General features: G+C 74.2%; 58 protein-coding genes, 2 tRNA genes and 1 other RNA gene (2 of these 61 only partly in view). 41 read left to right on the plus strand and 20 right to left on the minus strand.

What is annotated here, in order from left to right; all coding sequences use genetic code 11:
• The 5 genes from ACR80Q_RS07435 to ACR80Q_RS07455 all read left to right on the plus strand — a co-directional run.
• Positions 1–403, plus strand: partial view of a type II secretion system F family protein gene (locus ACR80Q_RS07435; protein ID WP_435376962.1) — the 3' portion only. The gene continues 533 nt to the left of window position 1, outside the view; only the last 403 of its 936 coding nucleotides appear in the window; the start codon falls outside the window, past its left edge; it ends in the stop codon at positions 401–403.
• Between the two features lie 129 nt (positions 404–532).
• Positions 533–724: a hypothetical protein gene (locus ACR80Q_RS07440; RefSeq protein WP_435376963.1), complete on the plus strand. Its 192-nt coding sequence runs from the start codon at positions 533–535 to the stop codon at positions 722–724.
• Positions 721–1,104, plus strand: coding sequence for a TadE/TadG family type IV pilus assembly protein (locus ACR80Q_RS07445; protein ID WP_435377117.1), 384 nt, complete (start codon positions 721–723; stop codon positions 1,102–1,104). The genes ACR80Q_RS07440 and ACR80Q_RS07445 overlap by 4 nt, the downstream gene beginning before the upstream one ends.
• The gene (locus ACR80Q_RS07450) at positions 1,101–1,592 is read left to right on the plus strand and encodes a pilus assembly protein (protein ID WP_435376964.1); all 492 of its coding nucleotides are present in this window, start codon (positions 1,101–1,103) and stop codon (positions 1,590–1,592) included. The genes ACR80Q_RS07445 and ACR80Q_RS07450 overlap by 4 nt, the downstream gene beginning before the upstream one ends.
• Positions 1,589–2,083 carry a pilus assembly protein TadG-related protein gene (locus ACR80Q_RS07455; protein ID WP_435376965.1) on the plus strand — a complete coding sequence of 165 codons (495 nt, stop codon included), beginning with the start codon at positions 1,589–1,591 and terminating at the stop codon, positions 2,081–2,083. The genes ACR80Q_RS07450 and ACR80Q_RS07455 overlap by 4 nt, the downstream gene beginning before the upstream one ends.
• A gap of 6 nt (positions 2,084–2,089) precedes the next feature.
• Here ACR80Q_RS07455 and ACR80Q_RS07460 read toward each other — a convergent pair whose 3' ends face one another.
• Positions 2,090–2,716 carry a DUF1684 domain-containing protein gene (locus ACR80Q_RS07460; RefSeq protein WP_435376966.1) on the minus strand — a complete coding sequence of 209 codons (627 nt, stop codon included), beginning with the start codon at positions 2,714–2,716 and terminating at the stop codon, positions 2,090–2,092.
• Positions 2,717–2,802: 86 nt separating this feature from the next.
• On the opposite strand from ACR80Q_RS07460, the gene ACR80Q_RS07465 reads away from it, so the two are divergent.
• The 9 genes from ACR80Q_RS07465 (at position 2,803) to ssrA (ending at position 13,574) form a co-directional block, all read left to right on the plus strand.
• Positions 2,803–3,522 (plus strand): SDR family NAD(P)-dependent oxidoreductase, encoded by a 720-nt coding sequence (locus ACR80Q_RS07465; protein ID WP_435376967.1) that lies wholly within the window; start codon positions 2,803–2,805, stop codon positions 3,520–3,522.
• 72 nt (positions 3,523–3,594) lie between these two features.
• Positions 3,595–4,707, plus strand: coding sequence for a peptide chain release factor 2 (gene prfB, locus ACR80Q_RS07470; RefSeq protein ID WP_435376968.1), 1,113 nt, complete (start codon positions 3,595–3,597; stop codon positions 4,705–4,707).
• 248 nt (positions 4,708–4,955) lie between these two features.
• Positions 4,956–7,022: a hypothetical protein gene (locus tag ACR80Q_RS07475; RefSeq protein ID WP_435376969.1), complete on the plus strand. Its 2,067-nt coding sequence runs from the start codon at positions 4,956–4,958 to the stop codon at positions 7,020–7,022.
• A gap of 205 nt (positions 7,023–7,227) precedes the next feature.
• Positions 7,228–7,917 (plus strand): cell division ATP-binding protein FtsE, encoded by a 690-nt coding sequence (gene ftsE / locus ACR80Q_RS07480; RefSeq protein ID WP_435376970.1) that lies wholly within the window; start codon positions 7,228–7,230, stop codon positions 7,915–7,917.
• Positions 7,914–8,828, plus strand: coding sequence for a permease-like cell division protein FtsX (ftsX, locus tag ACR80Q_RS07485; protein WP_435376971.1), 915 nt, complete (start codon positions 7,914–7,916; stop codon positions 8,826–8,828). Before ftsE ends, ftsX begins: the two co-directional genes overlap by 4 nt.
• Before the next feature lie 65 nt (positions 8,829–8,893).
• Entirely contained in the window at positions 8,894–10,309 is a 1,416-nt protein-coding gene (locus tag ACR80Q_RS07490) for a peptidoglycan DD-metalloendopeptidase family protein (protein WP_435376972.1), read from the plus strand.
• A gap of 90 nt (positions 10,310–10,399) precedes the next feature.
• Complete coding sequence (gene smpB / locus ACR80Q_RS07495) at positions 10,400–10,876, plus strand: SsrA-binding protein SmpB (protein ID WP_435376973.1); 477 nt, start codon at positions 10,400–10,402, stop codon at positions 10,874–10,876.
• Positions 10,877–10,938: 62 nt separating this feature from the next.
• Complete coding sequence (locus ACR80Q_RS07500; protein ID WP_435376974.1) at positions 10,939–13,122, plus strand: HAD family hydrolase; 2,184 nt, start codon at positions 10,939–10,941, stop codon at positions 13,120–13,122.
• An 80-nt stretch (positions 13,123–13,202) separates the two neighbouring features.
• Positions 13,203–13,574: a transfer-messenger RNA gene (ssrA, locus tag ACR80Q_RS07505) on the plus strand.
• Between the two features lie 99 nt (positions 13,575–13,673).
• On the opposite strand, the gene ACR80Q_RS07510 is transcribed toward ssrA, so the two are convergent.
• Positions 13,674–14,342, minus strand: coding sequence for a DUF305 domain-containing protein (locus ACR80Q_RS07510; protein ID WP_435376975.1), 669 nt, complete (start codon positions 14,340–14,342; stop codon positions 13,674–13,676).
• Positions 14,343–14,603: 261 nt separating this feature from the next.
• Here ACR80Q_RS07510 and ACR80Q_RS07515 point away from each other — a divergent pair, with 261 nt between their 5' ends.
• Together ACR80Q_RS07515 and ACR80Q_RS07520 are read left to right on the plus strand one after the other, a co-directional pair.
• Positions 14,604–16,010 carry an LVIVD repeat-containing protein gene (locus tag ACR80Q_RS07515; RefSeq protein WP_435376976.1) on the plus strand — a complete coding sequence of 469 codons (1,407 nt, stop codon included), beginning with the start codon at positions 14,604–14,606 and terminating at the stop codon, positions 16,008–16,010.
• Positions 16,011–16,268: 258 nt separating this feature from the next.
• Positions 16,269–17,834: an aldehyde dehydrogenase family protein gene (locus ACR80Q_RS07520; protein ID WP_435376977.1), complete on the plus strand. Its 1,566-nt coding sequence runs from the start codon at positions 16,269–16,271 to the stop codon at positions 17,832–17,834.
• 93 nt (positions 17,835–17,927) lie between these two features.
• Here the strand turns inward: ACR80Q_RS07520 and ACR80Q_RS07525 are convergent, their stop codons facing one another.
• The gene (locus ACR80Q_RS07525; RefSeq protein ID WP_435376978.1) at positions 17,928–18,854 is read right to left on the minus strand and encodes an ATP-grasp domain-containing protein; all 927 of its coding nucleotides are present in this window, start codon (positions 18,852–18,854) and stop codon (positions 17,928–17,930) included.
• Between the two features lie 93 nt (positions 18,855–18,947).
• Here ACR80Q_RS07525 and ACR80Q_RS07530 point away from each other — a divergent pair, with 93 nt between their 5' ends.
• The 5 genes from ACR80Q_RS07530 (at position 18,948) to ACR80Q_RS07550 (ending at position 24,420) form a co-directional block, all read left to right on the plus strand.
• A complete protein-coding gene (locus tag ACR80Q_RS07530; protein WP_435376979.1) occupies positions 18,948–20,114 on the plus strand; it encodes a ribokinase in 1,167 nt (388 codons plus the stop codon).
• 116 nt (positions 20,115–20,230) lie between these two features.
• Positions 20,231–21,625, plus strand: a complete 1,395-nt coding sequence (locus ACR80Q_RS07535; protein WP_435376980.1) for an NAD-dependent malic enzyme — start codon at positions 20,231–20,233, stop codon at positions 21,623–21,625.
• The gene (locus ACR80Q_RS07540; protein ID WP_435376981.1) at positions 21,622–22,221 is read left to right on the plus strand and encodes a YqgE/AlgH family protein; all 600 of its coding nucleotides are present in this window, start codon (positions 21,622–21,624) and stop codon (positions 22,219–22,221) included. Before ACR80Q_RS07535 ends, ACR80Q_RS07540 begins: the two co-directional genes overlap by 4 nt.
• Positions 22,222–22,273: 52 nt before the next feature.
• Complete coding sequence (locus ACR80Q_RS07545; protein ID WP_435376982.1) at positions 22,274–22,618, plus strand: DUF3039 domain-containing protein; 345 nt, start codon at positions 22,274–22,276, stop codon at positions 22,616–22,618.
• 2 nt (positions 22,619–22,620) lie between these two features.
• Complete coding sequence (locus tag ACR80Q_RS07550) at positions 22,621–24,420, plus strand: DEAD/DEAH box helicase (RefSeq protein WP_435376983.1); 1,800 nt, start codon at positions 22,621–22,623, stop codon at positions 24,418–24,420.
• On the opposite strand, the gene ACR80Q_RS07555 is transcribed toward ACR80Q_RS07550, so the two are convergent.
• Together ACR80Q_RS07555 and ACR80Q_RS07560 are read right to left on the minus strand one after the other, a co-directional pair.
• Positions 24,401–25,042, minus strand: a complete 642-nt coding sequence (locus ACR80Q_RS07555; protein WP_435376984.1) for an isochorismatase family protein — start codon at positions 25,040–25,042, stop codon at positions 24,401–24,403. The genes ACR80Q_RS07550 and ACR80Q_RS07555 overlap by 20 nt on opposite strands.
• Positions 25,039–26,325, minus strand: coding sequence for a nicotinate phosphoribosyltransferase (locus ACR80Q_RS07560; RefSeq protein ID WP_435376985.1), 1,287 nt, complete (start codon positions 26,323–26,325; stop codon positions 25,039–25,041). Before ACR80Q_RS07560 ends, ACR80Q_RS07555 begins: the two co-directional genes overlap by 4 nt.
• Before the next feature lie 56 nt (positions 26,326–26,381).
• Between ACR80Q_RS07560 and clpS the strand changes: the two genes are divergently transcribed.
• Both clpS and ACR80Q_RS07570 read left to right on the plus strand, forming a co-directional pair.
• Positions 26,382–26,720, plus strand: a complete 339-nt coding sequence (gene clpS / locus ACR80Q_RS07565; protein WP_435376986.1) for an ATP-dependent Clp protease adapter ClpS — start codon at positions 26,382–26,384, stop codon at positions 26,718–26,720.
• Positions 26,717–27,427 (plus strand): DUF2017 family protein, encoded by a 711-nt coding sequence (locus tag ACR80Q_RS07570; protein ID WP_435376987.1) that lies wholly within the window; start codon positions 26,717–26,719, stop codon positions 27,425–27,427. The genes clpS and ACR80Q_RS07570 overlap by 4 nt, the downstream gene beginning before the upstream one ends.
• Positions 27,428–27,560: 133 nt before the next feature.
• Here the strand turns inward: ACR80Q_RS07570 and ACR80Q_RS07575 are convergent, their stop codons facing one another.
• Positions 27,561–28,460 (minus strand): bacteriorhodopsin-like, encoded by a 900-nt coding sequence (locus ACR80Q_RS07575; protein WP_435376988.1) that lies wholly within the window; start codon positions 28,458–28,460, stop codon positions 27,561–27,563.
• A gap of 190 nt (positions 28,461–28,650) precedes the next feature.
• Here ACR80Q_RS07575 and ACR80Q_RS07580 point away from each other — a divergent pair, with 190 nt between their 5' ends.
• Complete coding sequence (locus ACR80Q_RS07580; protein WP_435376989.1) at positions 28,651–29,058, plus strand: M67 family metallopeptidase; 408 nt, start codon at positions 28,651–28,653, stop codon at positions 29,056–29,058.
• Positions 29,059–29,080: 22 nt separating this feature from the next.
• Here the strand turns inward: ACR80Q_RS07580 and ACR80Q_RS07585 are convergent, their stop codons facing one another.
• Positions 29,081–29,605 carry a pyridoxamine 5'-phosphate oxidase family protein gene (locus tag ACR80Q_RS07585; protein ID WP_435376990.1) on the minus strand — a complete coding sequence of 175 codons (525 nt, stop codon included), beginning with the start codon at positions 29,603–29,605 and terminating at the stop codon, positions 29,081–29,083.
• A gap of 195 nt (positions 29,606–29,800) precedes the next feature.
• On the opposite strand from ACR80Q_RS07585, the gene ACR80Q_RS07590 reads away from it, so the two are divergent.
• From ACR80Q_RS07590 to ACR80Q_RS07620, 7 genes are all read left to right on the plus strand, one after another.
• On the plus strand, positions 29,801–30,094 hold the full coding sequence (locus ACR80Q_RS07590) for a MoaD/ThiS family protein (RefSeq protein ID WP_435376991.1): 294 nt from the start codon (positions 29,801–29,803) through the stop codon (positions 30,092–30,094).
• Positions 30,095–30,100: 6 nt separating this feature from the next.
• The gene (locus ACR80Q_RS07595; protein WP_435376992.1) at positions 30,101–31,048 is read left to right on the plus strand and encodes a PLP-dependent cysteine synthase family protein; all 948 of its coding nucleotides are present in this window, start codon (positions 30,101–30,103) and stop codon (positions 31,046–31,048) included.
• A gap of 138 nt (positions 31,049–31,186) precedes the next feature.
• On the plus strand, positions 31,187–32,008 hold the full coding sequence (gene murI, locus ACR80Q_RS07600; RefSeq protein WP_435376993.1) for a glutamate racemase: 822 nt from the start codon (positions 31,187–31,189) through the stop codon (positions 32,006–32,008).
• A gap of 5 nt (positions 32,009–32,013) precedes the next feature.
• On the plus strand, positions 32,014–32,838 hold the full coding sequence (locus ACR80Q_RS07605) for an MBL fold metallo-hydrolase (RefSeq protein WP_435377118.1): 825 nt from the start codon (positions 32,014–32,016) through the stop codon (positions 32,836–32,838).
• Entirely contained in the window at positions 32,835–33,629 is a 795-nt protein-coding gene (gene rph / locus ACR80Q_RS07610; protein ID WP_435376994.1) for a ribonuclease PH, read from the plus strand. The genes ACR80Q_RS07605 and rph overlap by 4 nt, the downstream gene beginning before the upstream one ends.
• Positions 33,626–34,282 carry an RdgB/HAM1 family non-canonical purine NTP pyrophosphatase gene (gene rdgB, locus ACR80Q_RS07615; protein ID WP_435376995.1) on the plus strand — a complete coding sequence of 219 codons (657 nt, stop codon included), beginning with the start codon at positions 33,626–33,628 and terminating at the stop codon, positions 34,280–34,282. The genes rph and rdgB overlap by 4 nt, the downstream gene beginning before the upstream one ends.
• Before the next feature lie 94 nt (positions 34,283–34,376).
• The gene (locus ACR80Q_RS07620; protein WP_435376996.1) at positions 34,377–35,936 is read left to right on the plus strand and encodes a molybdopterin-dependent oxidoreductase; all 1,560 of its coding nucleotides are present in this window, start codon (positions 34,377–34,379) and stop codon (positions 35,934–35,936) included.
• A gap of 48 nt (positions 35,937–35,984) precedes the next feature.
• Here ACR80Q_RS07620 and ACR80Q_RS07625 read toward each other — a convergent pair whose 3' ends face one another.
• From ACR80Q_RS07625 to bcp, 4 genes are all read right to left on the minus strand, one after another.
• Positions 35,985–36,602 (minus strand): hypothetical protein, encoded by a 618-nt coding sequence (locus ACR80Q_RS07625; protein ID WP_435376997.1) that lies wholly within the window; start codon positions 36,600–36,602, stop codon positions 35,985–35,987.
• A 3-nt stretch (positions 36,603–36,605) separates the two neighbouring features.
• Positions 36,606–37,244, minus strand: a complete 639-nt coding sequence (locus tag ACR80Q_RS07630) for a hypothetical protein (protein WP_435376998.1) — start codon at positions 37,242–37,244, stop codon at positions 36,606–36,608.
• Positions 37,245–37,328: 84 nt separating this feature from the next.
• Positions 37,329–37,410: transfer RNA gene (locus tag ACR80Q_RS07635), tRNA-Leu, on the minus strand.
• A gap of 63 nt (positions 37,411–37,473) precedes the next feature.
• Positions 37,474–37,947, minus strand: coding sequence for a thioredoxin-dependent thiol peroxidase (gene bcp / locus ACR80Q_RS07640; protein WP_435376999.1), 474 nt, complete (start codon positions 37,945–37,947; stop codon positions 37,474–37,476).
• A 106-nt stretch (positions 37,948–38,053) separates the two neighbouring features.
• Between bcp and ACR80Q_RS07645 the strand changes: the two genes are divergently transcribed.
• From ACR80Q_RS07645 to ACR80Q_RS07680, 8 genes are read left to right on the plus strand one after another with little or no spacing between them, the layout of a single operon-like run.
• On the plus strand, positions 38,054–39,100 hold the full coding sequence (locus ACR80Q_RS07645) for an energy-coupling factor ABC transporter permease (protein ID WP_435377000.1): 1,047 nt from the start codon (positions 38,054–38,056) through the stop codon (positions 39,098–39,100).
• 1 nt (position 39,101) lies between these two features.
• Positions 39,102–39,920 (plus strand): cobalt ECF transporter T component CbiQ, encoded by an 819-nt coding sequence (cbiQ, locus tag ACR80Q_RS07650; RefSeq protein WP_435377001.1) that lies wholly within the window; start codon positions 39,102–39,104, stop codon positions 39,918–39,920.
• Complete coding sequence (locus ACR80Q_RS07655) at positions 39,917–40,750, plus strand: energy-coupling factor ABC transporter ATP-binding protein (RefSeq protein WP_435377002.1); 834 nt, start codon at positions 39,917–39,919, stop codon at positions 40,748–40,750. Before cbiQ ends, ACR80Q_RS07655 begins: the two co-directional genes overlap by 4 nt.
• 5 nt (positions 40,751–40,755) lie before the next feature.
• Complete coding sequence (locus tag ACR80Q_RS07660) at positions 40,756–41,046, plus strand: DUF3618 domain-containing protein (protein WP_435377003.1); 291 nt, start codon at positions 40,756–40,758, stop codon at positions 41,044–41,046.
• Positions 41,043–41,582 carry a DUF427 domain-containing protein gene (locus tag ACR80Q_RS07665; protein WP_435377004.1) on the plus strand — a complete coding sequence of 180 codons (540 nt, stop codon included), beginning with the start codon at positions 41,043–41,045 and terminating at the stop codon, positions 41,580–41,582. Before ACR80Q_RS07660 ends, ACR80Q_RS07665 begins: the two co-directional genes overlap by 4 nt.
• A gap of 50 nt (positions 41,583–41,632) precedes the next feature.
• Positions 41,633–41,926 carry a GroES family chaperonin gene (locus tag ACR80Q_RS07670; RefSeq protein WP_435377119.1) on the plus strand — a complete coding sequence of 98 codons (294 nt, stop codon included), beginning with the start codon at positions 41,633–41,635 and terminating at the stop codon, positions 41,924–41,926.
• Positions 41,923–43,356 (plus strand): cytochrome P450, encoded by a 1,434-nt coding sequence (locus ACR80Q_RS07675; protein WP_435377005.1) that lies wholly within the window; start codon positions 41,923–41,925, stop codon positions 43,354–43,356. The genes ACR80Q_RS07670 and ACR80Q_RS07675 overlap by 4 nt, the downstream gene beginning before the upstream one ends.
• Before the next feature lie 16 nt (positions 43,357–43,372).
• Positions 43,373–44,335: a DUF3152 domain-containing protein gene (locus tag ACR80Q_RS07680; protein WP_435377006.1), complete on the plus strand. Its 963-nt coding sequence runs from the start codon at positions 43,373–43,375 to the stop codon at positions 44,333–44,335.
• 54 nt (positions 44,336–44,389) lie between these two features.
• On the opposite strand, the gene ACR80Q_RS07685 is transcribed toward ACR80Q_RS07680, so the two are convergent.
• The 6 genes from ACR80Q_RS07685 to ACR80Q_RS07710 form a co-directional block, all read right to left on the minus strand.
• Positions 44,390–45,562 (minus strand): AI-2E family transporter, encoded by a 1,173-nt coding sequence (locus ACR80Q_RS07685; RefSeq protein ID WP_435377007.1) that lies wholly within the window; start codon positions 45,560–45,562, stop codon positions 44,390–44,392.
• A complete protein-coding gene (locus ACR80Q_RS07690; protein ID WP_435377008.1) occupies positions 45,562–46,215 on the minus strand; it encodes a DUF308 domain-containing protein in 654 nt (217 codons plus the stop codon). The genes ACR80Q_RS07685 and ACR80Q_RS07690 overlap by 1 nt, the downstream gene beginning before the upstream one ends.
• A gap of 74 nt (positions 46,216–46,289) precedes the next feature.
• The gene (locus tag ACR80Q_RS07695; RefSeq protein WP_435377009.1) at positions 46,290–48,971 is read right to left on the minus strand and encodes a winged helix-turn-helix domain-containing protein; all 2,682 of its coding nucleotides are present in this window, start codon (positions 48,969–48,971) and stop codon (positions 46,290–46,292) included.
• A gap of 194 nt (positions 48,972–49,165) precedes the next feature.
• A tRNA-Lys gene (locus tag ACR80Q_RS07700) sits at positions 49,166–49,238 on the minus strand.
• Between the two features lie 69 nt (positions 49,239–49,307).
• Positions 49,308–49,538, minus strand: a complete 231-nt coding sequence (locus ACR80Q_RS07705) for a hypothetical protein (protein ID WP_435377010.1) — start codon at positions 49,536–49,538, stop codon at positions 49,308–49,310.
• Between the two features lie 186 nt (positions 49,539–49,724).
• A complete protein-coding gene (locus ACR80Q_RS07710) occupies positions 49,725–50,042 on the minus strand; it encodes a GNAT family N-acetyltransferase (RefSeq protein ID WP_435377011.1) in 318 nt (105 codons plus the stop codon).
• 191 nt (positions 50,043–50,233) lie between these two features.
• Between ACR80Q_RS07710 and ACR80Q_RS07715 the strand changes: the two genes are divergently transcribed.
• Positions 50,234–52,420 carry an EAL domain-containing protein gene (locus tag ACR80Q_RS07715; RefSeq protein WP_435377012.1) on the plus strand — a complete coding sequence of 729 codons (2,187 nt, stop codon included), beginning with the start codon at positions 50,234–50,236 and terminating at the stop codon, positions 52,418–52,420.
• Between the two features lie 22 nt (positions 52,421–52,442).
• Here ACR80Q_RS07715 and ACR80Q_RS07720 read toward each other — a convergent pair whose 3' ends face one another.
• From ACR80Q_RS07720 to ACR80Q_RS07730, 3 genes are read right to left on the minus strand one after another with little or no spacing between them, the layout of a single operon-like run.
• On the minus strand, positions 52,443–53,372 hold the full coding sequence (locus ACR80Q_RS07720; RefSeq protein WP_435377013.1) for an alpha/beta hydrolase fold domain-containing protein: 930 nt from the start codon (positions 53,370–53,372) through the stop codon (positions 52,443–52,445).
• Positions 53,369–54,673 carry an endo-1,4-beta-xylanase gene (locus ACR80Q_RS07725; protein ID WP_435377014.1) on the minus strand — a complete coding sequence of 435 codons (1,305 nt, stop codon included), beginning with the start codon at positions 54,671–54,673 and terminating at the stop codon, positions 53,369–53,371. Before ACR80Q_RS07725 ends, ACR80Q_RS07720 begins: the two co-directional genes overlap by 4 nt.
• Before the next feature lie 37 nt (positions 54,674–54,710).
• Positions 54,711–55,697, minus strand: a complete 987-nt coding sequence (locus ACR80Q_RS07730; protein ID WP_435377015.1) for a LacI family DNA-binding transcriptional regulator — start codon at positions 55,695–55,697, stop codon at positions 54,711–54,713.
• A gap of 183 nt (positions 55,698–55,880) precedes the next feature.
• On the opposite strand from ACR80Q_RS07730, the gene ACR80Q_RS07735 reads away from it, so the two are divergent.
• Positions 55,881–56,702, plus strand: partial view of an ABC transporter substrate-binding protein gene (locus ACR80Q_RS07735; protein WP_435377016.1) — the 5' portion only. Its footprint extends 480 nt past the window's final position; only the first 822 of its 1,302 coding nucleotides appear in the window; its start codon is at positions 55,881–55,883; the stop codon falls past the right edge of the window.

The raw sequence follows: 56,702 nt of genomic DNA on the forward strand, positions 1-56,702 counted from the left end.
GGCGCTGAGCGTCGGCGCGGGCGAGGGTGCCGTGGGCGCGCTGGAACGGGTCGCGCGTACCTGCCGGGGTGAGCTGTCGGTGGAGCTGCGTCGCACCTTGGCCACCGCGCGCGCCGGGGCCAGCCTGGTGCAGGCGTTGGAGGGCCTCGCGGCCAGGACCAGCCTCCCGCCGCTCGCCCGCTTCGTCGACGGCGTGGCCGTGGCGGTGGAGCGCGGGACCCCGCTGGCCGAGGTGCTGCGCTCGCAGGCCCAGGACGTCCGCGAGCTCGGGCGTCGCCGGCTGATGGAGAGCGGCGGTCGCAAGGAGATCGCGATGATGGTCCCGGTGGTGTTCCTCGTGCTCCCCGTCACCGTGCTGTTCGCCGTCTACCCCGGTCTCGTGTCCTTGGACCTGCAGCTGTGAGGGGCGTGGCGATCGGTCCCGAGGTACCTGGGGACGAGGGCTGCCGCGCGAGCACGATCCGGGCCACAATGCGCGGGACGAGTGGTGGACCGTCGGGCAGAGGCCGCGACGGGGGACGGGGGAGAAGCGATGAACACGACACCGGTGAGGTGGGCGGCCGCGCGCCTGCAGATGATGCGCGGCGACCGTGGGGACGTGCCGGGCTGGGTGCTCGTCACCCTGATGACGGCGGGTCTGGTGATCGCGCTGTGGGCCGTGGCCGGCGACCGGCTGACCCAGATCTTCACCGACTCGATGGACTCGGTCGTCGAAGGTCCCTGACGCGGGGCCCGACCCGAGGCTCGGCGGCCGTCGACTTCGTCCTGGTCTCGGCCCTGCTCACGCTGCTGTTCGTCGGGGTGCTGCAGCTGGCGCTGTCGCTGCACGTCCGCAACACCCTGGTGGACTCCGCCGGGGAGGGTGCACGCCACGGGGCGCTGGTCGGCCGCGGTCCGGAGGACGCGGTGGCTCGGACGCAGGACCTCATCGCCTCCGCCCTGACCGACGACCTGGCCGGTGACGTGACGGCGGGGACGCAGACGCTGGACGGGGTGCAGACCGTCGTGGTGACCGTGCGGGCCCCGCTGCCGGTCCTCGGGCTCGTGGGGCCGCGCACCCTGGAGGTCGACGGGCACGCGGTCGACGAGAAGGCGTTGCCGTGAACGCCCCTCCTGCCCGGGCCCCGCTCGCCCTGCGGCGTCGGGCCGCCGCCGTCGCAGCCTCGGGCGACGGCGGCAGCGCCGTCGTCGAGTTCGTCACGATCGGCGTGCTCATGCTCGTGCCGGTGGTCTACCTGGTGGTGGCGATGGCCGGCGTCCAGGCCGCCGCCTTCGCCACCGAGAGCGCGGCCCGCGAGGCCGCGCGCATCGTCGTCACCGGGTCCGACGAGCAGGTGTCCCAGCAGCGCGTGGTGGCGGCCGTCGGCTGGGCCCTGCGCGACCAGGGCATCGAGGCCGACCCGACGGGGGCGGTGCAGGTCCGCTGCAGCGCGCAGCCGTGCCTCACGCCGGGCGCCGACGTGACCGTGACCGTCGCGGTGGACGTCCCCCTGCCCGCCGTGCCGGCCGGGGTGTCGCGGGTCGTCCCGCTCGTCGTGCCCGTCAGTGCGACCCACACCCAGGTCGTCGACGAGTTCGGGGCCGGACCGTGACGGCGGACGGCGCCGCCCGGCCCCGGCCCCGTGCGGGTGACGACTCCGGCCAGGTGCTGCTGCTGGCCCTGGTCTACGGCCTCGTCGCCATCCTGCTGGTGCTCGTGGTCGTCGCGGCCTCGGCCGTGCACCTGGACCGCAAGCGGCTGCTGGCGCTGGCCGACGGGGCCGCGCTGGACGCGGCCGACGCCCTCGACGAGCCCGCGTACTTCGCGGTCACCGAGCGCGCGGAGGGCATCGACGCGGTGCCGGTGACCGACGACTCCGTCCGGGAGTCCGTGACGGCGTACCTGCTGCGCCTGGACGCCCCCTCCCGCTTCACCGACCTCTCGGTGGACGTCGGCTCGACCGGCACGAGCGACGGCACCACCGCCGTGGTCGTCCTCACCGCGCGGTCCCTGCCGCTGCTGCCGGAGGCCGTGGCCGGGCGCTACGGGGCGGGCGTGCCGCTGCGGGTGACGGCGAGCGCGGTCAGCCAGGCGGATCCCTGATCGGGCTCAGACGGGAGGCGGGACGAGCTCGCCGACCGGGACCTCGGCGGTGATCGTGTTGCCCCCGGGGGCCAGCGGGCAGGCCCACGCGGCGTCGTAGGCGCAGGACGGGTTGTAGGCGAAGTTGAGGTCGACGACCAGCTGCGAGCCGCCGTCGGCGCCACCCAGGTCGGCACCCTTGACGGTGTCCAGGACGTAGCGACCGCCACCGAAGGTGCCGCCGTCACGACCGGCCAGGCCGTCGCGCAGGGGCAGGAACAGGCCGCCGCCGTAGGTGGCGAGCCACCACACGTCCAACGTCCCCAGCCCCGGCAGGTGGACCACGCCGACCCGGTCGAACGGCACGACGCCGTCGGTCCCGGTCGGCACCTCCATGCGGTGCGGCTCCGCCACCTCGACCTCGACCTCGAAGCGGAACTGGGGGTCGTACGGCGCGACCGGCAGGCCTCGGAAGCTCTTCCGGGCCTCGGCGCTCAGGGGAGAGGCGGGATGGGTGGCGAAGAGCTCGTCGCGCCGGCGGCACCAGATCGAGTGCGCCAGCGTGACGTGGGACTCGGTCCGCACCGCGTCGTAGGCCTCCCGGACACGTCGCCGCCAGTCCAGGACCTGCAACCTCGCCATGCCGTCTGCCATGGCCTCGACCTTGTCACGTCCGGTCCGTGGCCGCAGGCCCCCGCGGGCCGGGGTGCGGGGCGGCCCCCGTCGTGTGAACGTGGGGCGTGCCCACCGCCTCGCCCGTCACCCTGTCCGGTCGCCCCGTCCTCGTCACCGGTGCCGCCGGCGGGCTCGGGTCCCGCATCGCACGCCGGCTGGACGAGGCCGGCGCCCTCCTCACCCTGGTCGGCCGTGACCTCGCGGCCCTGGACGCGCTCGGGATCGACGGCGCCACCACGGTGTCGGTCGACCTGACGACCCCCGACGGCCCGGCCCGCGCCGTCCAGGCCGCGGTGGCCGCCCACGGGGGGCTGGCCGGGCTCGTCCACGCCGCCGGGGTCGTCGCGTTCGGCCCCGTCCACGAGGTCGACGACGACACCGTCGACGAGCTGTTCCTCGTCAACGCCCTGGCCCCGCTGCGGTTGCTGCGGGCCGCCCACGGTCCCCTGACGGAGGGCGCGCGAGAGCACGGGGACGCCTTCGTGGTCACCATCAGCGGGGTGGTCGCCGAGAGGCCGACGGCGCACATGGCGGCCTACTCCGCCAGCAAGGCCGCCTCGTGGGCGCTGTCGGCGGCAGCCGCCGGGGAGCTGCGGCGGGCCAAGGTGCGGGTGCTCGACGCCCGACCGCCCCACACCGAGACCGGCCTGGCCACCCGACCCGTCGCCGGGACCGCCCCGGCCCTGCCGGAGGGGCTCGCCGCCGACGACGTCGCCGACCGGGTCGTCGCGGCGATCCGCGACGGCGAGCGCGACCTGCCCACCAGCGCCTTCCAGAGCCGCTGAGAGGGGCCTGACCCACCCCGGGCCCCCGGCGGCGCAGGTCCGTTCGGGTGAGAGCGCGTACCCTGCACCGACGTGGCTGCAACAGACTTCTCCGCCGAGATCGCCGACCTCCGAAACACCCTGGAGGGCGTGCTGGCCGTGGTCGACATGTCTGCGCTGCGCTCCCGGATCGAGGAGCTGAGCGAACAGGCCTCCGCGCCGGACCTGTGGGACGACCCCGACGCGGCCGCCCAGGTCACCAGCGCCCTGTCCGCCTCCCAGTCCGAGCTGGAGCGGATGGAGAAGATGGAGTCGCGCATCGACGACCTCGAGGTGCTCGTCGAGCTGGCCGGGGGCGAGGACGACGCCGACAGCTGGGCCGAGGCGGAGAAGGACCTCGTCGCCCTGCGCCGTCAGCTCAACGAGCTCGAGGTCCGGACCCTGCTGACCGGGGAGTACGACTCCCGCGACGCCGTCGTCACCATCCGGGCGGGGGCCGGTGGCATCGACGCCGCCGACTTCGCCGAGATGCTCATGCGGATGTACCTGCGCTGGGCCGAGCGCCGCGGCTATCCGACGTCGGTCTACGACACGTCGTACTCCGAGGAGGCCGGCATCAAGTCCGGCACCTTCAAGATCACCGCCCCCTACGGCTACGGCACCCTGTCGATCGAGCAGGGCACCCACCGGCTCGTCCGGATCAGCCCGTTCGACAACCAGGGCCGTCGCCAGACCTCGTTCGCCGAGGTGGAGGTGCTGCCCGTCGTCGCCGAGACCGACCACATCGAGATCCCCGAGAAGGACCTCCGTGTCGACGTCTACCGCTCCTCCGGGCCCGGCGGGCAGAGCGTCAACACGACGGACTCCGCGGTGCGGCTCACCCACATCCCGTCCGGCACGGTCGTCACCTGCCAGAACGAGAAGTCCCAGCTCCAGAACAAGGAGTCGGCCATGCGCGTCATGCAGGCCAAGCTCCTGGAGCTCGAGCGGCGCCGCCGCCAGGCCGAGCTCGACTCCCTCAAGTCCGACGCCGGTACCAGCTGGGGCAACCAGATGCGTTCCTACGTCCTGCACCCGTACCAGATGGTCAAGGACCTCCGGACGGAGTACGAGGTGAACAACCCCGACGCGGTCTTCGACGGCGACATCGAGGGGTTCCTGGACGCCGGGATCCGCTGGCGACGTCAGCAGGACGTCCCGGCCTGATCCGTTCGCAGCGTCACCGACGGACGCTGCCACCCCGTTTCACTCACGCTGAGTCAGAACCGGTTGCACTAGGTGCCGTGATCACCGGTTGTCATCAACCGTTCGGACCATTCTGCCCACAGGCGGTGGCCGTAGACGCCTTGAGTGGCCCCTATCGGGGTAGTTTCGCCGCAGGGACACACGGAGGGTCACCAGACAGACCGTCCGTGACCGTCTGAAACACACCTCAAGCGGACGGAAGCGACGGAATGTACACAACTCTCAGCATCGGACGGCGACTGCGCCGCGCGATCGGTGTCACGACGGGGACGGCTCTCATCGCCGGTCTGTCCGTCGTCGCCCTCGCGCCGGGCGCCGTGGCCAAGGACGACCCGAAGACCAAGCCGGACGCGAGCATCACCTGCGACTCGCTCGGATACACGAAGAAGGACTCGAGCCGAGGCTCTGAGACCTTCGAGTTCGGACGTCTGAGCTGGGGGGGTCGCTCCCTGAACTACCAGCTCGAGGAGGGGTGGACCGTCGACCTGTGCGTCAAGGGTGGCAACGGCGCCCCGACGACCGAGATCGTCTCGGGCACCGGTGCGCTTACGGGCCAGTCCGTCTCGCACATCGGGTACCGCAACCCCACGCCTCCGACCGAGCCGGCCGAGCCGACGACGGACCCGACGACGGACCCGACCACGGACCCGACCACGGACCCGACCACGGACCCGACCACGGACCCGACCACGGACCCGACCACGGACCCGACCACGGACCCGACCACGGACCCCGCGTCGTTCTGCCCCGGCATCGACGACGACGTCGACTACCGGACGCTCTTCCGCTACCGGTACTACGCAGCCGACCCCGGCATCAACCTCGGCTCGACCTGGCGGTGGGACTCTGTTGTTCACGTCCAGCACGGAGTCAGCCCGGTCCGCACAGGTATCGAGCGCATGATGGTCCGCGCCGAGGTCTCCCTCCGCAGCGGCGTCGACATCAGCGGCACAGACTGCTCCTACGACTTCTCGCTGGCGTCCTACGAGACCCAGGGAGACAGGTTCGAGACCTCCGGCGTCCAGACGTTCATCGACCACGACACGGCCACGATCACCGCGAACCGCACCACGGTCTCGCTCGCCGTGGCGCCAGCAGAGTGCTTCGGCCAGTCCGACCTGTATAAGACGGACAAGGTCTACGACGGCGCGCTGACTCCCCGTGGCCCGGCCTACAACCCCATCTCGCTCGACGGAAATCTCATCGCGGCCTGGACCGGTGGAACGGAGTGCGAGCCTGAGCCCGGCACCGGTGAGCCCGCCGCGACCTTCGAGTCCTCCTGCCTGGACGACGTCGTGACCGTCGACGTGCTGCTCGACAACTCGACGGTCACCGAGGAGACCACCTTCGAGGTCGTCACCGAGACCGTGGCCTCCGGCTCCGTCGACAGCGCGACCCAGGTCGTCGTCGTCGCCGCCGGCGGGACTGGCGAGGCGGACTTCGACGTCCAGCTCGACGAGACCGTCACGGTCGAGGTCGTCGTGGACGACGAGGTCATCGCCACCGAGACCTTTGTCGGCGAGGAGTGCTCCGTCCCCGAGCCGGAGGAGCCGATCGCGGCCGCCTTCGCGAGCTGTGAGAACGAGCAGCTGTCCATCGACCTCGTGCTGGACAACCCGGGCGTCGAGAACGTGACCTTCGAGGTCGTCGTCGACGGCGAGACCACCTCCGTCCTGGTCGAGGACGGCACCACCGAGAACCTGGTCTTCGACCTGGATCTGGGCGACGTCCTCGACCTGCAGGTCCTCGTCGACGACGACGTCCTGGTCGACGAGGTGTTCGACGCCGACGACTGCCTCGAGGGCGGCATCGTCGAGCCCGCGGCGGCCCTGGTCGCCGACTGCCTCGACGACGAGCTCGTCGCCGCGCTGGCCCTGGCCACGGCCGAGGAGGGTGTGACCTTCGAGGTCGTCCTCGGCGGCGAGACCGAGCTCGTGGACGTGCCCGCCGACGGCGTGGAGGTCATCGAGCTCGTCGTGGCGCAGGACGAGACCCTGACCGTCGAGGTCCTCGTCGACGGACAGGTCCTGCTCCCGGAGGAGGTGCTCGACGGTGAGGAGTGCGCCCCCGACGGTGGCAGCACCCCGACCCCCACCCCCGGCACGGAGACCCCCGCGGCCGGCGGCCCGACCACCCCGGGCACGCAGCCCAGGGTGCTGGCCCGCACGGGCGTGGAGACCTGGACCGTCGCGCTCGTGGCGGCCCTGCTCCTGGCCGCCGGTGGCTCGCTGGTGGCCCTCGGTAGCAACACCCCCCGGGGTCGTCGCCAGGCCTGACCGCCCGGTCCAGGGCGCAACCAGCCCTGACCAGCACTGACCCGCACGACCGGGAGCCCGTCACCGCACCGCGGTGACGGGCTCCCGTCGTCGGCGCACCGACTCGGTGGTCCGTCCCGCACAGGCTCCGGGCTTACCATCGACAGTCGGTCTGGCGGGTTCGTCCCCACCGACCACCGTCCTGTCCCCGACCCCTGGGTGTGCCGTGATCCGGTTCGACAACGTCACCAAGGTCTACAAGGCCAAGCAGCGTGCTGCGCTGGACAACGTGTCGGTCAACATCGACCGCGGCGAGTTCGTGTTCCTCGTCGGTGCGTCCGGCTCGGGCAAGTCGAGCTTCCTCCGGCTGTGCCTGAAGGAGGAGAAGGCCAACTCCGGGACGGTGCACGTGGCCGGCCGGGACCTGGCCAAGCTCGCGTCCTGGAAGGTGCCGCGCTTCCGTCGCCAGATGGGGGTCGTCTTCCAGGACTTCCGGCTGCTGCCGAACAAGACCGCGGGGGAGAACATCGCGTTCGCGCTGCAGGTCATCGGCAAGCCCAAGCACGTCATCGACCGCACGGTGCCCGAGGTGCTGCAGCTGGTCGGTCTGGACGGCAAGGCCGACCGCCGTCCCGACGAGCTGTCCGGCGGTGAGCAGCAGCGTGTGGCCATCGCCCGCGCGTTCGTCAACCGCCCGGCGATCCTGCTGGCCGACGAGCCGACCGGGAACCTGGACCCGACCACGAGCGTCGGGATCATGAAGCTGCTCGACCGCATCAACAAGACCGGGACCACGGTGGTGATGGCCACCCACGACGACGAGATGGTCGACCAGATGCGCAAGCGGGTCATCCAGCTCGAGGAGGGCGTCATCATCAGGGACCAGGCACGCGGCGTCTACGGAGGTGCCACGTGAGGGCCCAGTTCGTCCTGACCGAGATCGGCGTCGGGCTGTGGCGCAACCTGTCCATCACCATCTCGGTGATCATCGTGACGGCCGTCTCGCTGTTCTTCCTGGGCAGCGGTCTGCTGTTCCAGCGACAGGTCAACGAGCTGCGCAGCCTGCTCTACGACGAGGTGCAGGTCTCGGTGTTCCTCTGCGGGGCGGAGAGCACCGCGATCTCCTGCGCCGACGGCGAGGTCACCCAGGACCAGCGCGACGCGATCGTGGCCGAGCTCACCGACGGTGAGGTCGCGCCCCTCATCGAGGACTTCACCTACGAGTCCAAGGAGCAGGCGTACGAGCGCTTCCTCGTCCAGTTCGAGGGCTCGCCCATCACCGAGAACCTGACGGCCGACCAGCTGCCGGAGTCCTACCGCATCCAGCTGGTCGACCCGGAGCAGTCCGCGACGGTGGCGTCCAGGTTCGAGGGCCAGCTGGGCGTGGAGTCCGTGGACGACCAACGGGAGCTGTTCGTCGGGCTGTTCCGGTTCCTGAACGGCGCGACCGCGTTCGCCTGGTTCTTCGCCGGCATCATGCTGATCGCGGCCACCCTGCTGGTCGCCACCACGATCCGGCTCGCGGCGTTCAACCGACGGCGGGAGATCGGGATCATGCGCCTCGTGGGCGCAAGCAAGTTCTTCATCCAGCTCCCGTTCATGCTGGAGGGGATCTTCGCCGCGACGATCGGCGCCGTCCTGGCCAGCGGTTTCCTGGTCGGTTTCACCCGGGTCTTCGTGCAGGACTACGTGGGTGGACGGTTCAACATCGGTGGTCTCGTGGGCACCGGGGACGCCCTCCTGGTGGTCCCGGTGCTGCTCCTGGTCGGCATCCTCCTGGCGGGCGTTTCCTCGTTGATAACCCTCGAGCGGTACCTCAGGGTGTAGAACAGGACCATCCGTGCCGGGTCCTGGTGCGGGAGAGCACCCGTAGGTCCACGAGGAGGTCGTCAGTGCTGCGCACCCTGGTCGCCACCGGCAGCGCTGTGCTGCTCGGCCTGGCCGTCCTGGTCCCGACCGGTCTGCCGGCCTCGGCCAGCCCCGACCGAGAGGACGTCGAGCAGCGCCAGGACGAGGTGCAGCAGGGTCTCGACCAGAGCCAGGACGACCTCGCCCACGTCACCGGTGAGCTGGTCGCGGCGTCCCAGCGACTGGCCGACCTGCAGGGTCAGCTCCCGGCCGCGGAGGCGGCCGTGGCCACGGCCGACGCCGAGGCGGCCACCGCCCGCGCCCGTGACGCGGAGCTGGCGGAGGAGCTCGCCGTGGCCGAGGCCGCGGTCGTCGCCGCCGGCCTGCAGCTGGAGGAGCGCGCGGGCGAGGCCGACGCCACCGAGCAGGTCGTCGCTGGGGTCGCCCGCGAGGTCTACCAGGGGTCGGGCTTCACGCCGCTCACGATCCTCGTCGAGGCCGAGAGCGCCCGCGAGTACGCCGACATGGTGTCCTTCGCGGCCGTCGCCCGCCGCAGCCAGGAGCAGGCGCTGTCGCGGCTGCGCGTGCAGCAGTCGGACATCCGCAACGCCGAGGCCCGCCTCGAGGCCGAGCGGGTCCGCGTGGACGACCTCAAGGCGCTGGCCGCCGAGCAGGTCGTGGCGACCGAGGCCGCCGAGCGGGCCGCCCGGGACGCGCAGGCCCAGCTGGAGACCCTGGTGTCGGCCGAGGACCAGGCCGTCGCCGAGTTCGAGGCCGCCAAGGCCGCCGACGAGGCGCAGATCGCCGAGCTGGAGGCCGAGAGCCAGGCGCTGGAGGCCCAGCTGGCCGCCATCGCCGAGGCCGAGCGCCAGGCCGAGCTGGCCCGTCAGGCCGAGCTGGAGCGTCAGCGCGAGGCCGAGGCGGCGGCCGAGGCCGCGCGCCAGGCGGAGCTGGAGCGGCAGCGCGAGCAGGCCGAGCGCGAGAACCGTCCCGCGCCGCGCGACCCGGGTCCGCCCCCGGCCGCCCCGGCGCCGCCCCGGCAGCAGACCCCGGCCCCGCCGTCGTCGGGGAACTACCTCTCCGCGCCGGTCAACGCCCGTATCTCCTCCCACTTCGGCTACCGCATCCACCCCATCCACGGGTACCGCAAGCTGCACGCGGGCACGGACTTCGCGGCGCCCTGCGGCACGCCGATCCGGGCGGCGGCCGACGGTCGGATCGTGTCGGCCGGCTGGGGCGGCGGCTACGGCAACCTGGTCGTCATCGCCCACGGCAACGTCGGTGGCAACTCCCTCGCCACCGCGTACGCCCACCTGAGCCGGTTCGGACCGCGCAGCGGCGAGGTGAGCCGCGGCGACGTCATCGGCTACATCGGGACCACCGGGTCCTCGACCGGGTGCCACCTGCACTTCGAGACCCGCCGCAACGGCACCGCGGTCAACCCGATGGGCTACCTCTAGACCGACCTCGGTCGTCTCGACCCCCGCCGCCCACCTGGAACCGGTACAACCCGGTCGAGGTGGGCGGGCTCGGTCGGGCACACTGGTCGGATGCCCAGAGAGCTGGGGCGCACCGTCGTCGCCTCCAACCGCAAAGCACGCCACGACTACGCGATCGAGGACACCTTCGAGGCCGGCATGGTCCTGTGGGGGACCGAGGTCAAGTCGCTGCGTGCCGGTCGGGCGTCCCTGGTGGACGGCTACGCCACGGTCGAGGACGGCGAGGTGTGGCTCGAGGGGGTCCACATCCCCGAGTACACGCAGGGCACCTGGACGAACCACGCGGCCCGTCGCCGGCGCAAGCTGCTGCTGCACCGCCGCGAGATCGAGAAGCTGATGGGCGCCCTGTCCGGCACCGGTCTGACCGTGGTCCCGCTGCAGCTGTACTTCAAGGACGGCAAGGCCAAGGTCGAGATCGGCGTGGCCAAGGGCAAGAAGGCGTACGACAAGCGGCAGACCCTGCGGGAGCGGCAGGACCGGCGCGAGACCGAGCGCGCCATCAGCGCGGTCAAGCGTCGCGAGGCCTGAGCCGCCGGTCCGCGGGGTGAAGCGGCTGCGGCTGCGCCCCCGCGTACGGGACACTTCGGCACGTGGGACTGACACCTGAGCTCGCCCGGGCGGCGACCGAACGCCGTGGGCCCGTCGCCGCGGCGCCCGCCCGCACGGCCGAGCTGATCACCTTCGACGTCTTCGAGACGGTGCTGGTCCGGGCGGTCAGCCCGCCGGAAGCGGTCTTCGAGGTCGTCGGGCGCCGGGCCGCCGCCGAGGGCCTGGTCAGCTGCTCCCCGCAGGCGTTCACCAGGGCCCGGGTCTGGGCCGAGACGAGGGCGTTGCGCTGGCACCGCGGCGGCTCGAACCTCGCGCACATCCACGCCGAGCTGGCGGGCTCGCTGCTGCTGGACCCCGCCACCAGGTCCAGGCTGTCCGAGCTCGAGATGGCGGTCGAGGCCGAGCTGCTGAAGCCGGTCCCGGGTGCTCTCCCGCTGGTCGAGGAGGCCCGTCGTCGCGCCGGTCGCGTCGTGTGGATCAGCGACATGTACCTGCCGGCGGTCTTCATCGAGGAGCAGCTGGCCCGTCACGGCTTCTGGCAGCCCGGCGACGTGCTGTACGTGTCGCACACCCACGGCCAGACCAAGCGCAGCGGGTCCCTGTTCCGCATCGTCGCCGAGGCCGAGGGCGTCCCCGTGCAGGCGATCCGGCACCACGGCAACGACCGCCGCTCCGACGTCCGGGGGGCCACGAGCGTCGGGGCCACCGGGGTGCTGCTGCCCGTGGGCAACCCCAACCGCTACGAGCGCGCCCTGCAGCGGCACCAGGACTCCACCGACGGCCTCACCGCGGCGATGGCCGGTGCCTCCCGGCTCGCCCGGCTGCACGTCCAGCCTCGAGACGCCCACGAGCAGGCCCTGGTCGACGTGGCCGCCGGCGTGATGTCGCCGTTGCTGGTCTCGTTCGTCACGTGGATCCTGCGCCGGGCCCAGGCACTCGGCCTGCGCAAGGTGTACTTCGTGGCCCGCGACGGGCAGGTCCTGCTGCGCATCGCCGAGCGCCTGGCCCCCCGGCTCGGCATCGACGTGGAGCTGCACTACCTGTACGCGAGCCGCCTGGTGTGGAACCGGGTGGTCTCCAGCCCGTCACGCAACCCGCAGGTCTGGCACAGCCTGATCGGCCTGTCCTCCGACGGCGTCAGCAACCGCGACATCCTCGAGCGGTGCGGGCTCGCGCCGGAGGTGGTGGACCGCCTCGTCGCGGAGTCCGGCGTCGGTCCCGAGGTGTGGGCCTCCACGCAGGACCGCGACGTCCTCGACCGCACGCTGGAGCAGATCGACCGCGACGGCACGCTCGCCGCGGCCGCCGAGCGCAACAAGCAGGTCGTGCTGCAGTACCTGGACTCCCACGGCGTGATGGACGGGACGCCGCACGCGTTCGTCGACGTCGGGTGGCGCGGGACGCAGCACGACGTCCTGCTGGAGCTGCAGCAGGAGCGGGGGACCGAGCTCGCGCGGGGGCTGTTCTTCGGCCTGGACGACAGCGTCAGCCCGTGGGGCGACCACCGAGAGGCGTACTTCTTCGACTCCCGCGACGCGGACACCCCGCTGGCCGACCCGCTCGTCCCCGTCGGCGGCCCGGCCTACCTGCCCTCCAGCCTGGGCCCGCAGGGGCAGTTCCTCGGCATCTCGCAGTTCGCGCTGGTCGAGATCTTCTGCTCGGGCGACCACGGCACCCTGACCGGCTACGAGGTGACCCCGGAAGGGGTGCGTCCCGTCCTCACCGAGGGGCGGGCGGAGGCGGTCCGGGCCTGGGGCCTGCCGCTGGTGTGGCGCACGGTCGACGCCTACGTCGAGCACCTGGCCGTCGACGCCGACAACCCGTACCTGCACGTGGACGTGCACACCGCCCTGACCTCGGTGATGGGGTTGTTCTGGGAGTGGCCCACCGACCAGGAGGCCAGGTCCTGGGCCGCGTTCCCCTGGGAGGTCGGCCAGGGCCGTCTGCAGCGCATCGTCGACCTGGCCGGTCCGTTCCGGCTGCGAGGCCTGGCGGCCGGGGTCGTCCGCGCCGCGCCGTCGGTCCGCCGGTCCAAGCACGCCGTCCGGGTGGCCCGGCGCACCGAGTGGGTCGCGGCGTCGATGGCGCTCAGCCCGTTCCCGGCCCGGGCGCTGCTGCGTCCGCGGGCGACGGTGCGGCACACGCTCGGACGCGCGGTGCACCGGGTGAGGGCCGTGCTCGACCGGTTGCCGCAGGTCAGACGGGCGCTGGCCGGCGGGTCCTGACGCCCGCGCCGACCGACCGCCCAGGTCCGGAACAAACGGGGGGCGGCGGTCGCTACACTGGTGAAGTTGATAACTCCACAGGGGGTGACAGGTTTCGACGGCGGTTGTCGCGCCAGGAGAAGCGGGTCGAGAAGCACAGGTCATCTCGTAAACGTTCCTGTGAAACTAATAGCTGCCGATTCCAAGCGCAGCGACTTCTCCCTCGCCGCCTGAGCGGGGACTAGCAGAGGTCCGTCGGCCCGGGGATGCTTCCGCCCCGGGTACCGGCGTCGACTAGGGAGCCACTGGGTCCGTCCTTCGTCACGGGGGCCGGTCCGACACTTACGTGACTGAGCCCGTCAGCGACTTGCTTGCGTGATCGCTGGGGCCGAGAAAATCAGCAGCAAGCTGCACCCGGAGAAGTCCTGGTCGTTCACCGTCGGACGCGGGTTCGATTCCCGCCACCTCCACCCTGTACGACGTCAGGCCCGGCCCCCCCAGGGGGACCGGGCCTGACGTCTGCCCCGGACCGGTCGGGTCCGAGGCCGCGGACCTCCGAGTCGACCTGCCGCTCACAGGTCGGCGAGCAGCTCCTGCATGATGGCGATCTCGGCGCCCTGGGAGGCGACGGTGCCGTCGACCATGTCGGCGACGATGGGGTGCTGGGCGCCCGTGGCCTCGCCCGCCATGTCGATCGCGCCCTCGTGGTGGGTGGTCATCAGCTCCAGGAACAGCCGGTCGAACTCGGCCCCGTCGGCCGACTCCAGCTCGAACATCTGCTCCGGCGTGGCCATGCCGCGCATGTCCTCGTGGGAGTCGTGGCCGGCCTGGGGGTCCGCCTCGGGCAGCCCCTGGGCCGTGAGCCAGGCCTGCATGGTGGCGATCTCCGGGCCCTGCCCCAGCGTGATCCGCTCGGCCAGGCCCCGGACCCGCTCGTCCTGGGCCCGGTCGGCCGCCAGCTCGGCCATCGCGAGGGCCTGCGTGTGGTGCGGAACCATGTTGGTGACGAACGTGACCTCGTCCTCGTCGTAGGCGCCGGGGTTGGCCATCGAGCCGGTCCCGCCGGGGTCGATGACCTCGGGGGACTCCCCGGGGGCGCCGGGCACGATGACGGGCACCTCACCCGCGGTGAAGGTCGTCGTGGGCTCGGGGCGCGCGACGTCGGACCCGGTCTCGGCGGCGCACCCGGTGAGGCAGACGGCGGCGACGAGGCCCAGCATCGGGGCGGTCCAGTGGGGCACAGCACTCCTCCGGGATGGCCGGCCGGGCCTGGGCGGCCCGACGCGCGGTTGAGCAGGAGGCTACGTCAGTGCCGGCCCGCCCGACGGCCCCCGTCACGGCGCCGAAACATCCACGAGCCGAACGTTCGGATCGTTATTGATCCGTTACCTGGTTTTACTGGGCGTCACGACTCGTGACGACCAGGCTGCTTGGATCCCGGATCGACCGCCGCCCGGCGCGCACCACGGCTCCCGGCGGCCCCCACAAGGAGGCAATTGCCCATGACAGGTGCCAACAGATCCCGCGCCGTGCGCGCGGCTGCGATCGGCGCGGCTGCGGCCATGGTGGCGGGCCTCGGCGTCGCGACCGTCGCCGGCCCGGCGTCCGCCAGCTCGACGGACGACATCCTCGTCTCGGGCGAGACCGCCAGCAGCAGCAACATGCGACTGCTCCAGAACCTGCCCAAGCGCGGGGCCTTCGAGCCCGTCGGGGCCTACAACAGCGACCTGGCCTTCCAGGGCGACTACGCCTTCGCCGGCAACTACAACGGCTTCACGGTCTACGACATCAAGAACCCCCGCAAGACCAAGGAGGTCGTGCAGGTCGTCTGTCCCGGCGCCCAGAACGACATCACGGTCCAGGGCGACCTGATGTTCCTGTCCGTCGACTCCCGCCGCACCGACGACACCTGCAACAGCGGTGCCGCCACCGGTGCCCAGTCCGCCTCGGGCGACTACTGGGAGGGCATCCGGATCTTCGACATCAGCAACCCGGCCGCCCCCGTCTACGTGAAGGCCGTCGAGACCAACTGCGGCTCGCACACCCACACGCTGGTCCCGACCGACGACGGCGAGACGATCTACGTCTACGTCTCCTCCTACAGCCCCTCGGTCAACGTGGCCCGCTGCCAGCCGCCGCACGACGCGATCTCCATCGTCGAGGTCCCCGTCGACGACCCCGCCGCGGCCGAGGTCGTCAACGTCCCCGTGCTGTTCCCGGACGGCGGGCTCATCGCCCGGACCCAGGGCTGCCACGACATCACCGCGTACCCCGAGAAGGACCTCGCGGCCGGTGCGTGCATGGGTGAGGGCGTCATCATGGACATCAGCGACCCGGTGAACCCGGTGCTGCTGGACCGCGTCAAGGACGAGGAGAACTTCGCGTTCTGGCACTCGGCCACCTTCAACAACGACGCCACCTCGGTGATCTTCACCGACGAGCTCGGCGGCGGCGGCGCGGCGACGTGCAACCCGACCGTCGGCCCGAACAAGGGCGCCAACGCGATCTTCGAGCTGGCCGGCGACGGCACCCTCGACTTCGCCAGCTACTACAAGATCCCCCGCGAGCAGGCCTCGACCGAGAACTGCGTCGCGCACAACGGGTCGCTCATCCCCACCCGCAACACCGACGTGATGGTGCAGGCCTGGTACCAGGGCGGCATCTCGCTGTTCGACTTCACCGACCCGGCCAACCCGACCGAGTTCGCCTGGTTCGACCGCGGTCCCGTCTCCGACGCCTCGCTGGTGCTCGGTGGCTCCTGGTCGGCGTACTACTACGACGGCTACATCTTCTCCAACGACATCCAGGAGGGCTTCGACGTGTTCGAGGTCCGCGACCGTCGCGTGGCCAGCGCCAAGGCCGGCAAGTACGCGGAGGACTTCAACCCCCAGACGCAGCCCTCCTTCTGAGGCAGGCGCCTGAGCGGCTGAACCGCTCCTGAACCACGACCGGGCCCGGTCCCCCTGACGGGGGGCCGGGCCCGGTCGCGTCCGGCCCCGGGGCCCACCGCCCGGGTCGGGGGCCGTCGAGGTCGGTTCGACGGGCGCGGCGGAGACCGTCGTGCTTAACATCCGGGGGAACGGCGCGGCCGGACACCGACCGCCCGCAGCCGGTCCCCGGGCAACCCCGGGCGTTCACCCCCAGTCGAACGTCACCCGGAGGTCTGCGTGCCCCTTCACGTCCCCACCCGCCTGAGCAGCCGCACCGCCCTCGACCGCGCCCGGTCGACGGCTCCGGAGGCGTTCCTCGGCGACCGGCTCCGCAACCTGTACGACGGGCGGTGGCAGGACGCCGGCACCCCGGCCACCCTCGTCACCCCGGTGGACGGCACCCCGCTGGCCGACATGGGCAAGGTCGACGCGGCCACGGCGCAGGCCGCGGTCGACGCCGCCGCCCGGGCGCACGTGGACTGGGCCGCCCAGCCCTACGCGCACCGCCACGCCCGGGTCAGCGAGGCCGTCGAGCTGCTCGGCGCGGCGCGCGACGACCTGGCGCTGCTGCTGGCCTGGGAGATCGGCAAGCCGTGGCGGATGGCCTGCGCCGACGTCGACCGCGCGCTGGACGGGGTCCGCTGGTACCTGGAGGAGTGCGAGGCGATGCTGGCTGTCGACGTGGACGGCAACCCGTACGAGCGCACCGCCCTGCCGGGACCGGTCAGCAACATCGCGTCGTGGAACTACCCGATGTCGGTCCTGGTCCACTCCGAGCTGGTGCAGGCCCTGGCCGGCAACGCCGTGGTCGCCAAGACCCCCACCCAGGGCGGGGCCGTCACCCTCACCCTCGCCCATGCCCTGATGGCCCGCGCCGGCCTCCCGGTGACGCTGCTGTCCGGGGTGGGTGGCGAGCTGTCCGACGCCCTGGTCCGCAACCCGCGGATCGGTGCGCTGGCCTTCGTCGGTGGGCGGTCCAACGGGGGCAAGGTCGCGACCCAGCTGGTCGACACCGGCAAGCGGCACATGCTCGAGCAGGAGGGCCTCAACACCTGGGGCGTCTGGGGGTTCAGCGACTGGGACCGACTGGCCGGGCACCTGCGCAAGGGCTTCGAGTACGGCAAGCAGCGCTGCACCGCCTACCCCCGCTTCGTGGTGCAGCGTGACCTGGTCGACGCGTTCCTCGAGGTCTACCTGCCGATCGTCCGGTCGTTGCGCTTCGGTCACCCGCTGGCCGTCGAGGCGGACGACGACCCGCTGCCCGACCTGGACTTCGGCCCGCTCATCAGCGCCGCCAAGGCGGTGGAGCTCGAGCAGCGGATGTCGGAGGCCCTGCAGCGCGGGGCGACGCCGCTGTACCGGGGGCGGGTCTCCGACGGGCGGTTCGTCGAGGGCCAGGACACCTCCGCCTACCACGCCCCGATGACGCTGCTGGCCCCGCCGGGAGGGTCGCGCCTGATGCACGAGGAACCGTTCGGTCCGGTCGACACCATCGTCGTGGTCGACACCGAGGCCGAGCTGCTGGCCCAGATGAACGCCAGCAACGGCGCCCTGGTGGCCTCCCTGGCCTGCGACGACACCGCGCTGGCGGCGAGGCTCGCCGAGCACGTCCAGGCGTTCAAGGTCGGGATCAACCAGCCGCGCTCGCGCGGGGACCGGGCGGAGCCCTTCGGCGGCCGGGGCGGGTCGTGGAAGGGAGCCTTCGTCGGAGGCACGCACCTGGTGCACGCCGTCACCCAGGGGCCGGCGGGGGAGCACCTGTACGGCAACTTCCCGGGCTACTCCCGCACCCCGCCGACCTGACCTGCGGCGACCCCGGCGGGTATCAGCCGCCCGGGGTCCCGCTCCTGGGCGGCACACCCACCGTCCGGGGAGGTCCGCATGTTCTTCTGAGGCTCACGCCACCGTCTGCGACGCGAGGTACCTGGCGATCTCGCGCGGCCCGCTCACCGGGGCCACGGCCTCGACGTCGGGGTTGTAGTTCGTGTTGGTGTTGACGTCGTAGGTCACCACCCGGCCGTCGGTGGTCTCGATGTACTCGATGCCGGCGATCTCGATGCCGGTGGCGGCCAGGAACGCCTCGTAGCGCTCGAGCAGGGGCGGGACGTGCCCCTCGCGCAGACGGAACAGCGGAGCGCCGTCCACCCCGCAGGCGTCGGCCGGGCACAGCTCGAAACCCTGCGCCGTGGACGCCGCGACGGCGTAGAGGAACCGGCCGCCGACGAACTCCGCGCGGGTGACGAACGGCTCCGCCGGGGCGACGTACTCCTGCACCAGGGCGACGCCGTCCACGGGCTCCACCCACTGCGGCGAGGACACGTGCGCCGTCAGCGAGGCCAGGTCGTCGAATCGTCGGACCCCCAGGCCCTTGCCCCCCTGGTTGTGCTTGGTCACCACCGAGTCGGTGCCGCGCCCGAACAGCGACCGGGCCCCCGCGACGACCTGCTCACGGTCGAAGGCCACCACCGTCAGCGGGGTGTCGATGCCCGCCGCCCGCAGGGCTGCGTCCTGGGCGACCTTGCTCACCTCGAGCTCCAGGACGGCCGAGCCGTTGACGACCCGGCGGCCGTGGCCCTCCAGCCAGCGCAGCACCGCCCGGGTGTGGGCGATCGAACGGGAGTGCCCGCGGGTGTGAGCCGACGCGCTCATCCGCGACCAGAACACCCCCTCGGGCGGCTCGCCCGTCAGGTCCAGGGGCTCCTCGCCGGTCAGCAGCCACTGCCGCACCGGCACCCCCTCGGCCTCGAAGGCGGCGGCGAAGGGAGGCCACCAGTCGGCGTTCTCGTGGATGGCGTGCACGGCGGCGCGTCCGGTCGGGGTCACGTGGAGGAGCAACGAGCGTCACCGGCCCGCTGTTCCGTCGCGGTCTGCTGCGGCCCGGCCCCGGGACGGCGACCCCGGTGCCAGACTCCCGGGGTGGGCCACGACGTGACCGTGATCGGGAGCGCCAACCTGGACGTGGTCGTCCCCGTGCCCCGCATCCCCGAACCGGGCGAGACGGTGCTGGCCACGGCGCCGCCCACCCGGCACCCGGGCGGCAAGGGGCTCAACCAGGCCGTGGCCTGCGCCCGGGCCGGAGCCCGCACCGGGTTCGTGGGGGCGGTCGGTGACGACCCGGCGGCGGACGTCCTGCTCGCGGCCCTGCGGGAGGTCGGCGTGGACGTCGGCACCGTCGCGCGCCGTCGGGGCGTGCTCAGCGGGACGGCGCACATCGCGGTGCGGCCGGACGGGGAGAACGCGATCGTCGTCGTGCCCGGCGCCAACGGCGGCTGGGCTGGGCTCGACCCTGCCGCGCGGGCGGCGGTCTCCGGTGCTGCGCTGCTGCTCGCCCAGCTCGAGGTCGACCTGGCTGCCGTCGCCGAGGCGGCGGCCCTCGCCCGGGAGCCCGGGCGCACCGTAGTCCTCAATGCCGCGCCGGCCCCGGGCCGGGCCACGGACGTGGCCGCGTTGCTCGGCCTGGTCGACCTGCTAGTGGTCAACGAGCACGAGGCGGCGGCCCTCGCCCGGGAGCACGGGCGCACCGTCGTCCTCAACGCCGCGCCGGCCCCGGGCCGGGCCGCGGACGTGGCCGCGCGGCTCGACCTGGTCGACCGGCTGGTGGTCAACGAGCACGAGGCGGCGGCCCTCGCCCGGGAGCATGGGCGCACCGTCGTCCTCACCGCCGCGCCGGCCCCGGGCCGGGCCACGGACGTGGCCGCGCTGCTCGACCTGGTCGACCTGCTGGTGGTCAACGAGCACGAGGCGGCGGCCCTGGCCTCGGAGCGGGACCACGTCTCGGCCGCGCGGGCCCTGGCCGCCGGAGCCCGGGACGTGGTGGTGACCCTCGGCGCCCGGGGAGCCCTGCTGGTGGACCGGGACGGGACCGTGACCCCCGTCCCCGCGCCGCGGGTCGAGGCGGTGGACACCACGGGGGCCGGTGACGCCTTCGTCGGCGCCCTGGCGGCGGCCACGGCCCTGGGGGCGCCGCTGCCGGAGGCCCTGCGCCGGGCCTGCGCGGCCGGTGCCCTGGCCGTCCAGTTGCACGGGGCCGTGCCGTCGTTGCCGACCCGCGCGGCGGTCGACGCGCTGCTGCGGCGCCGCTGAGGTCCCCGGCTCAGTCCTCGGTCTCCTCCTCGTCGGCGTCGTCGACCCGCCACCCCCGTCCCGGACCGGGCGCGCCGCGGTGGACCGGGCCAGCCGCACGGGCCAGGATCGGGACCATGGCCTCAGCGAGCGTGTCCCACTCCGTGACGATCCGGCTCGAGCTGCCGGCCAGGCCCACCGCCGTCAGCGAGCTCACGACCTGCATGGAGCAGGTCGGCGCCATCGTCACCGCCCTCGACGTCACCGCCTCGGGCGGGGACCGGCTGCAGGTCGACGTCACGGCCGCCACCCGCGGCGAGCAGCACGCCGAGGAGCTCGCCGACGCCCTGCGGCAGCTGCACGGGGTGGAGATCGGCAAGGTGTCCGACCGGGTGTTCCTCGCCCACCTGGGCGGCAAGCTCGAGATCCACTCCCGGGTGCCGCTGCGCAACCGTGACGACCTGTCGCTGGCCTACACCCCCGGGGTCGGGCGGGTCAGCCTGGCCATCGCCGCGAACCCGGAGGACGCCCGCCGCCTGACCATCAAGCGCAACATGGTCGCCGTGGTCACCGACGGCTCCGCCGTCCTGGGCCTGGGCAACCTGGGACCGCTCGCGGCGCTGCCGGTGATGGAGGGCAAGGCGGTGCTCTTCAAGCGCTTCGCCGACATCAACGCGTTCCCGATCTGCCTGGACACCCAGGACACCGAGGAGATCATCAGCGCGGTCAAGGCGATCGCCCCCGTCTTCGCGGGCATCAACCTGGAGGACATCGCCGCGCCGCGCTGCTTCGAGATCGAGCGACGGCTGCGGGACGAGCTCGACATCCCGGTCTTCCACGACGACCAGCACGGCACGGCCATCGTCGTGGTGGCCGCCCTGACCAACGCGCTCAAGGTGGTGCGCAAGCAGATCGGGGACGTCCGGCTCGTCATGTCCGGGGCCGGGGCCGCGGGCACCGCCGTGCTGCGCCTGCTGGTCGCGGCCGGGCTGCGCGACGTGGTGGTGGTCGACGTGGACGGCATCATCCACCCCGACCGGCCGGGCCTGGCCCCGGAGCTGGCCTGGACCGCCGAGCACACCAACCCCCGCGGGCAGCAGGGGTCCCTGCGCGACGCCCTGGTCGGCGCCGAGGTGTTCGTCGGGCTGTCGGCCGGCAACATCCTCACCGGGGACGACATCGCCACCATGGGCCCCGACCCGATCGTGTTCGCCCTCGCCAACCCCACCCCGGAGGTCGACCCGAGCGAGGCCAGCGAGCACGCGGCGGTGGTGGCCACCGGGCGCAGCGACTTCGCCAACCAGATCAACAACGTGCTCGCGTTCCCCGGCGTGTTCCGCGGGCTCATCGACGCCCGCACCAGCCGGGTCGACGAGGCGATGCTGCTGGCCGCGGCCCGGGCGCTGGCCGACACGGTCCACCCCGACGAGCTCAACGCCACCTACATCGTGCCCAGCGTGTTCAACACCGAGTCGACGGCGGCGGTGGCGGCGGCGGTCGAGCGGGCCGCCAGGGGTGAGCCGACCCCGTGATCGGGACCGGGCCGTTCGGGCCGTTCACCGCCGCGCCGCCGCCCCGGCCGCGGGCCGGTGCGCTGCTGGTCGCGCACCCGTCGCTGGTGGACCCGAACTTCCGGGAGTCGGTGGTCCTGCTGCTCAACCACTCCGACGAGGGCTCGCTGGGCCTGGTGCTCAACCGGCCGCTGGTCAGCGACGTCGGGGACGTGCTGCCCGCCTGGCAGGACCACGTCAGCGAGCCCCCGCACCTGTTCCAGGGCGGCCCGGTCGGCCTGGACTCCGCCATCGGCCTGGCCCGGCTGCCCGGTGACGACAGCGAGCCTCCCGGCCTCAAGCGCCTCACGGGCTCGCTCGCGGTGGTGGACCTGGACGCGCCGCCCGAGATCGTGGCCCCGGCCGCGGCGGGGCTGCGCGTGTTCGCCGGGCACTCCGGCTGGGGCGCGGGGCAGCTGGAGGACGAGCTGGACGAGGACGCCTGGTTCGTGGTGGCCGGGGAGGCCGGCGACGCGTTCCGCACCGACACCGACACCCTGTGGCGCGACGTCCTGCTGCGACAGACCACCACGGTGGCCCTGGTGGCCACGTTCCGGCCCGACCCCGGCGTCAACTGAGGGACCCACCCACGGGCACCGCGAGGTCGGCTCGCGAACTACACTGGGCCGCATGTCCGAGCCTCTCCCGCCGTCCGCGCCGAGCCCTCAGCCCAGCACCTCCCCGGCAGGCACCGCGGTCATCGAGCAGGAGCGCGTCGTCGAGCCCGCGGAGCCGGGCGACCACGAGCGGTTCGCGCACTACGTCAAGAAGGACAAGATCGTCAGCAGCGCCGTCACGGGCGAGGCCCTGACCGCGCTCTGCGGCAAGGTCTGGGTGCCCAGCCGCGACCCCAAGCGGTTCCCGGTGTGCCCGACCTGCAAGGAGATCTTCGAGGGCCTGCGCCCGGGCAAGGACTCCGGGGGCGACGGCAAGGGCGGCTCCGGCGGTTCCGGTGGCTCCGGCTCCGACGGCTGAGCGTGACCGCCCACCCACCTGAGCACCCCAGCACCGCAGCTGCCGCCCACCTCTCGCCCGCGTTCCCCGAGCGGGCCGCCTGGGGGACCGCCGGCGCGCTCCGGGCCTGGCAGCACGAGGCGATCTCGACCTATCTGGACCGCAGCCCGCGCGACTTCCTGACCTCGGCCACGCCCGGGGCCGGCAAGACGACGTTCGCGCTGCGCATCGCCACGGAGCTGCTGGCCCGGCGCACCGTCGAGCGCCTCATCGTCGTGTGCCCCACCGACCACCTCAAGACGCAGTGGGCCGACGCGGCGGCGCGGGTGGGCATCCGGCTGGACCCCACCTTCCGCAACTCCGACGCCTCCTACGCCGCGGGCTACGACGGGGTCGTGGTCACCTACGCCCAGGTCGGCCTCAAGCCCAGCGCCTTCGCCGGCCGGTGCGCGTCCCGGCGGACCCTGGTCGTCCTGGACGAGATCCACCACGCGGGAGACGCCCGCAGCTGGGGCGAGGGCGTGGCCACCGGCTTCGCCGACGCCGAGCGGCGGCTGGCGCTGACCGGGACGCCGTTCCGCTCCGACACCAACCCCATCCCGTTCGTCACCTACGTCGCCGAGGCCGACGGCTCACGGCGGTCGCGGGCGGACCACTCCTACGGCTACGCGCAGGCGCTCGCGGACGGCGTGGTCCGCCCCGTGCTGTTCCTGGCCTACGCGGGCAACATGCGATGGCGGACCCGCGCGGGCGACGAGGTCGCCGCCCGGCTGGGGGAGCCGCTCACCAAGGACCTCACCGCGCAGGCCCTGCGGACCGCGCTGGCGCCGGGAGGGCAGTGGATCCCCGCCGTCCTCAAGGCCGCCGACCAGCGGCTGCGCGAGGTCCGCCGCACGGTGCCGGACGCCGGCGGGCTGGTCATCGCCACGGACCAGAAGTCCGCCCGGGCCTACGCGGTGACCCTGGAGGAGATGACGGGGCAGGCGCCAGTCGTGGTCGTGTCCGACGACCCGACCGCGTCGCAGCGGATCGAGGGGTTCTCGGCCGCCGGGGCGTCCGGCCCGCGCTGGATGGTGGCCGTGCGGATGGTCAGCGAGGGCGTCGACGTGCCACGCCTGTCCGTCGGGGTCTGGGCCACGACGACGGCCACGCCGCTGTTCTTCGCGCAGGCCGTGGGCCGGTTCGTCCGGGCCCGGCGCCGCGGCGAGACCGCGTCGATCTTCCTGCCCAGCGTGCCGCAGCTGCTGCGCTTCGCCGCCGACCTCGAGCTCGAGCGTGACCACGTCCTCGACCGGCCCCGCAACGGCGACGCCGACGACCTGTGGGCCCCGGAGGAGGCCGAGCTGGCCGCGGCGAACGCCACCCGTTCCACCCCCGACGCCGACGAGCTGCCGTTCGAGGCCATCGAGTCCGACGCCGCCTTCGACCGGGCCGTGTACGACGGCGACGAGTTCTCCAACCACACCTCGTGGGCCGACGAGGAGGGCGCCGACGGCGAGCAGGCCCTGCTGGCCCTGCCCGGCCTGAGCGAGGCCGACGAGTACGGTCAGCGGCTGCGCCGGCGGCCCACCACGACGGCCAGCGCTCCCCGCCACGCCGAGGCCGCCCCCGTCGCCGACCACCGGGCCCTGGCCGCCTCGCGCAAGGAGCTGTCGTCGCTGGTGGGCGCGTACGCGCGCCGCACCGGCAGCCCCCACGCCGTCGTCCACGCCAAGCTGCGCAGCACCTGCGGGGGCCCGGCCGTGCCCGAGGCCGACCTGGGTCAGGTCAAGGAGCGCGTCGACACGGTGCGCCGCTGGTTGCTCACCGGCCGGGCCGGGTAGGCGCTCGGACCAGCACCTCGACGCCCGCCTCGCGCAGGTCGCGCAGCGTGCGGTCCCCGTCACCGGGCTCGCGCTCGACGAAGCGGGTCAGGGCGGCCGGCAGCACGGTGGAGTAGCCCAGGCGCACCGCGTCCAGCGCCGTCGCCGCCACGCAGACGTCACCGGCCAGACCCGTCACCACCACCCGGCGCACCCCGCGGGAGTCCAGCTCGCGCTGCAGGGCGGTCCGGGTGACGTCACCGGTCACGGGGTCCCGGACCGAGAAGCCGGAGTAGCCGTCCTCCCCGTCGGTGCCCTTGCGGATCAGCGGGTCGCCCTCACGGACGTCCAGGCCGCCGACGAGCTCGGCGCCCCACGTGCCCGCGACGCAGTGGACCGGCCACGGGCCGCCGTCGGTGTCGAAGTGCGGGGTGCGCGGCGGGTGCCAGTCCTGGGTGAGGACGACCACCGCGCCGGCCTCGCGGGCGGCCCGGAGCTCGGGGCCCAGCAGGGCGGCCAGGTCCTCGCCGCCGGCCACGTGCAGCCCGCCGGCGGGGTCGGCGAAGTCGTTCTGCAGGTCGACCACCACCAGCGCGGTGCTCGCGTCGTAGGTCGTCCAGGTCCTCGCGGCGACGTCGCTCATGACGCCCCACGGTAGGTCGTCGGGAACGCCGGGTCACCCGGGGCCAGGGACAGCCCCTCCCACGGCAGGCGATGCAGCCGGTCGGCCGAGCGCAGCCGTGCGGCGGCCAGGTCGACGGCGTCCGCGCACTCCTCGGTGGGGCGGCCCCGCCGCAGCAGCGGCACCGACGGGTGGGTGTCCCCGTCCCGGGCGGGGGCCGGGCCCGCGCTGCTCAGCACCTCCTCGGTGGCCACCCCGGACGCCCGGTGCCGACGGACGACACCGTGGGCCCCGCCGGGGGTGGCCTTCCCGGAGGACCGCTTGGCCACCGGGCGACCGTCCACCTCGACCAGCTTGTAGACCAGGCCGGCGGTCGGCGCCCCGGAGCCGGTGACGACGGAGGTGCCGACCCCGAGCGCGTCCACCGGGGCACCGGACAGCCGGGCGATGCCGTGCTCGTCGAGGTCGCCGGACACCACGATCCGGGTCCGGGTGGCCCCCAGGTCGTCCAGCAGCCGGCGGGCGAACCGCGCGTGCACCGCCAGGTCGCCCGAGTCGATGCGGACCGCGCCCAGGTCGGGCCCGGCGACCTGCACCGCGGTGCGGATCCCCTCGGCGATGTCGTAGGTGTCCACCAGCAGCGTGGTGCCCGGGCCCAGCGCCGCCACCTGGGAGGCGAACGCGCTGCGCTCGTCGTCGTGCAGCAGCGTGAACGCGTGCGCACTGGTCCCGGCGGTGGGCACCCCGTGGCGGGCGCCGGCGGCCAGGTTGCTGGTGGACGCGAAGCCCGCGACGTAGGCGGCGCGGGCCGCGTCCACCCCGGCGGCCTCGTGGGTGCGTCGGGAGCCCATCTCGATGAGCGGACGTCCCTCGGCCGCCACCACCATCCGCGCGGCCGCGCCCGCGACGGCGCAGTCGTGGTTGAGGATGCTCAGCACGAGAGTCTCCATCAGCACGCCGACGCCGAACGGGGCCCGCACGCTCAGCAGCGGCGAGCCGGGTACGTGGACCTCGCCGTCGGCGTAGCCGTCGACGTCGCCGTCGAAGCGGTAGCCGGCGAGCCAGCCGAGGGTGTCCCGGTCGACGACGTCCTCCTGCGCCAGGTACGCCAGGTCGTCGTCGGTGAAGCGGAACGACGTGAGCGCCTCCACGACCCGGGACTGCCCGGCCACCGAGCCGAACCGGCGGCCCTCGGGCAGGCCGCGGGTGAAGACCTCGAACACGCAGTCCCGACGGGCCGTCCCGTCGGCCAGCGCGGCCCTCAGCATGGTCAGCTCGTACCGGTCGGTGGCCAGGGCCGTCACGACCCCCACGCTATCGGTGGTCCCGGCCGCGCCCGGTCGTGCCTACCCTGGGGGGCGTGCCCGACCCCCGCCTCGCCCAGTCCCCGCCGGAGGAGCCGGCCGCGCCCGGCGCGGACCCCGGCACCGGCACGGCCCTGGCCGACCGGCCGGTCGAGCAGCGTCCGGGGGCCTGGCAGACGGTGGTCTGGAACGACCCCGTGAACCTGATGTCGTACGTGTCCTACGTGTTCCGCTCGTACTTCGGCTACAGCCACGAGAAGGCGGAGCAGCTCATGATGCAGGTCCACACGGACGGTCGGTCGGTGGTGAGCTCGGGCAGCCGCGAGAAGATGGAGACCGACGTCACCGCCATGCACACCTACGGCCTCTGGGCGACCGTCCAGCGGGAGGGGTGAGCGTGGCGCCCCGGTTCCGCGCCCTCGTCCGGCGTCGCCGTGACGGTCACGTGGTCTTCGACCTCGACGTCGTGCACGCGGGCGTCGTGGCCGAGGCGCTCGAGCAGACCCGGGCGGTCCTGCTCGACCAGCCGGGTCCCGACGGGGCCGAGGACCTGCTGGCGGAGCCGGTGGCCGGCGGGGGCGCCGACGGGGAGCCGGACGAGTTCGACGCGATCGTCGCCGGGCTGGGCGACGTGGCGGACGAGGAGTCGGCCCGTCGCAGCGCCGAGGCCGAGGCCGGTCGCGACGACCCGGTGGTGCGCCGGCTGCTGCCGGACGTGTACCTGGACGACGCCGACGCCTCGGCGGAGTTCCGGCGGCTGTCCGGCGACGTGGTCCGGACCCACAAGGTCTCGGCGATCGAGTCGGTGCTGACGGACCTGGAGCTGCTGCGCGACACCGACGGCGGACTCGCGGTCTCCCCGGAGCGGGCCGCGGCGTGGCTGACCGCCCTCAACGACGCGCGCCTGGCGCTGGGCACCCTGCTCGCGGTGGGGGAGGACGACGACCTGCACGCCGAGCTGGACACCTACGAGCAGCAGCTGGCCGAGGGCGGGCTGGTCTCCGACGAGCCGGCCGACCAGGCGCTGCGGGCCTACCGGATCGCCGTGTACGACTTCCTGTCAGCGCTGCTGGACATGGTGGTCCGCGCGCTGGACCGCTGACCGGGGCGTCCCCGACCGGGCGTCCGGGGCGCGCGCGGGCGGGGCCCGGCGACGCAGGACCCCGCCCGCAGCCATGGGCCGCGGACGGGGTCCTGCCGCGCAGGGGTGTGCGCGTGGCGGTGCCGGTGGTCGGTCAGCCCCTGGCTGCCCCGGCCTGACGCTCGGCCTCGCCGGTGCGGGCCGTGCGTGCGTTGGCCACCCCGGTGGGGCGGACGCCGTCGACCTCCTCGATGAGCATGAGCGTCCCCGGGTCGTTGATCTCGGCGTACTCGGGGTCGTCGTAGGCGCTCTTGAGCCGGGCGATGCGGAAGATGACCAGGGCGAACATCGCCTTGGCCAGGATGTCCGCGACCGAGTAGCCGATCTCGCGGGCGACGAACGCGTCGCTGCCGTCCAGGCCCAGCATGGGGAACATGTAGGCGATCGGGTACACGCCCCACGTGGCGATGAGCAGCAGCCGCAGGTTGCGGACGGTGACGGCCACCTCCTTGGGGGCGCCGGCGAGGATGCGGCCGAGCTCGATGAAGAGCACGTACAGGATGTAGACGAACGGGATGGACGACAGCGCACCCCACACCGCCTTGGTGGTGAAGTCGTCGCTGATCTCCCCGGGGTAGCCCAGGACGATCATGAGCACGGCGGCGGGGATGAGCTTGATCAGCAGCGACGTCTGCGTCTTGCGGGCCAGGGCCAGGACGGCGATGGCCTCCAGCAGCAGCAGCGGGACCGTCAGCAGCCAGTCGACGTAGCGGTAGGCCACGTTGAACGAGGTGCCCTCGGCCAGCACGTACGTGCCCATCCCGCCGACCGCGTCGGTGACGTAGGCGTCGCCGAAGGAGTCGAAGATCCGGAAGTAGTGGTAGGCGGCGATACCGCAGACCGTGGCCGAGATGATCAGCGCCATCCGGTACTTGGGCAGCACCTTGCGCAGGTTCAGCAGCAGGAACAGCGCCGTGAACAGCTGGGCGGCGATGACCAGGGACAGGAAGTTGTAGACCGTGTCGAACTGAGCCTGGCTGAGTTCTTCAACCATGCGTGGTCCCTCCAAGGGTTGTCGGATGCACCAGGGAGGCGGGTGATCCACACCGTCGTGGCCCGCCGTGCAACACCCAGGAGACGCCCAGGAAGCGTTCTGCGCAAGTTGACCAACCCGTGAACCGGTTTGAGTCGGGCCGAATCGGGGTAGGAGCGGGCCCGCACGAGCGGTGCGTAGGCTCTCCGACGTGCTTCGACTGCGCCGAGACCTGCTCGAGTCCGTGCTCGCCCACGCCCGTCGCGACCACCCGGACGAGGCCTGCGGCGTCATCGCGGGCCCGGCCGGGAGCGACGACGCGGTCCGGCTGGTGCCGATGCTGAACGCCGCCCGCTCGCCCACGTTCTACGAGTTCGACACCGCCGAGCTGCTGGCCCTCTACCGCGACATGGACGACCGCGACGAGGAGCCGGTGGTCGTCTACCACTCCCACACCGCGACCGAGGCGGCTCCCTCGCGCACCGACATCGCCCTGGCCTCCGAGCCCGGGGCCCACTACCTGCTGGTGTCCACCCGCTCGGACCTGGACGAGGTCCGCAGCTGGCGCATCGTCGACGGCGAGGCGACCGAGGAGCCGGTCCAGGTCGTCGAGGGCTGAGCGGCCTCCGCCGGTGGGAGGGTCAGCGACCGTCGAAGTCGGTGGCGTACTCCGCGGCGGTGCGGGTCGGGGGCGCCCAGCCCCGTGGCTCCCGCCAGCGGGGGGCGGGGGCGTCCGGGAGCTCGATGACGCGCTCGACCGACACCAGCCGACGGCCGGACACCTGCTGCAGCGGGATGCGCAGCCACTGGGTCTTGAACCCGGGGGCCCACGCCTGCAGCCGCCCGGCCAGCCGGGCGCTCCGCACCTCGTCCGTCTCGCGGCTCGCGCGACCGGTGACCACGACGCTCCACCCCTCCCGGGAGCCGGCGCACACCTCGTCGGCCTCGAAGGTCACCAGCCGGTCCGGCGCGGCGCGGGCCAGCCGGGAGCCCGCCGTGGTCCGGACCACGACCTCGACGTCGGGGCCGGGGCCCACGCCGTCCACGACGAACGCCACCGGGACGACGTGCGGGGCGGCGTCGGCCGGGTCGGCCCCGGGATCGACGAAGGCCACCCGACCGACCTGCGCCTGCCGCAGCAGGGCGACGCACTGCGGCCGGGTCAAGGTCTCGATCCTCGGCTGCCCCACACGTCCAGGCTGCTCCCCGATCGGGGCGCTGTCCAGGGGACGAACGTCCCGGGCCGGAATACCCGGGCCACCGCACCCGGTTGCCCACGGCGGAGCGCGACGAGCGCTGCGACGAACCACCCACGGCACGGGACCCCCCACCCGTCAGGCTCGACCAGAGGAGAGCACCGCATGAGCGCCCAGGGCATCACGGTCCGGATCCCGACGATCCTCCGCCCCCTCACCGGCGGCGAGAAGCTCGTCGAGGGCTCCGGCCCGACCGTGCGCGACCTGCTCGCGGACCTCGACTCCCGGCACAGCGGGCTCGCCGACCGCGTCGTCGACGACGGCACGCTCCGTCGCTTCGTCAACGTCTACGTCAACGACGAGGACGTCCGGTTCACCGGCGGCCTGGACACCCCGGTCGCCGACGGGGACCAGGTGACGATCCTGCCCGCGGTCGCCGGCGGCGCCCGCGCCCGCTGACCCGACGTGCGGGTCGACTCCGTCCTCGACACCGTCGGGGACACCCCTCTGGTTCGGCTCGCCCGGCTGCTGCCCGGTGACCGGGTCCGGGTCTGGGCCAAGCTCGAGGACCGCAACCCGACCGGCTCGGTCAAGGACCGGGCCGCCACCTGGATGGTCCGCGCGGCGGAGGGTGACGGCCGGCTCCGGCCGGGGGCCACGCTGCTCGAGCCCACCAGCGGCAACACCGGCATCTCGCTGGCCCTGGCCGCGCGGTTGGGCGGCTACCACCTCGTCGTCGTCGTCCCCGAGAACGTGTCGAAGGAGCGGGTGGACCTGCTGCGCCTCTACGGCGCCGAGGTGCGCTTCTCCTCCGCGGTCGGCGGGTCGAACGAGGCGGTCAGGGTGGCGCGCGCCCTCGCGGCCGAGCACCCCGACTGGGTGATGCTCGACCAGTACTCCAACGAGGCCAACGCCCGCGCGCACTACGAGTCCACCGGTCCGGAGATCCTGGCGGACCTGCCGGAGATCACCCACTTCGTGGCCGGGCTCGGCACGACGGGCACGTTGATGGGGGCCGGTCGGTTCCTGCGCGAGAAGGTGCCGGACGTGCAGGTCGTGGCCGCGGAGCCGCGCTACGGCGAGCTGGTGTACGGCCTTCGCAACCTGGGGGAGGGGTTCGTGCCGGAGCTGTACGACGAGACGGTCCTGGACCGGCGCTTCTCGGTCGGGCCGCGTGACGCCGTCCGGCGCACCCGCGAGCTGCTCGAGGTCGAGGGGATCTGGGCGGGGGTGTCCAGCGGCGCGATCCTGCACGCGGCGCTCGGTCTCGCCCGGCAGGCGGAGCAGGCCGGGGAGCGCGCCGACATCGCCTTCATCGTGTGCGACGGGGGCTGGAAGTACCTGTCCACCGGCGCGTTCGACGGCGACCTGGACCAGGCCGAGGACGCCCTCGACGGCCAGCTCTGGGCCTGACGGGCGCCGGACCGACCAGCGACACGGGACGGGCGTGCGGGGTGAGCCCGCCGTGGCGACCGCGTGTCGTGTCGCTGGTCGGTACGCCGGTCGGCCGCCCGCCCGGTCCTGTCCGGCCCCACGGGTAGCCTTCGGCACGTGCTGGACGAGCTCGACGCCCCGATCGGGATCTTCGACTCCGGGGTCGGTGGTCTGACCGTGGCCCGGGCCGTCCTGGACCAGCTGCCGCACGAGCCGATCCGCTACCTCGGGGACACGGCCCGCACCCCCTACGGCCCCCGGCCGATCGCCGAGGTGCGCCGCTTCGCCCTGGACTGCCTGGACACCCTGGTCGAGTCGGGGGTGAAGATGCTGGTGATCGCCTGCAACTCCGCCAGCGCGGCGATGCTGCGGGACGCCCGCGAGCGCTACGACGTGCCGGTCGTCGAGGTGATCGCCCCCGCGGTCCGCCGGGCCGTGGCCGCCACCCGCACCGGCCGGGTCGGGGTGATCGGCACCCGGGCCACCATCAGCTCCCGTGCCTACGAGGACGCGTTCGCCGCCGCCGTGCACCTGGACCTGACCACGCGGGCCTGCCCGCGGTTCGTGGAGTTCGTCGAGGACGGCGTGACGTCCGGGACGGAGCTGCTGGCGGTGGCCGAGCAGTACCTCGCGCCGGTGCGCGAGGCCGGCGTGGACACCCTGGTCCTGGGCTGCACCCACTACCCCCTGCTGACCGGCGTCATCGGCTACGTCATGGGCGAGGACGTCACCCTGGTGTCCAGCGCCGAGGAGACGGCCAAGGACGTCTACCGGGTCCTGGCCTCGCACGACCTGCACCGCCCCGACGACGCCCCGCCGCCCAGGCACCGCTTCACCGCCACCGGCGACGCCGCCTCGTTCCAGGCGCTGGCCGGCCGCTTCCTCGGCCCCGTCGTCGGCGCCGTGGAGCTGCCGGACGCGGTGGAGGCGGTCGGGTGAGCGGGCTGCGGCTGACGGTCGTCGGCTGCGCCGGGTCCTACCCCGGCCCGGACTCCGCGGCGTCCTGCTACCTGGTGGAGGCGCCGGACGGCCACGGCGGCACCACCCGGGTCGTGCTCGACCTGGGCAGCGGGTCCATCGGGCCGCTGCAGCGCCACGCGGACCCGCGCACCCTGGACGCGGTGCTGCTGTCGCACCTGCACGCCGACCACTGCCTGGACCTGATGGGGCTGTACGTCCTGCAGAAGCACCACCCCGACGGACCCACCGGTCGCCGGGTGCCGGTGTGGGGACCGTCGGGCACGGCCGCGCGGCTGGCCCGGGGGTACGACCTGGCCGAGCCCGACGCGATGTCCGCCGAGCTCGACGTTCACCAGTGGGAGGTCGGGCGGACGGTCGAGGTCGGGTCCTTGCAGGTGACCCCGTTCCCCGTGCGGCACCCCGTCGAGGCCTACGCGGTGCGGGTCGTCTGGACGGACCCGTCGGGGCAGCAGCACGTCCTCGTCTACTCCGGCGACACCGACAGCTGCGACGGCCTGGACGCGGCCGCGGCGGGCGCCGACCTGCTGCTGTGCGAGGCGGCGTTCGTCGAGGGCCGCGACCTGGTCCGCGGCATCCACCTGACGGGCCGCCGGGCCGGCGAGGTGGCCGCCCGGGCGGGCGCAGGCACGCTCCTGCTCACCCACGTGCCGGCCTGGAACCCGCCGGGGGTCGCCGAGACCGAGGCCCGCGAGGTGTTCGGCGGGACGGTCGTCACCGCGGGCCCCGGGCAGGTCCACGAGGTCCACCGGCCACGAGGGGACCGGCCGGCTGCTTTGATGGATCAGTGACTGCATCAGGCCAGACCTCTCCCGACCGGACCAGCCCCGCCCGCCACGACGGCCGCGCCCCCGACCAGCTCCGCGAGGTCCGCCTGACCCGGGGCTGGAGCGAGCACCCCGAGGGCAGCGTGCTCGTCGAGTTCGGCCGCACCCGGGTGCTGTGCACCGCCAGCTTCACCCCCGGCGTGCCGCGCTGGCGCAAGGGCTCCGGCCAGGGCTGGGTGACCGCGGAGTACGCCATGCTGCCGCGCTCGACGAACACCCGCAGCGACCGCGAGTCGGTCAAGGGGAAGATCGGAGGTCGCACCCACGAGATCTCGCGGCTGATCGGCCGGGCGCTGCGCGCCGTCGTCGACACCAGGGCCCTGGGCGAGAACACCATCCAGCTCGACTGCGACGTGCTGCAGGCCGACGGCGGCACCCGGACCGCGGCCATCACCGGCGCCTACGTCGCGCTGGCCGACGCCATCACCTGGGCCAGGGCCGAGGGCCACGTCAAGCGGAACGCCAAGGCGCTCACCGGGTCGGTGTCGGCGATCAGCGTCGGGGTGGTCGACGGCCGCGCCGTGCTCGACCTGGACTACCCCGAGGACGTCACCGCCGGGACGGACATGAACGTGGTGTGCACCGGCGACGGCCGTTTCGTCGAGGTGCAGGGCACCGCCGAGGGCGCACCGTTCGACCGGGCCGAGCTGGACGGCCTGCTGGACCTGGCGCTCGCCGGCTGCGCCAAGCTCACCGAGCTGCAGGCGACGACCCTGCAGGCGGCGACCCCGCCGGCGCAGCCCCTGCAGCCGTGAGCGCCCCCCGGCTGGTCCTGGCCACCCGCAACGAGCACAAGGTCACCGAGCTGGTCCGGCTGCTGCGCCCGTCCGTGCCCGGCCTGGGGGAGACCGACGTGGTCCCGGTGTCGCGGCTGGCCTCGCTGGGGCTGCCCGAGGTGGGCGAGGTCGCCGAGACCGGTGTCACGTTCGCCGAGAACGCCCTGCTCAAGGCCCGTGCGGTCGCCGCGGCCACCGGGCTGCCGGCCGTCGCCGACGACTCCGGCCTCTGCGTCCGGGTGCTGGGGGGCGCCCCGGGGGTGTTCTCGGCGCGCTGGGCCGGCGCCCACGGCGACGACGGGGCCAACCTGCGGCTGCTGCTGGACCAGCTGGCCGACGTCCCCGACCCGCACCGGACGGCGTGGTTCGAGTGCGCGGCCGCCTTCGTCGACCCGCGGCCCGGCACGGCGCCGGTCGACCGCGAGGTGGTGGTCCACGGACGGCTGGCCGGCACCCTCGCCGCGGCCCCCCGGGGCGGCAACGGATTCGGCTACGACCCGGTGCTGGTCCCCGACGGCGGGTCACGCACCTGCGCGGAGCTGACCCCGCAGGAGAAGGACGCCATCAGCCACCGCGGGCAGGCCATGCGTGCGCTGGCACCGGTGCTCGTGCGCACCCTGTCGACCGGCTGAGCCCCGACGGGGCGGCGGGCCGGTGGGATGACGAAGCGGTGACGTCCGCGGCCCCGGGCGCCTCGACCGCCCGGTCGTGGCGCATGCTGGAGCGGTGACGACGACAGCTGCCCCACCCGTACCGGGCACCGCGACCCCGGCCCCGTCCCGCGCCTGGGCGGGGGCGGCCGGTGTCGTGGCCGCCGGGGCCGGCATCGCCGCCGCCGAGGTCGTCGGCATCTTCACCGGCGCCGGGTCCACCCCGGTGCTGGCGGTGTCCGACCTGGTCGTGGACCTGACGCCGCCGTGGGCCAAGGACGCCGCCATCGCGGTGTTCGGCACGAACGACAAGCTGTTCCTGTTCACGGTGGTCGCCCTCGTCGCGGTCGCCGTCGCCGCCGTCGCCGGTGTGCTGGAGAGCCGCCGCCCGGGCTGGGGGTCGCCCGTGACCGCCCTGCTGGCGGTGGTCTGCGGGGCGGCCGCCCTGACCCGTCCGGACCTGGGCCTGTTCGGCGTCCTGCCGGCCTTCACCGCCGGCGTGGTCGGGGTGGTCCTGCTGCGGGTACTGGTCCCGCGCGTCGCCGGCACCCCCGAGGCGCCCGCCACCACCGCGCCGGGACGCCGTGCCGTCCTGGTGGGTGGCACGGGTGCCGCGGCGCTCGGGGTCGGGCTGGGCGCCCGTTCGGTCGGCACCTCCGGGACCGGGACCACCGAGTCGCGCGCCGCGGTCGCGCTGCCCGCGCCGGCCGCGCCGCTGCCGAGCGTGCCCGCCGCGGCGACCTTCGACGAAGTCGACGGCATCGAGCCGTTCCGGACCACCAACGACCGGTTCTACCGGATCGACACCGCCCTGGTGGTGCCTGCGCTCACCACGGCCGGCTGGAGCCTGCGGATCAACGGGTTGGTCGAGGAGGAGGTCGAGCTCGGCTGGGACGACGTCCTCGCGATGCCGCAGGTCCAGAAGTGGGCGACCTTGTCCTGCGTGTCCAACACCGTCGGCGGCGACCTCGTCGGCAACGCGCTGTGGTCCGGCGTGCTGACCGCCGACCTGCTGGCCATGGCGCGCCCGCGGCCCGAGGCCGACATGCTGCTGTCGCGCAGCAGCGACGGGTTCACGGCGGGCTCGCCGGTGGAGACGTTGACCGACGACCGGCAGGCCCTGCTCGCCATCGGCATGAACGGCGAGCCGTTGCCCACCCAGCACGGCTTCCCCGCCCGGCTGGTGGTGCCCGGGCTGTACGGCTACGTGTCGGCGACCAAGTGGGTCGTGGAGCTGACCCTGACCCGGTTCGACGCCGACCAGGGCTACTGGACGCCGCGGGGCTGGTCCGCGATGGGACCCATCAAGATCGCGTCCCGCATCGACCGTCCCGGCGGCGAGGTGCCGGCCGGCCCGACGGTCGTCGCCGGGGTGGCGTGGGCGATGGACGTCGGCGTCGGCGAGGTCCAGGTCCGGGTCGACGGCGGCGACTGGGCCACCGCCGAGCTGGCCGAGGCCGGTACCGCGAGCACGTGGCGGCAGTGGCGGTGGGAGTGGGACGCCGAGCCCGGCACGCACGACCTCGAGGTGCGGGCCGTGGACGCGGCCGGCGAGGTGCAGCTGGAGGAACCCGCGGCGCCGGCACCGGACGGCTCGCAGGGCTATGACGTCGTCACGGTCCGCGTCACGGGCTGAGGCGACGGGCCGGACCACGACCCAGCAGCCGCGGGCGTCCGGCCGGGCTCAGACCAGCACGGCGAGGACCACGGCCCAGCAGCCGCAGGCCCACAGCACGCTGGCGAAGGTGCCGATCATGAAGCGTTCGGGGGCGGCCGGGGTCCTGAGCTCGCCGAAGCGGCCCAGCCCCTTGACGGCCAGCACGACGGCGATGCCCTCCGGGCTGCCGAGGGCCAGGGTGCCGAACGTGGCCAGCCGCTCCAGCACGCCCAGCGTGGACCCGCCGCGCAGCAGGCCCGGGGTCGACATCGTCGCCACGACCGGTCGTGCCCGCTCCTGGACGTCGAGCCTGGACCCACCGCGGTGCAGGTCGACCCCTTCGGCCGCGCGGGCCGCGGCCGGGTCGGCCAGACGCAGCACCCCGGTCGCCATGGGGGAGCCGCCCGCCGCGGCGGCGACCAGCAGCGCCGCCACGGCCAGCACGCCGGGCGCGCCGTGCAGCGGCCCCGCCGCCAGGGCGAGCAGGCCGGCGGCGACCAGGGGCACCAGCAGCCCGGCGACCACCAGTGCGCCCAGCCAGGGCGGTCCCATGACGATCCCGGGGCGCAGCGAGAACGGCAGCAGGACCACGCTGCCGACGGCGAGCAGCCCGAGGACGAGCCCCAGCAGCACCTCGACGACCACGGCTCAGCCCCCGGCCCGCTCGACGGACCCGTCGTCGCCCGTGCCGTCCGCCCGGTCGAGGAGGTGCACGACGACCTCCGTCGCGCGGGACTGCTGACGCCACAGGGCGGCCCCCAGCCGCTGACCCACGGCCTGGCGGGTGATGCCGAGCGCACGGGCGGCGTCGGTCTGGGTGGCCCCCCGGGCGACGAGGGCGACGGCCTCGCGGGCCTCCTCGCTCCAGCGCAGCTGCACCGCCAGCGTCAGGGCGAGCACGGCGTCCGCGTCGGCGACCGCCAGGACGGCCTCCGGCGGCAGGCCCTCGGCGGCCAGCGCCGCGTGGTGGTGACGCTCCTTGGCGGCTTCGACGGCCACCCGCGCCGCGCTGAACGCCGACCCCCGCCCCGCCCTGGTCATCGAGGGCAGCGGCTCCTCGACCGGGCCCACGCCGACCCCCACGGACCAGTGGCCGGTGACCACGAGGGCCTGCACGACCGCCACGACCTGCCCGGCGTCGGCGAGCACGCCCTGCACCTCGTCGCCGGCCGTGCGCTCGAAGCCCCGCAGCGGCTGCGGCACGACCCGGCCCAGCAGCTGCAGGGCCGACCCGACGCGGTCGGAGCCCTGCCGGCTGCCGCGCTGGTCGGCGGTGAGGACGAACATGCGCCAACGCTAGGGGCTGGGCGTGACACAACCCGGCCGGACACGGGAGCCGGTCGCCGCCCGCGGCGGCAGGGCAGAGCCCGGTGCGGAAGGCGGGACTCGAACCCGCACGCCCAGGGGCACAGGATCCTAAGTCCTGCGTGTCTGCCAGTTCCACCACTCCCGCGCCCCGCCAGCGTAGGACCCGACGGCCTGGCCCGAGGCGACGACCGGGGCCGGCGCGGCCCGGTCAGGCGGCGTCGAGGCCCAGCAGCTTGCGCAGCATGGCGACGTGGCCGGTGGCCTTGACGTTGTAGCGGGCCAGGGTGACCACGCCGGTCTCGTCGAGGACCACGGTGGAGCGGATCACCCCGGTCACCACCTTCCCGTACAGCTTCTTCTCCCCGAAGGCCCCCCACGCCGTCATCGTGGTGCGGTCCGGGTCGCTCAGCAGCGGGTAGGTGAGCTGCTCCTGCGCCACGAACCGGGCCAGCGTCGCCACCGGGTCGGGGGACACGCCCAGCACGCGGTAGCCCGCCTGCTGCAACGAGGCCAGGTTGTCGCGGAAGTCGCAGGCCTGCGTGGTGCATCCGGGAGTCATGGCCGCGGGGTAGAAGTACACGACGACCTTGCTGCCGGCCAGGTCCTCGAGCGAGACCGTGGTGCCGTCGTGGGCGGGCAGGGTGAGCTCGGGGGCCCGGTCTCCGGGGGTCAGCTGCGACACAGTTGCATTTTGGCATTGCGGTCTCGCCGTGGCGAGGCGACGATCAGGGCTGCGCCGACCGCGCGCCACCGCGCACCACCACGCACCACGAGGAGCCCCTGTGCACGTGCCCGACGGTTTCCTGGACGTACCTACCTCCATCGCCACCGGCGTGGTCGCCGCGGGGGTGGTGGCGGTGTCGCTGCGCCGAGCCCGTGACGAGCTCGCGGAGTCCACCGCCGCCGCGCCCATGGCGGGCCTCGTGGCCGCCTTCGTCTTCGCGGTGCAGATGCTCAACTTCCCCGTCGGCGTGGGCACCTCCGGCCACCTCATGGGCGGTGCGCTCGCCGCGGTGCTCGTGGGGCCGTGGACGGCGATCATCTGCCTGGCGGTGGTGGTCACCCTGCAGGCGCTGCTGTTCGCGGACGGGGGCGTGTCCGCGCTCGGGTCGAACGTCTTCCTGATCGGGATCGTCACCGTCGTCGTCGGCTACGCCGTGGCCAGGGCCCTGATGGCCGTGCTGCCCAAGCGCCCGGCCTCCGCCGTCCCGGCCGCGGCGATCGGTGCGCTGGTCTCCGTCCCCGCGACGGCGATGGCGTTCGTCGGCCTCTACGCCGTGGGTGGCGCGGCCGAGCTCGACCTCGGCCAGCTGACGGCCTTCATGCTCACCTGGCACGTCCTCATCGGCATCGGCGAGGCCGTCATCACCGGGCTCACCGTCGGCGCGGTGGTCGCTACCCGACCCGACCTGGTCCGCCTCACCCGGCACTACCGCACCTCGCTGGTGCTGACCGACGCCGACGGCAGCAGCCGCGAGGTCTCGGCCGCGCCGGTCACCGACGGGGTCAAGCGCATCGGGATCGGCTGGGTCGCCGCCGCCCTGGGCGTCTGCCTGGTGCTCGCCGGGCTGGTGTCCAGCTTCGCGTCGCCCAACCCGGACGGGCTGGAGTACGTCGCGGGCGAGGTCGGGTTCCTGGAGACCGCCCGGGACTCCGTCGTGGCCGGCAGCCCGTTCGGCGACTACGCCGTCGTCGGCATCGACAACCCGATCCTGGCCACCGGCCTCGCCGGCGTCCTGGGCGTGGTCATCGCCCTGGCGGTGGGCCTGCTGATCGCCCGCGCGGTCCGGCCGAGGTCCACGCGCGGTCCCGCCCGCGACAGCGAGAAGGTCTGAGTTGGGCGCAGGGCACGCGCACGGCTCCTCCCGCAGCGTCTCCGACGGGCTCTACGTCCACGGGCACACGCCGCTGCACCGGGTGCCGGCGGAGGTGAAGCTGGTCGGCCTGCTCGCGTTCGTCCTCACGGTGGTGGCGACACCGCGGGAGCAGGCCTGGGCGTTCGGGGTCTACGCGCTGGCGCTGGTGGGGCTGCTGGCCCTCACCCGGCTGCGCCCGGGACTGGTCCTGCGTCGCATGGTCATCGAGGTGCCGTTCCTGGTGTTCGCGCTCCTGCTGCCCTTCGTGGCGCTGGGCGAACGGGTGGAGGTCCTGGGGCTGCAGCTGTCGGCCGACGGGCTCCTCGGGGGGTTCAACATCCTGGCCAAGGGCACCCTCGGCGTGGTCGCCGCCATCCTGCTGTCCGCCACCACGACACCGCGCGACCTCATCGTGGGCCTGCAGCGGCTGCGGGTGCCGGCGCTGTTCGTCACGATCCTGTCGTTCATGGTCCGGTACCTGGACGTCGTGGTCGACGACATGCGCCGGATGGCGCTGGCGCGGGCCTCCCGGGGCTTCGAGGCCAGGCACCTGGGTCACGTGCCCGTCGTGGCGAAGGCCGCGGGCGCCCTGTTCATCCGGTCCTACGAGCGAGGCGAACGCGTCCACCTGGCGATGGTGTCCCGCGGGTTCACCGGCACGATGCCCCAGCTCACCGCCCCCAGCCCGACCACGCGGCAGTGGGTGGTCGTGGCCACCGCCTGGTCGCTGGTCGCGGCCGTCGCGGTCACCGCCCTGCTGGCCGGTGAGCGGACCGCGTGGCTCGTGGTGGCAGGGTGAGCACCGTGACCGGACGGGGCGAGCAGACGCAGGTGCGCGACGCCGTCGCGCTAGAGCTGGCCGGGGTGGCCTTCGCCTACCCGGACGGCAACCAGGCGCTGTTCGGGGTGGACCTGCTGGTGCGCAGGCAGGAGCGCGTCGCGGTCCTGGGACCCAACGGCGCCGGCAAGACCACCCTGCTGCTGCACCTGAACGGCATCCTGGGCCGGGCCGCCGGTTCCAACGCCGTCGGGACCGTGCGGGTCGGCGGCGTCGAGGTGTCCAAGGCCACCCTGGGCGAGGTCCGCCGCCGCGTCGGCCTGGTCTTCCAGGACCCCGACGACCAGCTGTTCATGCCGACGGTGCGCGACGACGTGGCGTTCGGCCCCACCAACCTGGGGCTGCGCGGCGCCGAGCTCGAGAGCCGCGTCGACGAGGCCCTGGACGCCGTCGGGATGCTCCGGCTGGGGGACCGCCCGCCGCACCACCTGTCCTTCGGGCAGCGACGTCGCGTCGCGGTGGCCACCGTGCTGGCCATGCACTGCGAGGTGCTGGTCCTCGACGAGCCGTCCAGCAACCTGGACCCGGCCAGCCGGCGCGAGCTGCTCGACGTCCTGGCCGACCTGCCGGTCACGGTCGTCGTGGTCACCCACGACCTGCCGTTCGCCCTGGAGCTGTGCGAGCGCAGCGTCGTCCTGGACGACGGCCGGATCGTCCACGACGCCCCCACGCTGGAGGTCCTGCAGGACCCCGACCTGCTGGCGAGGCACCGCCTGGAGCTCCCGGTCGGGTTCGACCCGGCCGCCGTCGTGCCACGAGGACGCGCCCGACCCGCGCCGTCGATACCGTGAGCCCCATGAGCAACGACTCCTCCGGCCCCGACGCCGCCCTGCCCTCGAGCCCCGAGGCCCTCGAAGCGGCGATCCGCATCCGCCGGGCGCACCTCGCGGGCACGCTCGACGAGCTCGCCGAGCGGATCAAGCCCGCCAACCTGGCTCACGACGCCAAGGACGAGGCGGTCGCCCGGGCGCGCGGAGCCGTCTCCGACGAGAACGGTGACGTGCTGTACGAGCGGGTCGTCGCCATCGGGGTGGCCGTCGTCGCCCTGGTCGTCGCGGTCGTGCTGATCAAGCGCCGGTCGCGGTGACGTCGGCCGGCGACCGGTCGGACCGGGCCCGCCGGCTCCCGCCCGGTGTCGTCCCCGAGCGTCCCGGCCCCGGTCAGGAGTCCGTCTGGGACTACCCGAGGCCGCCCTCGCTGCACGTCGACGCCCGTACGGTCGTGGTGACCTCCGGAGGGGAGGTCGGCCGCACGGACCGGGCCTACCGGGTCTGCGAGACCTCGCACCCGCCGACCTGGTACCTGCCGCGGGACGCGTTCGCGCCCGGGGTCCTCGTGCCCGCGGACGGGCACTCGATGTGCGAGTGGAAGGGCCTGGCGTCCTACCTCGACGTGGTGTCCCCCGACGGTCGCGTCGCGGCGCGGGCCGCGTGGACCTACCCGAGCCCGACGCCCGCCTTCGCCGCCCTGGTCGACCACGTCGCCCTGTACCCCGGGGCGGTCGACGAGGTGACGGTCGACGGGGAGGTCGTGCGCCCGCAGCCGGGGACGTTCTACGGCGGCTGGGTCACTGACGACGTGGTGGGTCCGTTCAAGGGGGCACCTGGGAGCATGGGCTGGTGAGCGACGGACCCCGCCCCACCGACGGCGACGACGGCCGGCTGCCGATCCGGATGCTGCACGACCGGATCCTGGTGCGGGCCGAGGCCGACTCCGAGCGCCGGTCGGGCTCGGGCATCGTCATCCCCGCCACAGCGGCGATGGGGCGCAGGCTCGGCTGGGCCGAGGTGGTCGCGGTGGGCCAGCACGTGCGTCAGGTCGAGGTGGGCGACCGGGTCCTGTTCGACCCCGAGGACAAGGCAGAGGTCGAGCTCCACGCCGCCAGCTACGTCGTCCTCCGCGAGCGCGACCTGCACGCCGTCGCCGCGCCACGGGTCCCCGACGGCGGGACCGGCCTGTACCTGTGACCCCCCTGACGCCCCGGACCCCGACCGTCCCGAGCCCCGCGCCCCGGCGCAACGCGCGGTTCACCGAGGTCGACGCCGACGGCCCGCTGCCCTGGGACATGGTCCGGGCCGTGCCGTCGATCATGCGCAACGCGCTGCCGTTCCTCGAGCGGACCGCCGCCACCTACGGCGACGTCGTGCCGTTCCCGGTCAACGGCCGTCCCGCGGTGCTGGTGAACGGTCCGGCCGGGGTGAGGCGCGTCCTGCAGGACAACCACAAGGGGTACGGCAAGGCCACGATCCAGTACACCTCGCTGGCCCTGGTGACCGGCGCCGGTCTGCTGACCACCGACGGCGAGGTCTGGCGCTCGCACCGTCGGGTCATGCAGCCGGCGTTCCACCGCGACACGCTGTCCCACGTCGCGGCGGAGTCGGTCCGGGCGGCCCGGTTCGTCCGCGAGGAGTGGGACGCGGCCCCCGGCCGGGTCGTCGACGTGGACGACGTGCTGATGCGGGCCACGCTGCACGTGGTCGGGCGGACCCTGTTCGGGGCGGACCTGGTCGACGGCGGTGCCGCCGAGGGCCGGCACCTGGTGGCCGCGGTGCACGAGGCGCTCGCGGTCGTGATGCGCCGGGCGACGCAGCCGTGGACGGCCCCGCCCGGCGTCCCCACGCCGACCGCGCGACGGCTGGCGCGCTCGCGGATCACCCTGGACGAGGCCTGCCGGGCCATGGTGGACGCCCGCCGCGCGGCCGGCTCGGGCGGTGCCGACGTGCTGGGGCTGCTGCTGGCCGCCGGCCTGGACGACACCGAGGTCCGCGACGAGCTCGTCACCCTCGTCATCGCCGGGCACGAGACCGTCGCGGCCAGCCTGACCTGGACGCTGCGCCTGCTGGCCGAGAAGCCGGCCGTGGTCGATCGCGTCCACGCCGAGCTCGACGCCGCGCTGGGCGCGGGTCGTGGTGACGGCTCGACCCGGGCGGTCACCTGGGAGGACCTGCCCGCCCTGCCGGTGACGCGGGCCGTCGTCGACGAGGGGCTCCGGCTCTACCCGCCCGCCTGGGTGATCACCCGACGGGCGCTCGCCGACGACGTCCTCGACGGGGTCCCGATCCCGGAGGGCACGCTGGTCATCACCTCGCCGTGGCTGCACCACCGGCGGGCGGACCTGTGGCCGGACCCGCTGCGCTTCGACGTGGACCGCTGGCTCGGCCCGGACGCCGGGGCCCGCCGTGAGGGCTACATCCCCTTCGGGGCGGGGCCGCGGCTGTGCATCGGGAGGGACTTCGCCGTCGTGGAGTCCGTCATGGTGCTGGCGGAGCTGCTGCGCGACCGGACGATCACCCCGGCGGGACCGCGCCCGGGCGTGGTGCCGTCGGTGACGCTGCGACCGCGGGGCGGGATGCACCTGGCCGCGCGTCCGCGCCGCCCCCGGCCGCAGACGTCGTAGGGTCGTCGTGGTGTCGGTGACGGAGCAGCAGGTGGGGCACGGGCGGCCGCAGCCGGAGGGGTCCGGCCGCCGGGGCCGTCGCGCCCGGACGACGTCGCCCGACGTGCGGCTCCGTCCGCTCGTGGCCGCCGGCGTGGTGCTGGTGCTGTGGTTCGCGTGGCTGCTCGTCCCGTCCGCGCCCGAGGACACCGCAGTGGAGGACACCGCCGTCGCGGGCGACGCCGGGGAGCGTGCTCCCGACGGCCTGAGCGCGCAGCTGTTCGGCGACGACGGCGCCGACCGGTCGCGCGCCGCGCCCGGGGCGGTGCCCAGCGCCGTGCCGGTCGGGCCGGAGGCCGCGCCGACCGGTGACGGGACGGCGTCCCCGGCGCCCGTCGACCCGGCACCCGTCGACCCTGCGCCCGTCGACCCCGCCCCCGTCGACCCGGCGCCCGTCGACCCCGCACCGGTCGTGGTGCCCCAGGCCGGGGAGGGGACCTTCGCGGTCGCCCCCGGTGGCACGGAGCGCGTCGGGTCGGGGGGCGCCCTGGTCAGCTACAGCGTCGAGGTCGAGGACGGCGTGCCGGTCGACGCCGCCGAGGTCGCGGTCGTCGTGGACGCGGTCCTGGCCGACCCGCGGTCGTGGACCGCGGAGGGGGAGTGGTCGCTGCAGCGCACGGACGCCGACCCCGACGTCCGCATCCGGGTCGCGAGCCCCGACACCACGGACCGGTTGTGCGCCCCGCTGCGGACCCGGGGGCAGCTGTCCTGCCGCAACGGCGACGACGTCGCGCTGAACGCCCTGCGGTGGACCGAGGGCGCGGACGCCTGGGGCGACGACCTGGCCGGGTACCGGGAGTACCTGGTCAACCACGAGCTGGGGCACTACCTGGGCTACGGGCACGTCCGCTGCCCGGTCGACGGCGAGCCGGCCCCGGTGATGCTGCAGCAGACCCTCGGCCTGCAGGGGTGCACCCCGAACGGGTGGCCCTTCCCCTAGCGGGACACGACCGGGACGGCCGCCCCGGCGACGGGCCTCGTCGGGCGGGTCGCGTCAGGCGCCGCCGTCGGCCTGCCGGGCCTCGCGGGCGATCCTCTCCAGCTCCTCGCCCTCGGGTGGGCGGTCGCCGACGAGCATGCCCACCCAGGCGCTGCGCGGGTCGTCGTCGGTGAGCACGGCGCGCACCAGCAAGGAGGCCGGGATGGCCAGCAGCGCGCCCAGCGGCCCCAGGACGAACCCCCAGACGATCAGCGACAGGAACGCCGCGGTGATGCTGAGGCCGACGGCGTCGCCGACGAACTTGGGCTTGACGAAGTTGTCGATGGTGTTGTTGATGACCAGGTAGCCGACGACCACCCACAGCCCGGTCAGCGGGCCGCCGTCGAGCAGGCCGATGATCGCCGGTGGCACCAGGCCGACGATCAGCCCGATGGTCGGCACGAAGCTGGCCAGGAAGGCCAGCAGGCCCCACAGCAGCGGCAGGGGCACGCCGAGGTACATCAGCAGGACCACGTCGAGGGCGGCGACGATGGCCCCGAACACCGCCGTGACCACGAGGTACTGACGGACCCCGTGGGTGAAGCCGCGCATCGACGCGGCCACGCGGGGGCGCACGGCCTTGATCGCCGCCATCTTGTCCTGCACCACACCCGCGTCGATCAGGACGAAGAACAGCAGCGCGAGGATGAACGCCAGGTCGGTCAGCACCCCGGCCAGTCCCTGGATCAGGTCGATGGCGATCGAGAAGATCTGGTTGAGGTCGAAGCGCTGCACGAACTCGTTGATCTGCGCCTGGTCGACGCCGACCTCCAGGAGCAGGTCCTCGCCCTGGTCGACCAGCGAGTTGAGCTCGTCCTGGTACTGGGGGACCTGGTCGGCGAACCTGAGCACCGACAGGGCGAGCGCCCCGGCGAAGAGGGTGAGCGCCGCGTACGTCACGAGCAGGGTCACGGTCGTCGCGAGCCAGCCGGGGACGACCGTGCGCAGCCACGCCTGCACCGGGTGCACGGCGATGGCCAGCACGAACGCCAGCAGGATCGGGGCCACGATGCCCTGGGCCGCCCGGATGCCGCCCAGGACGACGACGGCGGCGGCCAGGCCGAGCAGCGTGACCACGGGGGCGGGCAGCGCGGGCCCGACGGGCACGGCCGCAGCCGCGGGGGCCGGTGCGGTGGCGGGCGCGGGCCGGGACCGGCGACCGAGGAGGCGGTCCAGGAGGCGGCCCATCACAGGACCTCACCGCGGATGACGCGCGGGCCGTCGCCGTCGTCGGGCCCGGGCCCACCCGTCTCCTCCATCCGCCGGCGCAGGGCCTCGGTCTGCCGCACCAGGGCCCGCACCAGGGCCGCTGCGCCGAGCTGGACCAGCCCCAGCCCCACGAGCACCACGCCCACCAGCACCGCGAGCACCGTGAGGCCGACCTCGGGCAGCAGCAGGAACACCAGGCCGACGAGGAGGTGCAGCACGCCCAGCGACCCCGTCGCGAACCGGCCGACGCCGCGTGGTCCCGTCGCCGCCATGGCCAGGTCGGCCGCCCCGGCGACGAGGAACCCGATGGCGACGACGAGGGTGACCAGGGTGAGGGAGTTCCAGAGCCCCAGCAGGCCGGCCAGACCGGCGAGCGCCAGACCGACCCCGAGCACGCCCTGCAGCGCTCGCCGTGCCGTCGGCGAGGTCGTCACCGCCACCGCGAGCCCCACCCGGCCGAGCCCCGTGGCGATGAGCCACAGGCTCAGGACCACGGCCAGCACCGTCAGGGTGGCTCCCGGGGCGAGCAGCGACACGAGCCCCAGGGCCAGCGTGACGGCCCCACCGACCGCCAACCAGACCCAGGCGGCGACCCCCGTGCTGCGGGCCCGGTCGAGATGATCCGAGGACATGGGGGAACGCTAGGGGATCCGGGGCAGGGGACGGTCCCGACGGGCTGCGTCGGTGGGGGACACGGTGCCGCCGGTCATGACGGCAGCAGGCCCCGGAGCCGGGCCACGGTCACCGCCTCGTGGCGGCTGGACACCTCCAGCTTGCGGTAGATGGCCTTGACCTGGGTCTTGAGGGTGTTGGGGCTGACGTGGTGCTGTCCGGCGATCGCGGACAACGGCAGCAACGAGGGCAGGTCGGCGAGGACGGCCATCTCGCGCGGGGTGAGCCCGGAGGGGTCGGGCCCGGGGTCGAGGTCGCTGCAGCGGCGCCTGATGACGTCGGTGACGTGCGCGCGCCACGGCTCGAGGTCCCCGACCCGCCCCGATGCGGCGACCAGGTGCGGCAGCAGGCTGGGCCGGGCGTCGGCGAAGGGGCGGACCATGCGGTCCGGCTCGGCCTCGCGCAGGGCCTGCACCAGGCTCTCGTGCGCCCCGCCGCGGTCACCCACCTGCTCCAGCAGCACCGCCCGCAGCAGGTGCAGCTCCAGCCGGGTGTCGGTGACCTCGCACCGCGTACCCGGGCGCCAGGCGTCGGCCAGGGCCCGTCGCGCCACGTCCTCCCGGTGGCGGGCCCGGGCCCAGAGGGCGTGGGCCAGGACGGCCTCGCCCGTGCCGGGGAGGATCGCGTCGGTCAGCTCCAGGCACTCCTGCGCCCAGGTCCACTCACCCTGCTGCAGGCACAACCGGAGCGTGCGGGGGAGCAGGTGCGCGGCGATCGTGGGGTCCGCCTGCCCCGGGACGAGGCCGGAGACCAGGCCCTGCAGCCGGAGCAGGGCCGCGTGCCGGTCCCCGGCCGCGAAGGCGACCAGCGCCTCGCAGCCGCGCACCGCGGCCCGGGTGAACGGGTCGACGGTGCCGTCCAGGGCGGCCACCGAGCGTGCGGCCGACACGGTGGCCAGCTCGTCGTCGAGCTGCTGGTGGGCCGACCAGGCCACCACGGTGTGCGCGAAGGCCAGCCGGGGCGAGTCGCCCCGACCGTGGGCGGTGGCCGCCTCGACCGCCCGCTCGGCGTGCTCCCGCGCGGCCCGCAGGCCCGAGCGGGCGAGCTCCGCCCCCGCCAGCCCGACCAGGCACCGCAGCGCGAGCTCCTGGTAGCCGTAGAGCTCGGCCAGCGACCGCGCCTGCTCCAGGTACCGGCAGGCGGTGTCGTGGTCGCCCTCGAAGGAGGAGTACCCGCCCAGGTCGACCATGACGTGCAGGGCCACGTCGATGTCGAGCTCCTCCCGCCGCGCCGGGTCGCGCAGCTCGACCACCAGGGCCAGGACCTCGTCGGGGACCGGCCCGGTCGCCGACCGGGCCCGCTGCAGCAGCAGGCACCGGAACAGGTCCTCCAGCCGCCCCGCCCACCCGCCGCCGTGCCGCAGGGTGCGGGCGTGGACCAGGAGCGCGTCGGCCGCCGGCACGTCCCCCTCGTCCAGGGCGGCCAGGGCGTGGTGCACGACCTCGACCGCGGTCCGGCTGCGACCGGCGCGGGCCTCGAGCAGGGCGCGCAACCGGTCCGCCCGGCCCGTCAGCAGCACCCCCAGCCCGTGGGCCAGCAGCGTCCGTTGCAGCAGCTTGCCGTCACCCGCGGCGGCGGCGTGCTCCACCGCCGCCCAGTGCTCGCCGGTCTCGCCGAACCACCGGGACGCGACGGCATGGCTGTCGTGGCAGGCGTCCGAGCCTCGTTCGTGCAGCTGCTCGAGCAGGACCTGGCGGACCACGGGGTGGGTCCGGTAGACCCCCTCCTCCCCGGGCGAGCGCTCCAGCAGGCCCGTGGTCCGGTGCAGGGCGTTCAGCACCGCCCCGGCCTCCTGGCGCCCCGACAGCCGGACGGCCAGGTCCACCGGCAGGACGGCCACGACGCTCGTGCGCCGGAGCAGCTCCACCTCGTCCTCGCCCAGCCCGGCCAGCACCTCCTCCACCACGTAGTCGGCCAGCTGGTCGGGGCGGTCGAGCAGCGCGACCGCGACCGGCCAGCCGCGGGTGCGCGCCAGGGCGTCCCGCACCTCGTCGTCGCCCACCTCCGACGCGTCGACGTCCCGGTTGCGGGCCAGCACCCGCAGCACCTCGTCAGGGCGCAGGGCCAGGGCGACGGCTCCCACGTCCAGCACCCGTCCCTCCAGCCGAGGCCCGGCCAGACCGACGGGCGGCTCCCGGCGACCGACCCAGACCACCCGGACCCTGGTGCGCACCGCCGTCAGCGCGGCCAGGGCCGCCAGCACGTCGGGTGCGACCACCTCGCCGGCCTCGTCCAGGACCAGGGTGAGCGGTGGCGCCTGGTCGTCGAGCGTGGCCACGAGACGCTGCCACCGTGCCCGCGGCGAGGCGTCCGCGGAGGCCGGACGGACGGTCGCGGCCAGCAGCTCGGCCACCCCCGGCGGGGTGCCGCGGGCCCGGCTCCGGCCGGGGCGAGGGGCCGGCACCCCCGCGGGGGAGGAGCCGTCGAGCACGGCCGCGGCCAGGTCCTCCCACAGCTGTCCCACGTCGGTGCACCGCGGTCCCAGGGTCAGCCAGGCGGCCGGCAGCCCTGCGGTCCGCACCGCCCGGACGTGCTGAGCGAGCAGGGCCGTCTTGCCGTGGCCGGTGGGGGCCACGACGACGACGTGCTCGACGTGGTCGGGCAGGTCGGTCAGCAGCGCCCGCTGCCTCGGGTGCAGCAGGGTCCGATCGTCGGAGCGGGGGACGTCCGTCGCCTGCGCGACCGTGCCCCCCGCGGCCGTTCGCCAGGCGCCCACCACCGAAGTGTCACCCTGCTGAGGATCGCTGTCGAGCACGGCGGGCGCGGGGCCCGTGACGACCCGGCCAGACCACCCCGACTCACCCCTGGCGGGTGAGTCCTGCGGCGTCACCGGGCTCGAGCCTGGAGCGACGTGGCCCCGCCGACGACGGGAGGCCGTCCCCGGGTGCGGGGACGGCCTCCTGCCTGCTGTGCACCGCGCCGGACTTGAACCGGCAACCCGCTGATTAAGAGTCAGCTGCTCTGCCAATTGAGCTAGCGGTGCGTCGCAGAGATTACCAGCGGTCGGCGGTCGGTCGAAATCCGTTCGGGCCCCGGCCTCGTCCGGGCGGCCTCAGGCCTGCGCGGGGCGGTCGAGGCCGCCGTCGTGCTCGCGCCCGCCGTGGTGCTCCGAGCTCTCCCACCACCGGTCGTCGGGCATACCCTCCTCGACCAGCACCTGCTCCGACGCCGGTGCGTCGACCAGGTCGACGAGCAGGGTCAGCGGCACGTGGTCGTGCAGCAGACCCATGACGGCCTCGTCGACGCCTGGCGTCTCCTGCGGGTGGTCCCCCTGGTCGGGCACGGTTCCTCCTCGTGGTCCGGGCCCGCCGGTGCGGACGCCCATCTGCCCCGATCGACGCACCCCCCACCGGACTTGACCCGTGGGGGGGTGCGTTCGCCCGATCAGCGCCGGGCGCGGGCGTCCTGCTCGCGGTCGGCGAAGCGCTGCAGGTCGGCGGGCACGGTGCCGCGGCGCTCGTCGGCCTGCTCAGTCGACGTCGGCCCGGGTGCGCGAGCGGTACTCCAGGTCGGCGTAGGCCGGGTGGCGACGGATCCAGCCGAGCACGAACGGGCAGACGGCCAGGGCCCGCAGGCCACGGCAGCGGACGTCGTCCAGGGCGTACCGGGCCAGGGCGCTGCCGACGCCCCGGCCCTCGAAGGCCGGCTGCACCTCGGTGTGGGTGAAGACGAGCATCTGGGGCGTCACGTGGTACTCCGACCAGCCGGCCAGCTCGCCGGCCACGTGGGCCTCGTACCGGTCGCGCTCGGGGGCGTCGGCGACCACGACGTCTGCGGTGTCGGTCATGGGACGACGGTACCCAGGACGGTTTCGTCGGCCGCCTCGCGAGCGACGGCTGGTTCACCGCGCGGGGTCAGCAGGTGATGCTGCCGCAGACGGCGGAACGGGTGCTCGAGGCCCGCTGAGGCGCACCGCCGAACGGGTGAGCGCCGGGGCGCCGCCTCACCACACCCGCCCGCCGCGTCGATCACCGGGACGTGCCCCGTCCCGCCGCCGTCGCCGCCGCCCTCCTCGTGCTGGGGCTGCTGACGTACGCCGCCTTCGGCTCGGTGCCCGTCGGTCCGTTCGAGCTGTACACCCTGGTGTCGGTGGCCACCGTGGTCGTGGCCTGGGTGGGGTTGACGATCGCGGCCCCGGAACGACCGTGGGCGTGGCGCTGGCTGCTGCTGGGGTACTCGGCCTGGGTGACCGGTGACCTGGTGTGGCTGGTGGAGAACGAGGTCCTCGGCCTCGACATGTGGCCGGCCTGGTCCGACCTCGTCTACCTCGTCGGCTACGTCGCCCTCGCCGCCGGGGCGCTGACCATGGTGCGCACCCGTCGCGCCGGCCGTGACCGCACCGCGGTGCTCGACGCCGCCATCGTCGCCGTCGGGGTGGGGGTCCCGGCCTTCTCCTTCGTCATCGCCCCCGCGGCGACGGCGGCCGACGTCGGTCTGCTGGGGCGGTTCGTCACCACGGCCTACCCGCTCCTCGACCTGTTCCTGCTCGCCGTGCTCGCCCGGCTGCTCGCCACGCCCGGGGCGCTCACCGCGGCCTACCGGCTGCTCATCGCCTCCCTGGCGGTCACGCTGGTCACCGACATCGCCTGGAACGTCGGGGTGGTCAGCCGCGGGACGGGCTTCGAGAGCCGGTGGCTCGACGTCGGGTGGCTGCTCGGCTACGTGCTGCTGGCGCTGGCGACCATGTCCCGTTCGCTGCGCGCCTCCGCGGAGGCGCCGCCGCACCACGAGCCCGTCGTCGCGACCAGACGGCGGCTGCTGGCCCTGGCCGCGGCCTCGACGCTGCCCGCCGTCACGCTCGCCCTGCACGGCTGGATGTTCGGCGAGGTGCCCTGGCTGAGCCTCGCCGTCGGGTCGGCCCTGCTCTCGCTGCTGGTCCTGCTGCGCATGGCGGGCCTGCTCGAGCAGGTGCAGGTGCAGGCCGTCCAGCTCGCGGCCCTGGCCCGGGTGGACGGGCTGACCGGCATCCCCAACCGACGCACCTGGGACCACGAGCTGTCCCGGGCCTGCGCGGCGGCCCGCCGGGACGGCACCCCGCTGGCGGTGGCCATCCTGGACCTGGACCGCTTCAAGCGCTACAACGACCGGCACGGTCACCAGGCCGGGGACCGGTTGCTGCGCGAGGCCGCCAGCGCCTGGACCGAGGTGCTCGACGGGTCGGGCGCCATGCTCGCCCGCTACGGCGGCGAGGAGTTCTCCGTGCTGCTGCCCGGCATGGACACCGCGACCGCACTGCCGGTGCTGCGACGGCTGCGCGAGGTCACCCCGGGGGCCCAGTCGTTCTCGGCCGGGCTGGCGGTGTGGGACCCGGAGACCGACCCGGACCGAGCCATCGGTGCGGCGGACGGGGCGCTGTACGAGGCCAAGCGTCGCGGTCGTGACCGGGTCGTCGTCGCCCACGCCGACGCGGTCTGCGACGGGCTGCCCGGCTGGGCCCGCTCGGCCCGCGTGGTCGTGCAGCCCGTGGTCGACGTGAACGACGGCACCGTCATCGGGCACGAGGCGCTGGCGCGGTTCGAGCACGACCACGACGTGCCGCGGGTGTTCGCGCAGGCGCACGAGGACGGCATCGGTGACCTTCTGGAGGCCCACCTGGTCACCCTCGCCACGGCCGTGCCCGGCCGTCCCGCCGGGTCGCTGCTCTTCGTCAACGTCAGCCCCGCGGCCCTGGCCTCCCCACGCTTCTGGGAGCGTCTGCCCGCCGACCTCACCGGTGTCGTGGTCGAGCTGGTCGAGGAGCGTCTCGTCGGGAGGGTCGAGGACCACGACGACGTCGCGGGCGCCGCCGCAGGCCTGCGGGCCCGCGGGGCCGTGGTCGCCGTCGACGACCTGGGGGCCGGCACGGGGGACCTCGGTCGTCTGCTCGCGGTCCTGCCCGACATCGTCAAGATCGACCGGGAGGTCGTCTCCGGGTGCGCCACCGACCCTCGTCGCCTCCGGCTCGTCGAGCTGGTGGTGGGGCTGTCGGCGGCGGTCGGCGCCCGGGTGTGCGCCGAGGGGGTCGAGACGGCCGAGGACCTCCAGGCGCTGCGCGGCTGCGGCGTCCACCTGGCGCAGGGGTACCACCTCGGCCGGCCGGCCGACGGCTGGGCCGACGCGACCCGGGCCGTCCCGCCCGGACCGGTCGTGGACGTGGCCGGCCGACCGTCGCTGCTGCCGGGGTAGGTCGCCGGGCGCCGCCGGGGCGTCAGGTCCTGGTGGCCCGGGCCGACGGGCCCGGCAGGTCGCGGATGGCGGCGACCACCGGTGCGATCGCCCGCCTGCCCTCGGGGACCGGGAAGAACGCGTGGACGTGCATCATCGCCGGGTCCTCCCTGTAGGTGACCGGCACCCCGCCCGCCACCAGGGCGTCCCGGAGCCGACGTCCCTGGTAGACCAGCGCGTCGTCCCCGGCGGCGGTGATCCAGACCGGGGGCAGTCCGGTCATGGGACCGTTGACCGGGCTCACCCGGGGGTCGGTGGGGTCCAGGTCGCCGGCGTAGGCGAGCCCGGCCGCGAGCAGGCGCCCTCGGTCGAGCATGACGTCCCGGGCCTCGGCGCCCTCGACGTCGGGGTCGGGCAGCGTCACGTCGACCCACGGCGAGACCAGCGCGAGCAGGGCCGGTGCGGGGACCTCGCGGGCGACGGCGTCCTGGAGGACGGCCAGCGCGAGCCCGCCGCCCGCCGAGTCGCCGAGGACGGCGACCGCGTCCGGCGACCGCTCCGACACCAGCTGCTCGTAGACCGCCCGGACCTGCGGGACGGTGGTGCCCGCCGTCTGCCGGGGGGCGAGGCGGTAGGCGACGACCCAGACCTCGGCCCCGGTGGCGCGCGCCAGGCGTGCGCACGCCGCCCAGGCGCCCGGGTTGATGTCGTCGACGTAGCCGCCGCCGTGGACGTACAGCACCGCCCGGTGCGGTGTGCCCCCGCGGGGCCGCAGGACGATCACGACGCTGTCGTGGACGACCCGCCGGGACACGACGAGCCCCCACGTGGTGCGACGGGGCGGGGTGGGGTCGGGGCGACCGTCGACCTCGAGCCTCGCGGCCGCCTCGAACGAGCCCGACAGGTCCCCGGTGTCCTTGCCGCGCCGCAGCCGCCACGTGGTGAGGCCGGCCCGGAGGGAGCGCCGGCTCACGGGGCCGGCTGGGTCACCGGGATCGTGGCCGGACCGCTCGCCCCGAGCGCGCACGTGGACGACCACCCGTTGCCGCTCACCCGGTAGTCGCCGAGCAGTCCCCGGACCCGCACCCGGCCCGCGTCGTCGGTGCGCAGCGTGGTCGGGGCCACCCACCACTCGCGCTTGAGCAGGTCGCGCAGGGCGTGGAAGGACGGCTTGGGCGTGCCGTCGGAGCGGACCAGGCCCACGGGGGCGCCGAGCCAGGCGCCGTCGTCGGTCAGTCCCCAGTAGGTGATGGCCTCGACGGAGGGGTGGGAGACCAGGGCCCGGTAGTGCCGGACCATCTCCTCGGCCTGCCGCTGCTCGCCCTCGGCCGTGCCCGGCCAGTGCTCCGGCTGGTAGTCGTTGAGGTCCTCGATCTCCGGCGGCATCAGGTCCCCGGACAGCAGCGTCGTCTCGGTGAGGTGGATGGGCAGGCCGAAACGGGCGAACCGGTCCACGGTGGCCAGCGTGCGCTCCTCGCCCCAGTACCCCTGGTGCATGTGGCTCTGCAGCCCGAGCGCGTCCACCTGGATGCCGGCCTCGAGCACGCCCTCGATCAGGCACTCGTAGGCCGTCGACAGGTCGAAGTCGTTGAGCAGCAGCGTCGCGCCCGGGTCGGCCGCCCGGGCCTGCTCGAACGCGAGCCGGATCGTGGCGATCCGGCCCCGTTCCAGGCACAGCCGGGTGATGGCGTTCTGGTGCTCCTCGTTGTCGAACACCGGCATGATGACGACCTCGTTGATCGCGTCCCAGGTGTCGACGACCCCGGCGAAGCCGCTCACCTCGCGCGTGATCCGGGCCCGTTGCACCGCCTCGACCTCGTCGGTGGGCAGCTCGCGCAGCCAGTCCGGGGCCAGGGTGTGCCACATCAGCGGGTGGCCCTTGACGCTCGCGCCACGGTCGGCGAACCAGCGGGCCGCCCTCAGCAGCCGGTCGGTGTCGGGCTCGCCGCGCCGGGGCTCGAACCCGGCCCAGTAGAACGGCAGCGTGGCGGTGTTGTAGAGCTCGAACCACAGCTCGGCCAGGTGGTCCAGCGACTGCGTCGCGCCGCCGAAGGCGTTGCCGGGGGCGGCGCCGGTCTCCCCGTTGGCCAGCGGCACGAGGTCGAAGCCGATGTTGCCGAACGCGAAGGCGTGCCGGGTCTGCTCGACGACCACGTCGGTGTGGGCGAGGGGGAGGCCGTCGGTGCCGGTCAGGACCAGCGTGGCGTCGGCGGTGCGATGGGCGAGGGCGGGGTCGGTGGCGGCAGGTGCCGCGGCGACGTCGGAGGTGGGCACGGGGTCCTCTCGGGACGGGGGTGTGGACGAGGGCAGGTCAGACGGCGCGGGTGGAGCCGCGCTCGACGAGCTCGACCGGCAGCCGCACGTGGGTGCCGCCGGGCTCGTCGCCGGACATCAGCTGGATGAGCAGCGTCACCGCCTCCGACCCCATGCGCTGCATGGGCTGGGCGATGGTCGTCAGCGGAGGGGTGGTCAGCGCGGACTCGGGCACGTTGTCGAAGCCGACCACCGACAGGTCGCCCGGCACCGACAGGCCCAGCTCGGCGGCCACGTCCAGCGTCCCGATGGCCGACAGGTCGTTGGCCGCGAACACCGCGGTCGGCCGGTCGGGCAGGCTCAGCAGCTCCCGGGCCGGCTGGGCCGCGCCCTCCTGCCGGTAGTCGGCGACGCGCAGCAGGGCGGGGTCGACGTCGACGCCCGCCGCGGCGAGCGCGCTGCGGTAGCCGGCCTCCCGCAGCCGGGACGACTCCAGGTCGGGTCGTCCGCCGAGGAACCCGATGCGCCGGTGGCCCAGGCGCAGCAGGTGCTCCGTGGCGAGCTGGGCGCCGTGCTGGTTGTCGGAGTCGACGGTCGGCATGTGGGCCGGCCCCGCGTGGGGGTCGATGGCCACCACGGGCACCTGGCCGCCGGTGTCGACCACGGTGGGCGTGACGAGGATCGCCCCGTCGATCAGCGTGCCGGACAGCCGCGACAGGTACCGCCGCTCCCACCCCACCGCGGTCCCCGCCCGGCCGCCGCCGGAGTAGGCCAGCAGCTCGTAGCCCGTGCCGGAGATCGCCCGCGAGGTCCCCTTGAGGATCTCGGTGCTGAACGGCTCGAACTCCGCGACGAGGATGCCGATGACGTTGGTGCGGTGGCTGCGCAGGCTGCGGGCGACCAGGCTGGACTCGTAGCCCAGCTCGTCGATGACCTGCTGCACCCGTGCCGACGTCTTGGCCGCGACGCCGTAGCGGCTGTTGATGACCTTCGACACCGTCGCCACGGACACCCCCGCCGCCTCCGCGACGTCGGTGATCGTCACGCGGTGCAGGTCGGCACGTCGAGGGGTGCCGTGCGTGGTGTCTGCACGCGTCGCTGCGTGCTGGGTCCGTCTCACGCGATCACGCTATCGTGTGTAAAACGTTATCGATAACGATTGACACCCCGAATTCTGCCGTGCCAGGCTCTGCCCGTCCCGATCCGTCGACGAAGACGAGGAACACCAATGTCGATCAACCGAATTCGCTCAGCCGTCGCGCTGGGCGCGAGCGTGGCCCTTCTCGCGGCTTGCGGCGGCGGAGCCGAAGGCACCGACGACGCCAGCGCAGCGGGTGAGGCCGGCGGCGACGTCACCCTCACCTGGTGGCACAACGGCAACAACGACCCCCTGCTGAGCTACTGGCAGGGCGTCGCGGACGACTTCGAGGCCGAGAACTCCGGCGTCACCATCGAGGTCGAGGCCATCCAGAACGAGGACCTGCGCACCCGCCTGCAGGTGGCGCTGCAGTCCAACGACCCGCCCGACGTGCTCCCCCAGTGGGGTGGCGGCGAGATGGCCGACCAGGTCGAGGCCGGGGCCCTGATGGACCTGTCCGACCGCATCCCCGACGCCATCGAGTCGCTCGGCGGCTCGATCGGCGGCTGGCAGAGCGAGGGCGCCACCTACGGCGTCCCGTACAGCCTGGGCGTGGGCGGCTTCTGGTACAACACGGCGCTCTTCGAGCAGGCCGGCATCACCGAGGCGCCCGCCACGATGGACGACCTCTACGCCGCGATCGACGCGCTCAAGGCCATCGACGTCGACCCCATCGCCGTCGGTGCGTCCGACGCGTGGCCGGCTGGTTGGTACTACTACTACGCCGCGACCCGCACCTGCGCCCCCGAGACCCTGGAGACCGCCCAGCTCGAGCTGGACTTCTCCGACCCGTGCTTCACCGAGGCGGGCGACCTCGTGCAGGAGCTCGTCGACGCCGAGCCGTTCAACGAGGGCTTCCTCGCCACGCCGGCGCAGCAGGGCGCCACCAGCTCCGCCGGTCTGCTGGCCAAC

The organism is Aquipuribacter aurantiacus, from assembly GCF_051216895.1.
Taxonomy (GTDB): Bacteria; Actinomycetota; Actinomycetes; order Actinomycetales; family JBBAYJ01; genus Aquipuribacter.

Bases quoted from the DNA above. Each gene is read 5' to 3' on its own strand.
- ACR80Q_RS07710 (WP_435377011.1), bottom strand. From the start codon at position 50,042: ATGACCGACACCGCAGACGTCGTGGTCGCCGACGCCCCCGAGCGCGAC.
- ACR80Q_RS07545 (WP_435376982.1), top strand. From the start codon at position 22,274: ATGTCCGAGCCTCTCCCGCCGTCCGCGCCGAGCCCTCAGCCCAGCACC.
- ACR80Q_RS07685 (WP_435377007.1), bottom strand. From the start codon at position 45,562: ATGGGCCGCCTCCTGGACCGCCTCCTCGGTCGCCGGTCCCGGCCCGCG.
- ACR80Q_RS07475 (WP_435376969.1), top strand. From the start codon at position 4,956: ATGTACACAACTCTCAGCATCGGACGGCGACTGCGCCGCGCGATCGGT.
- ACR80Q_RS07535 (WP_435376980.1), top strand. From the start codon at position 20,231: ATGGCCTCAGCGAGCGTGTCCCACTCCGTGACGATCCGGCTCGAGCTG.
- ACR80Q_RS07670 (WP_435377119.1), top strand. From the start codon at position 41,633: ATGCTGCACGACCGGATCCTGGTGCGGGCCGAGGCCGACTCCGAGCGC.
- ACR80Q_RS07630 (WP_435376998.1), bottom strand. From the start codon at position 37,244: ATGTTCGTCCTCACCGCCGACCAGCGCGGCAGCCGGCAGGGCTCCGAC.
- ACR80Q_RS07575 (WP_435376988.1), bottom strand. From the start codon at position 28,460: ATGGTTGAAGAACTCAGCCAGGCTCAGTTCGACACGGTCTACAACTTC.
- ACR80Q_RS07460 (WP_435376966.1), bottom strand. From the start codon at position 2,716: ATGGCAGACGGCATGGCGAGGTTGCAGGTCCTGGACTGGCGGCGACGT.
- smpB (WP_435376973.1), top strand. From the start codon at position 10,400: ATGCCCAGAGAGCTGGGGCGCACCGTCGTCGCCTCCAACCGCAAAGCA.
- ACR80Q_RS07590 (WP_435376991.1), top strand. From the start codon at position 29,801: ATGAGCGCCCAGGGCATCACGGTCCGGATCCCGACGATCCTCCGCCCC.
- ACR80Q_RS07690 (WP_435377008.1), bottom strand. From the start codon at position 46,215: ATGTCCTCGGATCATCTCGACCGGGCCCGCAGCACGGGGGTCGCCGCC.
- ACR80Q_RS07660 (WP_435377003.1), top strand. From the start codon at position 40,756: ATGAGCAACGACTCCTCCGGCCCCGACGCCGCCCTGCCCTCGAGCCCC.
- ACR80Q_RS07440 (WP_435376963.1), top strand. From the start codon at position 533: ATGAACACGACACCGGTGAGGTGGGCGGCCGCGCGCCTGCAGATGATG.
- ACR80Q_RS07555 (WP_435376984.1), bottom strand. From the start codon at position 25,042: ATGAGCGACGTCGCCGCGAGGACCTGGACGACCTACGACGCGAGCACC.
- ACR80Q_RS07515 (WP_435376976.1), top strand. From the start codon at position 14,604: ATGACAGGTGCCAACAGATCCCGCGCCGTGCGCGCGGCTGCGATCGGC.